60 protein-coding genes (1 of these 60 only partly in view) are annotated in these 56,895 nt (G+C 51.0%); 27 read left to right on the top strand and 33 right to left on the bottom strand.

Going from position 1 to position 56,895, the window contains the following annotated elements; translation table 11 throughout:
* On the top strand, positions 1–2,105 hold the 3' portion of the coding sequence (locus O9139_RS00640; RefSeq protein ID WP_333742432.1) for a 1,4-alpha-glucan branching protein domain-containing protein. 853 nt of this gene lie to the left of the window's left edge; only the last 2,105 of its 2,958 coding nucleotides appear in the window; its start codon lies off the left edge, out of view; the stop codon is at positions 2,103–2,105.
* Positions 2,106–2,344: 239 nt separating this feature from the next.
* Positions 2,345–4,306 carry a glycoside hydrolase family 15 protein gene (locus O9139_RS00635; protein WP_270877510.1) on the top strand — a complete coding sequence of 654 codons (1,962 nt, stop codon included), beginning with the start codon at positions 2,345–2,347 and terminating at the stop codon, positions 4,304–4,306.
* Positions 4,307–4,434: 128 nt separating this feature from the next.
* Here the strand turns inward: O9139_RS00635 and O9139_RS00630 are convergent, their stop codons facing one another.
* From O9139_RS00630 to ilvB, 10 genes are all read right to left on the bottom strand, one after another.
* The gene (locus O9139_RS00630) at positions 4,435–4,818 is read right to left on the bottom strand and encodes a glycine cleavage system protein H (protein ID WP_270877509.1); all 384 of its coding nucleotides are present in this window, start codon (positions 4,816–4,818) and stop codon (positions 4,435–4,437) included.
* Positions 4,819–4,899: 81 nt separating this feature from the next.
* The gene (locus tag O9139_RS00625; RefSeq protein ID WP_270877508.1) at positions 4,900–5,448 is read right to left on the bottom strand and encodes a peroxiredoxin; all 549 of its coding nucleotides are present in this window, start codon (positions 5,446–5,448) and stop codon (positions 4,900–4,902) included.
* 206 nt (positions 5,449–5,654) lie between these two features.
* Positions 5,655–6,734 carry a 3-isopropylmalate dehydrogenase gene (leuB, locus tag O9139_RS00620; RefSeq protein WP_270877507.1) on the bottom strand — a complete coding sequence of 360 codons (1,080 nt, stop codon included), beginning with the start codon at positions 6,732–6,734 and terminating at the stop codon, positions 5,655–5,657.
* A gap of 177 nt (positions 6,735–6,911) precedes the next feature.
* Entirely contained in the window at positions 6,912–7,367 is a 456-nt protein-coding gene (locus tag O9139_RS00615; protein WP_270877506.1) for a universal stress protein, read from the bottom strand.
* 142 nt (positions 7,368–7,509) lie between these two features.
* The gene (locus tag O9139_RS00610; protein ID WP_270877505.1) at positions 7,510–7,779 is read right to left on the bottom strand and encodes a hypothetical protein; all 270 of its coding nucleotides are present in this window, start codon (positions 7,777–7,779) and stop codon (positions 7,510–7,512) included.
* A 111-nt stretch (positions 7,780–7,890) separates the two neighbouring features.
* Positions 7,891–9,087, bottom strand: a complete 1,197-nt coding sequence (locus O9139_RS00605; RefSeq protein ID WP_270877504.1) for an aminotransferase-like domain-containing protein — start codon at positions 9,085–9,087, stop codon at positions 7,891–7,893.
* A gap of 99 nt (positions 9,088–9,186) precedes the next feature.
* Complete coding sequence (locus O9139_RS00600) at positions 9,187–10,734, bottom strand: 2-isopropylmalate synthase (protein ID WP_270877503.1); 1,548 nt, start codon at positions 10,732–10,734, stop codon at positions 9,187–9,189.
* A 141-nt stretch (positions 10,735–10,875) separates the two neighbouring features.
* Positions 10,876–11,868, bottom strand: coding sequence for a ketol-acid reductoisomerase (gene ilvC, locus O9139_RS00595; protein WP_270877502.1), 993 nt, complete (start codon positions 11,866–11,868; stop codon positions 10,876–10,878).
* 154 nt (positions 11,869–12,022) lie between these two features.
* Positions 12,023–12,511: an acetolactate synthase small subunit gene (ilvN, locus tag O9139_RS00590; protein WP_270877625.1), complete on the bottom strand. Its 489-nt coding sequence runs from the start codon at positions 12,509–12,511 to the stop codon at positions 12,023–12,025.
* Entirely contained in the window at positions 12,511–14,256 is a 1,746-nt protein-coding gene (gene ilvB, locus O9139_RS00585) for a biosynthetic-type acetolactate synthase large subunit (protein ID WP_270877501.1), read from the bottom strand. Before ilvB ends, ilvN begins: the two co-directional genes overlap by 1 nt.
* Positions 14,257–14,779: 523 nt before the next feature.
* On the opposite strand from ilvB, the gene O9139_RS00580 reads away from it, so the two are divergent.
* From O9139_RS00580 to O9139_RS00570, 3 genes are read left to right on the top strand one after another with little or no spacing between them, the layout of a single operon-like run.
* Positions 14,780–16,291: a spore germination protein gene (locus O9139_RS00580; RefSeq protein WP_270877624.1), complete on the top strand. Its 1,512-nt coding sequence runs from the start codon at positions 14,780–14,782 to the stop codon at positions 16,289–16,291.
* A 23-nt stretch (positions 16,292–16,314) separates the two neighbouring features.
* The gene (locus O9139_RS00575) at positions 16,315–17,544 is read left to right on the top strand and encodes a Ger(x)C family spore germination protein (RefSeq protein ID WP_270877500.1); all 1,230 of its coding nucleotides are present in this window, start codon (positions 16,315–16,317) and stop codon (positions 17,542–17,544) included.
* Between the two features lie 28 nt (positions 17,545–17,572).
* The gene (locus O9139_RS00570) at positions 17,573–18,703 is read left to right on the top strand and encodes a GerAB/ArcD/ProY family transporter (RefSeq protein WP_270877499.1); all 1,131 of its coding nucleotides are present in this window, start codon (positions 17,573–17,575) and stop codon (positions 18,701–18,703) included.
* A 56-nt stretch (positions 18,704–18,759) separates the two neighbouring features.
* On the opposite strand, the gene rplT is transcribed toward O9139_RS00570, so the two are convergent.
* The 5 genes from rplT to O9139_RS00545 all read right to left on the bottom strand — a co-directional run bounded on the left by rplT (position 18,760) and on the right by O9139_RS00545 (position 22,932).
* A complete protein-coding gene (gene rplT / locus O9139_RS00565) occupies positions 18,760–19,119 on the bottom strand; it encodes a 50S ribosomal protein L20 (protein WP_270877498.1) in 360 nt (119 codons plus the stop codon).
* Between the two features lie 47 nt (positions 19,120–19,166).
* Entirely contained in the window at positions 19,167–19,364 is a 198-nt protein-coding gene (rpmI, locus tag O9139_RS00560; protein WP_270877497.1) for a 50S ribosomal protein L35, read from the bottom strand.
* A gap of 32 nt (positions 19,365–19,396) precedes the next feature.
* Positions 19,397–19,897: a translation initiation factor IF-3 gene (gene infC / locus O9139_RS00555; RefSeq protein WP_270877496.1), complete on the bottom strand. Its 501-nt coding sequence runs from the start codon at positions 19,895–19,897 to the stop codon at positions 19,397–19,399.
* A gap of 268 nt (positions 19,898–20,165) precedes the next feature.
* On the bottom strand, positions 20,166–21,395 hold the full coding sequence (locus tag O9139_RS00550; protein ID WP_270877495.1) for a glycosyltransferase family 2 protein: 1,230 nt from the start codon (positions 21,393–21,395) through the stop codon (positions 20,166–20,168).
* A 358-nt stretch (positions 21,396–21,753) separates the two neighbouring features.
* Positions 21,754–22,932: a glycosyltransferase family 4 protein gene (locus tag O9139_RS00545; RefSeq protein ID WP_270877494.1), complete on the bottom strand. Its 1,179-nt coding sequence runs from the start codon at positions 22,930–22,932 to the stop codon at positions 21,754–21,756.
* Between the two features lie 194 nt (positions 22,933–23,126).
* Here O9139_RS00545 and O9139_RS00540 point away from each other — a divergent pair, with 194 nt between their 5' ends.
* Together O9139_RS00540 and O9139_RS00535 are read left to right on the top strand one after the other, a co-directional pair.
* Positions 23,127–23,654, top strand: coding sequence for a phosphatase PAP2 family protein (locus O9139_RS00540; protein WP_270877493.1), 528 nt, complete (start codon positions 23,127–23,129; stop codon positions 23,652–23,654).
* Positions 23,655–23,661: 7 nt separating this feature from the next.
* Entirely contained in the window at positions 23,662–24,789 is a 1,128-nt protein-coding gene (locus O9139_RS00535; RefSeq protein WP_270877492.1) for an MGDG synthase family glycosyltransferase, read from the top strand.
* A gap of 109 nt (positions 24,790–24,898) precedes the next feature.
* Here the strand turns inward: O9139_RS00535 and trmB are convergent, their stop codons facing one another.
* The 3 genes from trmB to O9139_RS00520 all read right to left on the bottom strand — a co-directional run bounded on the left by trmB (position 24,899) and on the right by O9139_RS00520 (position 26,677).
* Positions 24,899–25,648, bottom strand: a complete 750-nt coding sequence (trmB, locus tag O9139_RS00530; RefSeq protein WP_270877491.1) for a tRNA (guanosine(46)-N7)-methyltransferase TrmB — start codon at positions 25,646–25,648, stop codon at positions 24,899–24,901.
* A 95-nt stretch (positions 25,649–25,743) separates the two neighbouring features.
* Entirely contained in the window at positions 25,744–25,944 is a 201-nt protein-coding gene (locus O9139_RS00525; protein WP_270877490.1) for a hypothetical protein, read from the bottom strand.
* Positions 25,945–26,074: 130 nt separating this feature from the next.
* Positions 26,075–26,677 carry a WGxxGxxG-CTERM domain-containing protein gene (locus O9139_RS00520; protein WP_270877489.1) on the bottom strand — a complete coding sequence of 201 codons (603 nt, stop codon included), beginning with the start codon at positions 26,675–26,677 and terminating at the stop codon, positions 26,075–26,077.
* Positions 26,678–26,826: 149 nt separating this feature from the next.
* Here O9139_RS00520 and O9139_RS00515 point away from each other — a divergent pair, with 149 nt between their 5' ends.
* From O9139_RS00515 to O9139_RS00500, 4 genes are all read left to right on the top strand, one after another.
* On the top strand, positions 26,827–27,777 hold the full coding sequence (locus O9139_RS00515; RefSeq protein ID WP_270877488.1) for a TIGR01212 family radical SAM protein: 951 nt from the start codon (positions 26,827–26,829) through the stop codon (positions 27,775–27,777).
* A gap of 65 nt (positions 27,778–27,842) precedes the next feature.
* On the top strand, positions 27,843–28,490 hold the full coding sequence (locus tag O9139_RS00510; protein WP_270877487.1) for a c-type cytochrome: 648 nt from the start codon (positions 27,843–27,845) through the stop codon (positions 28,488–28,490).
* A 26-nt stretch (positions 28,491–28,516) separates the two neighbouring features.
* A complete protein-coding gene (locus tag O9139_RS00505) occupies positions 28,517–29,095 on the top strand; it encodes a tRNA (mnm(5)s(2)U34)-methyltransferase (RefSeq protein ID WP_270877486.1) in 579 nt (192 codons plus the stop codon).
* Between the two features lie 48 nt (positions 29,096–29,143).
* A complete protein-coding gene (locus tag O9139_RS00500; RefSeq protein WP_270877485.1) occupies positions 29,144–30,133 on the top strand; it encodes a type I phosphomannose isomerase catalytic subunit in 990 nt (329 codons plus the stop codon).
* Between the two features lie 84 nt (positions 30,134–30,217).
* Here the strand turns inward: O9139_RS00500 and O9139_RS00495 are convergent, their stop codons facing one another.
* The 3 genes from O9139_RS00495 to O9139_RS00485 all read right to left on the bottom strand — a co-directional run bounded on the left by O9139_RS00495 (position 30,218) and on the right by O9139_RS00485 (position 34,040).
* Positions 30,218–31,717: an IMP dehydrogenase gene (locus tag O9139_RS00495; protein WP_270877484.1), complete on the bottom strand. Its 1,500-nt coding sequence runs from the start codon at positions 31,715–31,717 to the stop codon at positions 30,218–30,220.
* A gap of 236 nt (positions 31,718–31,953) precedes the next feature.
* Positions 31,954–33,723 carry a B12-binding domain-containing radical SAM protein gene (locus O9139_RS00490; RefSeq protein ID WP_270877483.1) on the bottom strand — a complete coding sequence of 590 codons (1,770 nt, stop codon included), beginning with the start codon at positions 33,721–33,723 and terminating at the stop codon, positions 31,954–31,956.
* Positions 33,724–33,815: 92 nt separating this feature from the next.
* Positions 33,816–34,040, bottom strand: a complete 225-nt coding sequence (locus O9139_RS00485) for a hypothetical protein (protein ID WP_270877482.1) — start codon at positions 34,038–34,040, stop codon at positions 33,816–33,818.
* Positions 34,041–34,213: 173 nt separating this feature from the next.
* On the opposite strand from O9139_RS00485, the gene O9139_RS00480 reads away from it, so the two are divergent.
* Positions 34,214–35,248 (top strand): RluA family pseudouridine synthase, encoded by a 1,035-nt coding sequence (locus O9139_RS00480; RefSeq protein WP_270877481.1) that lies wholly within the window; start codon positions 34,214–34,216, stop codon positions 35,246–35,248.
* A 131-nt stretch (positions 35,249–35,379) separates the two neighbouring features.
* Here O9139_RS00480 and O9139_RS00475 read toward each other — a convergent pair whose 3' ends face one another.
* Together O9139_RS00475 and O9139_RS00470 are read right to left on the bottom strand one after the other, a co-directional pair.
* Positions 35,380–36,213 (bottom strand): 1,4-dihydroxy-6-naphthoate synthase, encoded by an 834-nt coding sequence (locus O9139_RS00475; protein ID WP_270877480.1) that lies wholly within the window; start codon positions 36,211–36,213, stop codon positions 35,380–35,382.
* Positions 36,214–36,215: 2 nt separating this feature from the next.
* Positions 36,216–36,854 (bottom strand): futalosine hydrolase, encoded by a 639-nt coding sequence (locus tag O9139_RS00470; protein ID WP_270877479.1) that lies wholly within the window; start codon positions 36,852–36,854, stop codon positions 36,216–36,218.
* Positions 36,855–37,041: 187 nt separating this feature from the next.
* Between O9139_RS00470 and O9139_RS00465 the strand changes: the two genes are divergently transcribed.
* The 9 genes from O9139_RS00465 (at position 37,042) to O9139_RS00425 (ending at position 41,918) form a co-directional block, all read left to right on the top strand.
* Complete coding sequence (locus O9139_RS00465) at positions 37,042–37,644, top strand: DUF2087 domain-containing protein (protein ID WP_270877478.1); 603 nt, start codon at positions 37,042–37,044, stop codon at positions 37,642–37,644.
* Between the two features lie 166 nt (positions 37,645–37,810).
* Entirely contained in the window at positions 37,811–37,912 is a 102-nt protein-coding gene (locus O9139_RS00460) for a YjcZ family sporulation protein (RefSeq protein ID WP_270877477.1), read from the top strand.
* 159 nt (positions 37,913–38,071) lie between these two features.
* Complete coding sequence (locus O9139_RS00455) at positions 38,072–39,073, top strand: glycosyltransferase family 2 protein (protein ID WP_270877476.1); 1,002 nt, start codon at positions 38,072–38,074, stop codon at positions 39,071–39,073.
* Positions 39,061–39,510 carry a GtrA family protein gene (locus O9139_RS00450; RefSeq protein ID WP_270877475.1) on the top strand — a complete coding sequence of 150 codons (450 nt, stop codon included), beginning with the start codon at positions 39,061–39,063 and terminating at the stop codon, positions 39,508–39,510. The genes O9139_RS00455 and O9139_RS00450 overlap by 13 nt, the downstream gene beginning before the upstream one ends.
* Positions 39,511–39,565: 55 nt before the next feature.
* A complete protein-coding gene (locus O9139_RS00445) occupies positions 39,566–39,859 on the top strand; it encodes an alpha/beta-type small acid-soluble spore protein (protein WP_270877474.1) in 294 nt (97 codons plus the stop codon).
* Between the two features lie 133 nt (positions 39,860–39,992).
* Positions 39,993–40,430 carry an Hsp20/alpha crystallin family protein gene (locus tag O9139_RS00440; RefSeq protein WP_270877473.1) on the top strand — a complete coding sequence of 146 codons (438 nt, stop codon included), beginning with the start codon at positions 39,993–39,995 and terminating at the stop codon, positions 40,428–40,430.
* A gap of 109 nt (positions 40,431–40,539) precedes the next feature.
* On the top strand, positions 40,540–40,761 hold the full coding sequence (locus O9139_RS00435) for a hypothetical protein (protein WP_270877472.1): 222 nt from the start codon (positions 40,540–40,542) through the stop codon (positions 40,759–40,761).
* 6 nt (positions 40,762–40,767) lie between these two features.
* The gene (locus O9139_RS00430) at positions 40,768–41,538 is read left to right on the top strand and encodes a hypothetical protein (RefSeq protein ID WP_270877471.1); all 771 of its coding nucleotides are present in this window, start codon (positions 40,768–40,770) and stop codon (positions 41,536–41,538) included.
* 2 nt (positions 41,539–41,540) lie between these two features.
* Positions 41,541–41,918: a hypothetical protein gene (locus O9139_RS00425; protein WP_270877470.1), complete on the top strand. Its 378-nt coding sequence runs from the start codon at positions 41,541–41,543 to the stop codon at positions 41,916–41,918.
* Positions 41,919–42,093: 175 nt separating this feature from the next.
* On the opposite strand, the gene O9139_RS00420 is transcribed toward O9139_RS00425, so the two are convergent.
* The 3 genes from O9139_RS00420 to O9139_RS00410 form a co-directional block, all read right to left on the bottom strand.
* Entirely contained in the window at positions 42,094–42,396 is a 303-nt protein-coding gene (locus O9139_RS00420; protein WP_270877469.1) for a hypothetical protein, read from the bottom strand.
* Between the two features lie 375 nt (positions 42,397–42,771).
* Positions 42,772–42,996 carry a DUF1128 domain-containing protein gene (locus O9139_RS00415; RefSeq protein WP_270877468.1) on the bottom strand — a complete coding sequence of 75 codons (225 nt, stop codon included), beginning with the start codon at positions 42,994–42,996 and terminating at the stop codon, positions 42,772–42,774.
* Positions 42,997–43,107: 111 nt separating this feature from the next.
* Complete coding sequence (locus O9139_RS00410; protein ID WP_270877467.1) at positions 43,108–43,884, bottom strand: DUF975 family protein; 777 nt, start codon at positions 43,882–43,884, stop codon at positions 43,108–43,110.
* A gap of 225 nt (positions 43,885–44,109) precedes the next feature.
* Here O9139_RS00410 and O9139_RS00405 point away from each other — a divergent pair, with 225 nt between their 5' ends.
* On the top strand, positions 44,110–44,880 hold the full coding sequence (locus O9139_RS00405) for a TSUP family transporter (RefSeq protein WP_270877466.1): 771 nt from the start codon (positions 44,110–44,112) through the stop codon (positions 44,878–44,880).
* Positions 44,881–44,978: 98 nt separating this feature from the next.
* Positions 44,979–47,135, top strand: a complete 2,157-nt coding sequence (locus O9139_RS00400) for a DNA topoisomerase III (protein ID WP_270877465.1) — start codon at positions 44,979–44,981, stop codon at positions 47,133–47,135.
* Positions 47,136–47,239: 104 nt separating this feature from the next.
* Here O9139_RS00400 and O9139_RS00395 read toward each other — a convergent pair whose 3' ends face one another.
* From O9139_RS00395 to yyaC, 5 genes are all read right to left on the bottom strand, one after another.
* Positions 47,240–47,524, bottom strand: coding sequence for a hypothetical protein (locus O9139_RS00395; RefSeq protein ID WP_270877464.1), 285 nt, complete (start codon positions 47,522–47,524; stop codon positions 47,240–47,242).
* A 204-nt stretch (positions 47,525–47,728) separates the two neighbouring features.
* Positions 47,729–48,364 (bottom strand): HAD hydrolase-like protein, encoded by a 636-nt coding sequence (locus O9139_RS00390; protein WP_270877463.1) that lies wholly within the window; start codon positions 48,362–48,364, stop codon positions 47,729–47,731.
* Entirely contained in the window at positions 48,364–48,654 is a 291-nt protein-coding gene (locus O9139_RS00385) for a hypothetical protein (RefSeq protein ID WP_270877462.1), read from the bottom strand. Before O9139_RS00385 ends, O9139_RS00390 begins: the two co-directional genes overlap by 1 nt.
* Positions 48,655–48,994: 340 nt before the next feature.
* Positions 48,995–50,767 carry an ABC transporter ATP-binding protein gene (locus tag O9139_RS00380; protein ID WP_270877461.1) on the bottom strand — a complete coding sequence of 591 codons (1,773 nt, stop codon included), beginning with the start codon at positions 50,765–50,767 and terminating at the stop codon, positions 48,995–48,997.
* Positions 50,768–50,802: 35 nt separating this feature from the next.
* Positions 50,803–51,348, bottom strand: a complete 546-nt coding sequence (yyaC, locus tag O9139_RS00375; protein ID WP_270877460.1) for a spore protease YyaC — start codon at positions 51,346–51,348, stop codon at positions 50,803–50,805.
* A 101-nt stretch (positions 51,349–51,449) separates the two neighbouring features.
* Between yyaC and O9139_RS00370 the strand changes: the two genes are divergently transcribed.
* Positions 51,450–52,619: a glycosyltransferase gene (locus O9139_RS00370; RefSeq protein WP_270877459.1), complete on the top strand. Its 1,170-nt coding sequence runs from the start codon at positions 51,450–51,452 to the stop codon at positions 52,617–52,619.
* Between the two features lie 51 nt (positions 52,620–52,670).
* Positions 52,671–53,810, top strand: a complete 1,140-nt coding sequence (locus tag O9139_RS00365; RefSeq protein WP_270877458.1) for an acyltransferase family protein — start codon at positions 52,671–52,673, stop codon at positions 53,808–53,810.
* A 52-nt stretch (positions 53,811–53,862) separates the two neighbouring features.
* On the opposite strand, the gene O9139_RS00360 is transcribed toward O9139_RS00365, so the two are convergent.
* Complete coding sequence (locus O9139_RS00360) at positions 53,863–55,356, bottom strand: glycosyltransferase family 39 protein (protein ID WP_270877457.1); 1,494 nt, start codon at positions 55,354–55,356, stop codon at positions 53,863–53,865.
* 129 nt (positions 55,357–55,485) lie between these two features.
* Positions 55,486–56,151 carry a hypothetical protein gene (locus tag O9139_RS00355; RefSeq protein WP_270877456.1) on the bottom strand — a complete coding sequence of 222 codons (666 nt, stop codon included), beginning with the start codon at positions 56,149–56,151 and terminating at the stop codon, positions 55,486–55,488.
* 115 nt (positions 56,152–56,266) lie between these two features.
* On the opposite strand from O9139_RS00355, the gene O9139_RS00350 reads away from it, so the two are divergent.
* A complete protein-coding gene (locus O9139_RS00350) occupies positions 56,267–56,512 on the top strand; it encodes a hypothetical protein (protein ID WP_270877455.1) in 246 nt (81 codons plus the stop codon).
* Between the two features lie 164 nt (positions 56,513–56,676).
* A partial coding sequence (locus tag O9139_RS00345; protein ID WP_270877454.1) for a hypothetical protein occupies positions 56,677–56,895 on the top strand: 219 nt, incomplete at its 3' end.

Here is a 56,895-nt window from a genome sequence, read left to right as displayed (position 1 = left end):
ACATCAAGCCCTATGTGCTGCCGGACGGCGAGCGAATTCACACGGGCTTGAAGTACCACCGCATCACCGGCCCTGCGGCCGCTGGTGATGCCAAAGCGCCCTACCACCCGGCGCGTGCCGCGGCCAAAGCTCAGCAGCACGCTGAGCATTTCGTCGCCAGCCGGGTGGCGCAGCTTCGCCGCCTCGCAGGGCAGCGGCCCGCGGCGGCCGAGCCGCCGGTCATCGTATGTCCATACGATGCCGAGCTGTTCGGCCACTGGTGGTACGAAGGCCCCCAGTGGCTGGAAGCGGTGCTGCGCGGGCTTGACGCCGCGCGCGATGCGGACGTTGTCGTGTCGACGACAACGTTAGGAGCCGCCTGTGCCTGTGCAGCGGACACGGAAGCGGAGCTTCCCGTGTCGAGCTGGGGCCGCGGCGGCTATGCCGAGGTCTGGCTGCAGCCGCGCAGCCAGTGGGTGCATCCGCTGCTGCACGCAGCGGAGGATCGCCTGGCGCGTGCGGCGCGCATGCAGCGCGGCGATGCGTGCGCACGCGCGCTGAATCAGGCCGCGCGCGAGTTGATGCTGGCGCAGAGCAGCGATTGGACCTTTATCCTCGACGCGGACACGTTTACGACTTACGCGGCTCGGCGAATTCAGGATCATGTGGCGCAATGTCACCAGCTTCTGGAGGCCATCGAACAGCAGCAAATTGAGCAGCTATCTCTTTTAACGGATGCCCGGGAAAAGTTGACGCCTTTTCTGCCAACACTGGATTTCAGAAATGTTACCTTTGCTTTTGCCGATGCACCTGACATTAAGCCCGTAACTGAGTCAAGGCCACAGCCTGTACCCATACCTTTGTCTACCCAAGTGGTTCAAGCATTGGATCTATCACGAACGAATGTTCGCAAACTGAGCATACTGATGCTCGCCTGGGAGTATCCGCCTCGCGTCATCGGCGGTTTGGCGCGAGCCGTTTGCGATTTATCCGAACAACTTGCTGCATCTGGGCATATCATACATGTTATAACGTGTTTTACCGAAGAGGCCCCCGCCTATGCCGTTGTAAACGGTGTGCATGTTCATCGTGCGCATATTCTTCAGTCCATTCAGCCCACGGGCTTCTTGGATTGGGTATTCCAAATGAACTTGGCCTTTACAGATACGATCCTGCGTCTATCCCAGCAGCTGCATTTCGATGTCATTCATGCCCACGATTGGCTCGTTTACTATACGGCAAAAGAAGTCAAAGAAACGCTCGGTCTCCCTCTTGTCGCTACGATTCACGCCACCGAATATGGGCGGAATCAGGGGAAACTGGAGACAGAGACTTCACAGCGCATCCACCGCTTGGAGGCCAAGCTGATGGCGTCAGCCGACAGACTCATCGTTTGCAGTTCTTTCATGCTGAATGAAATCCGGTCGCTCTTTGAGCCCGCAGCTGACACCTTGATCTGCATTCCCAATGGGGTGCAGCCTTTTCAACCGCCTGAGCCCGACGCCGGCTCCGTCAACCCGATTCTGTCGCCTGCCATTCAAGGCGCCGGCGTCGGGACGCGCATCATTTGCTTCTTGGGGCGCCTGGTGCACGAGAAAGGAGTTCATGTCCTCATTGACGCCATGCCTGCGGTATTCGCGCAATTTCCCAACGCGAAGCTTGTTATTGCTGGCGCCGGCCCTACTCTGCCCTCGCTGCAAGCGCAAGCCGCCGGCTTGGGGGAGCGGATTTGCTTCACCGGTTTTCTCGATGAACATGATAAACGCCTGCTGCTGCATGCGGCAGAACTCTGTGTATTCCCAAGCCTGTACGAACCTTTCGGCCTTGTCGCCCTGGAGGCCATGGCAAGCTGTACGCCTCTGATCGTCTCCGACACCGGCGGGCTTGCCGAAATTGTGGAGCACTATGTCGACGGCTTTAACGTTCCGCCTGCAGATAGAGGGGCGCTATCCCGGCAAATCATCCTTGCACTTGAACAGCCACAGCTCGCGAAAGCGCTGGCCCAAACCGGTTTAATTAAAGTTCAGACCCGTTACCATTTTCACACCATCCGCCAAGCAACAAGTGAAGTTTACTATCAACTAGCTGATAGATTCGTGCATCCGATAGGTATATTCCGGCATTAGCAGGTAATAATGCCTAGTAGTCGCAATTCTATCAATCTGAAAATACGCTCAATAGGAAACATTCAGAATTTTTTTAAAAGGGTAATTGATTAAGTGGAAAGAATTAGGTAACCTATTGGCATGCCTTGTCTAAAATGGCGTACAAGGAAGACCATACTAGAGACGCGGCAGCTCCTACCGCTTATCGTATCATGGGGTCAAGAGCCGCAATCCAAATCAACGAGTGGGGAAGTGATGTTTTGCCTAGACACCTGGTCATCGGAAATGGAAAGTTTCTTATTAACCTCGATCAACATGCTTACATGCGTGATCTGTATTACCCTTTCGTAGGTCAACTAAATCATATCGGCGGCTATCAATGCCGCGTTGGGATATGGGTAGACGGCGCCTTCGCCTGGCTGAACGACCCTGAATGGCAGTTCAAACTAGCCTATGTAGAAGATTCCCTCGTGACGGAAGTGACAGCTACGCATCCTGGGCTTGGCATCACTCTTCTCATGAACGATGGCGTGCATCAGCGCGAAGATATCTATTTGAAACGAATTCAAATATCCAATCATCACAATACCGTCCGCGAAGTCCGCGTCTTCTTTAATCAAGACTTGCTCATCAATGAGACCGAAGTTGGCGACACTGCCGCCTACTATCCGATTACAAACACGGTTTTCCATTATAAAAAAGACCGCTACTTCATGTTTAACGGCAGCACAGGCAGCGAAGGGATTTATCAATATTCGACGGGGATCAAAAGGTTCTATAACGCCGAAGGCACTTGGCGCGATGCCGAGGACGGCCATCTGATGGGCAATGCGATTGCTCAGGGCTCCGTTGACAGCACGATATCCTTCCGTTCGTTCGTGCCGCCTGAATCCAGCCAGACGCTGTACTACTGGATGACCGCCGGCAAGACACTGGAAGAAGTCAAGAAGCTGGACGCCTATGTCAAAGAAAGCCATCCCGGCAAGCTGCTGGATCGTGTCATGATCTACTGGCAGCGCTGGGCCAATAAGACTGAGCGCGATTACGGTGATCTGCCGTATGAGGTGCAGCGGCTGTTCAAACAAAGCTTGCTGATCGTCAGGACGCAAACGGATGCGAACGGGGCGATTATCGCCGCCAACGATTCCGACATTATGCAGAGCAACCGCGATCATTACAGCTACATGTGGCCACGGGACGGCGCCTTGATCGCCTACGCCATGTCCATGGCGGGTTATCAAGGGATGATTATTCCTTTCTTCAACTTTTGCGCCAATGTCCTGTCCCCAGATGGATATTTGCATCATAAATACAATCCGGACGGTACCGTCGGGTCCAGCTGGCATCCCTATATTCATTCCGGGCGCGTACAGCTGCCAATTCAGGAAGATGAAACGGCACTTGTGCTGTTCGCGCTCTGGCAAGACTTTCAGAAGCACGGAAGTCTGGAGTTTGCCCAGTCGCTCTACGGCACCTTGATCCGCCGCTCGGCCAGGTTTATGTCCACTTACATCGATCAGGAGCTAAACTTGCCGAAGCCTAGCTATGACCTCTGGGAAGAGCGCTACGGCATTTACACGTTTACGGCTTCCGCCGTTTATGGCGGACTTATCGCCGCCTCCAACTTCAGTAATCTGTTTGGAGATGAGGAACGGGCGAACCGCTATAAGCATACCGCCGAGAAAATCAAATCCGGAATCCTGAAGCATTTATGGGATGAGGAAGAAGGCCGCTTCGTCCGCGGGCTTTATATGGAAGATGGCGAATGGGTGAAAGACTATACCCTGGAAAGCTCGGTTTACGGCATTTTTGAATTCGGTGTCCTGCCTGCAGATGATGAACGTGTCGTTCGCACAATGAAAGCCAACAAAGAGGGACTTATGATCAAAACCGATATCGGCGGCTCTGCCCGCTATCATCACGATTATTACTTCCAACGCTCTACCGATATCGACCGCGTTCCCGGCAATCCGTGGATCATCTGTACACTCTGGATCGCAGAATGGGAAATCGAGTGCGCCAAGTCGCTCGCCGACCTGGAATCCCCTCGCCAAACGCTGGAATGGGTCGTCAAGCATGCTATGGAAAGCGGCGTGCTGCCGGAGCAGCTTGATCCTTTCACGGGAGACCCTGTCTCCGTCGCTCCGCTGACTTGGTCGCATGCCACATATGTGCTCACGGTCGTGAAGTATTTGAATAAGTATAAGCAGTTGGCGAAGTGATTATAGAAAGAACGCAACTAGTGATAACTGGTTCTGCGTTCTTTCTTTTTTATTTCCTGCACGGACTACAGCATTTCAAATACAAAAAAACTGCCCAAGTCATCGCATATGACTCAAGGCAGCCTCTCTTACTCTTCCGCGATCAACCGCTCATACGCTTCCGCATCCAACAGCTGTTCCAGCTCCGATGCATGCTCCCACTGAACGGTCATCAGCCATCCTCGCTCATAAGGAGACTCGTACAGCGTTAGCGTAGCCCGTTCCAGCAGCATATTCACCGCTGTCACCTTGCCGCTCAAAGGTGCGTACAGATCATGCTCGGCCTCTACTGTCTCCGCCGTGCCGAAAAAATCGCCTTGCCGCAGGTGGCTATCCCGCTCCGGAAGCTCAAGGAATAACAGCATGCCGAGCTGGGCCAAGCCGAACTCCGACAAGCCGATGACGGCCTGCTGCGCTTCAACCCGGACCCAGTAATGGTTCCTCGTATATTTCAAATGTGCAGGTACGAACATAGGCAGGGTCCTCCAAACTGAAGAAAAGCCCCTCGGCTCGCATTCGCATGCCAACCTGAGGAGCTTGTCTGATTTCAAAACTTATTTTACAACCAGGTTCTTGTCGCCTGGTTTCCAGTTCATTGGGCACAATCCGCCGGATTGAAGCGCTTGAAGCACACGAAGTGTTTCTTCTACGCTGCGGCCTACATCGTTGTGGTTCACAACTTGGTATTTCAATTCGCCTTCTGGATCGATGATGAACAGGCCGCGAAGTGCAACGCCTTCTTCTTCGATCAGAACGCCGTATTCACGAGCAACGGATTTCGTAAGGTCAGCAGCAAGAGGGAATTCCAATTTGCCAAGTCCGTTGTCGTTCACAGGTGTGTTGATCCATGCTTTGTGCGTGTGGATACTGTCAATAGAAACACCAAGGATTTCTGTATCCAGTTCTTTGAACTGGCCAGCAGCTTGGCTCAATGCTGTAATTTCTGTAGGGCATACAAATGTGAAGTCCAATGGGTAGAAGAACAATACTAACCATTTTCCTTTATAATCGGACAAAGATGCTTTACCAAAACCTGTGCCATCGCCCAGGGCTGTCTCCATTGTGAAATCTGGAGCTTGTTTACCAACTAAACGCTCTGCCATTTGAATACTTCCTCCTCTAATCTATCTTCTTCGTTTAAAATGGTAACATCGGTCGAAACGAAAGTCAATAATTAGACTAAATATTTATTAATAATTATTTTAATTTTGTTAAAATGATGAACGTCTTCATTTTCGCGGGCGCTTTCATGTAAAAAAAGCTTACCGTCAGCGTGCAAAGTGGCACACAGGCGGTAAGCTTTTGCTTCTTATTTACGCATTGCGTTCACGATCAGATCGCCCATGGCAACCGTACCGATCGCTTGGCTCTTATCAACGGCGATATCGCCAGTGCGGTGTCCCGCATCCAGCACTTCTTTCACAGCGCGCTCAATCGCTTCCGCTGCATCGTGGTAGCCGAATGTCAGGCGGAACATCAAGGCAACGGAGAGCACCGTAGCGATCGGGTTCGCAATCCCTTGTCCGGCAATGTCAGGAGCGGAGCCGTGCACCGGTTCGTACAGGCCGAAGCTGCCTTCACCCAGCGAAGCGGAGGACAGCATGCCGATGGAGCCTGTCAGCATCGCTGCTTCGTCACTCAGGATGTCGCCGAACATATTCTCGGTGACAATGACGTCGAAGCTCGACGGACGGCGCAGCAGCTGCATCGCGCAGTTGTCGACCAACACGTGCTCCAGTTCTACGTCCGGATAATCGGCAGCCACGCGAACAACCGTTTCACGCCAGAGACGGGAAGTTTCCAGCACGTTGGCTTTATCCACGGAAGCCAGCTTCTTGCGGCGCGTTCTGGCGATTTCGAACGCCTGACGGGCAATACGCTCCACTTCGTTTACATTATATACGCAAGTATCTACTGCTTCTTGGCCGTTCGCGCCCTCACGGCGGAACTTCTCACCGAAGTAGATCCCGCCAGTCAGCTCGCGCACAACGATCAAGTCTGTGCCTTCCAGCACCTCAGGCTTCAGTGTTGAAGCTTCTTTCAAGCAATCAAAAATGACTGCAGGACGGATGTTCGAGAATAGTCCAAGCGCTTTGCGAATGCCAAGAAGACCTGTCTCCGGACGAAGCTCCTTCGGATTGTTGTCCCATTTCGGTCCGCCGACAGCTCCGAGAAGAACTGCGTCAGCCGATTTGCAAACTTGCAGCGTTTCTTCCGGCAGCGGCGTGCCCTTCTCGTCAATCGCAATCCCTCCGAATAGAGCGTGCTCTGTTTCGAATTGATAGCCAAACAGTTCCTCCGTACGCTTCAATACTTTTTCCGCTTCAGCAACGACTTCCGGACCAATTCCATCTCCTGCGATTACAGCAATTTTTTTCACATCTGCCATGACTCTATTTCACTCCTAAGATTTGCTTTAGTAATATGCTGACCTTATTGTAACAAGATTATGGGCATCTCACTAAGATATAAAAGCTATCGTGTCTATAGGTATCACCTATAAGAAACGATAAATAAAACCATTTAAAGCTGTTACGCTTCAAATGGTTCTGGATTGGCTGTCCCATTATGCAGGCTTCATAATCATAAAAACAAACAAAATGACGCCGATCGTAGAGGCTGCATAGAAGTAATTTCTTGCCCGCGTCCAGTTACGGCGCTGTTCCGCAGGAAGTTCACTCGCCTTCGTGTTCGTCGGATCCAGCACCCACTTGGCCAGCTTCTTATGGGCCGGCGTCGCGAAGCCGATCGCAATAATTTGGATCAGCACGTAAGCGACAAGCGAACCGATCAGCCATGTTTGCATAAAGGAGCCGTAGCTGCCTACGAACAGAAGCACGATCCCGGTTATGACGGCAATCGATCCCCCGATTTTCGGAAAAAAGTCCAGTGGCTTCCCTGCGCGCATGGAGGAGCGAAGTTCGTCAAGCGTTTGGTTTTTACGCAGCAGCACATGAGCAAAAAACGTTGGGCCAACACCAATGATTGCTGAAAGCACGTGGATCAGAACGAGCAATTTCATAGCAGAGCATCCCTTCCTTCGTTGGATGAATATTGGACATTTCATCAACTACGATACAGGTCGGAAGGATGTCAGCTCCATGATTAATTTACTAATACTGGATTTCACAGCCAGTTTCACACATTAAATTTCAGTCAAGATTTCACAATTTGGAGAGAAGGATCGAGCCGCCGATACCGATTATGGATAGCCAGAAGAGGTAAGAACGCAAAATTTTGCGCAAAAAAGTATCCTGACTCTCCATCAAGCCTTGATGATCATGCTCCATATTCAAATCTGTAGCCGCTCCGGGCATCGTATCCGTATTGCTCATATTTGTAAAGCCCCTTAGGCCCACGCCCTGTAGAAAGCAAGCGATGATCAGTAAGGTCAGCGATCCCATGAACAAGTAATCCGATATTTGTCTGAGCATACAGCACCTCGATTCCATTTATTGTCATATATTACGTCACAAATAATGGAAAAGTTGCTCATTCGCAAAAAAAAGCACCCAAAGGCCCCATAGCCCTGGATGCTTTCATATCTATACATTTTGCAAATAGGATTCCATCGCTTTCGCCAACATCTGCATCCCGCGGGCTGTGGTCTCCCGGTTCGTATGCGTGTAGTTTAAGCGCATCGTGTTATACTTGGGATTCTCCGCGTAGAACGTGGAACCCGGAACGAACGCGACGCCTTCTTGAACGGCGATCTTAAGCAAATCCTCGGCCTTGATCGCCTCCGGCAGCTCAACCCAGATGAACATGCCGCCTTTCGGCTTCTCCCACTTGAGACCCGGCCAGTTCAACTCTTCGAGCAGCCCGGTCATGTACTCCATCCGCTCACGATAGTTGGCACGGATCAACTCAATGTGCGCATCCAGATCAAAATGCTCCAGCAGGTGGTACAGCGTTTGCTGGTCGATCGAGCTCGAATGCAAATCGGCCGACTGTTTGAATCTGGCCATCTGGCGGATGATTTCCTGATCTGCGATAGCCCAGCCTGTCCGGAATGCTGGTGCAACGGTTTTGGAGAACGTGCTCGTGTAGATCACACCGCTGCCTGTAGGCGCTCCAGCCAGGGAGAAGATCGTCGGGTAAGTCTCATCGCCGTGGAACTGGATTTCGCCATAAGGATCGTCTTCCAGGATCAGCACTTCGGCAGCCTGGCACAGCTCCAACACGCCTTGGCGCCGTTCTACACTCCATACCCGGCCCGCCGGATTGGAGAACGTCGGGATGACATAGATTAATTTCGGATTATACTTGGCGATTTTCGCTTGCAAATCCGAGAGAATCATACCATCGCTATCGCTGTCAACGGAGTAGATTTTCGCACCTTTGGCTTGGAACACTTGGAGCGCTGCCAAATATGTAGGTCTTTCTACTAAGATGACATCGCCTTCGTCGATATAAACGCGGGTGAGCAAGTCAATGACTTGCTGCGAGCCTGTCGTCAGCAGCATTTCATCTGGCGTGACGTGCATATTTTTCGCGGCCATCCGGCGGCAGAGCGTTTCCCGAAGCGGCTTGTAGCCTTCCGTCAGCCCATACTGCAGAGCGGATTTGCCGCCTTCGGTCACGCGTTTGAACGCCTCGCTAACGGCATCCAAGGGAAAAAACTCTTCGGCGGGCAATCCGCCGGCAAAAGAGATGATCGAGCTGCCCTGCGTCAACTTCAAAATTTCCCGAACTGCTGACGAGGAAAAGCCTTCTAACGACTTGGAGAATCTATATTTCATAACGAACGCATCCTTTCGTATTTGTAGAAAGCACCTCCGCTCGAGTTGAGGTGAGGTGCTTTCCTGAAAGATTGTTGATGAACAACCTTGCTAGCCTGGCTAGATCAACGTCACGTTGCTTCTGTTGCTAGTCGGTGTTTTGCGCTTGTCAATAAGTCTATTTACAGCATCCAAATAAGCTTTGGCGCTCGCTTCCAAAATATCGGTCGAAATGCCGCGGCCTTGAACGGAAACGTCATCTTGCTTAAGGACAACATGCACTTCACCGAGCGCGTCTTTCCCGTGGGAAACGGACTTGATGGAGTAATCGTCCAGCTCGACTTCTTCTTTGGTCGCTTTATCGATGGCATTATAGATCGCGTCTACGGAGCCGTTGCCGACTGCGCTTTCGGCGATTTCGCTGCCGTCCTGCAGACGCACATGAATCGTCGCTGTCGGTGTCATTTGGTTGCCGTAGGCAACCTGCAGCGCACCAAGCGCGAACACTTCCGGCGTGACGATAAGCTTCTCTTCAATCAAAGCGCGAATGTCCTCATCCTCGACCTGTTTCTTGCGGTCCGCCAAATCTTTAAATTTGGCGAATGCCACATTGAGCTGCTCATCGTTCAGCTCGTAGCCAAGATCGATCAGCTTCTCACGGAACGCATGGCGTCCGGAATGTTTGCCCATGACGAGCTTGCTTTCCTTGACCCCGATCGTTTCAGGGGAGATGATCTCATACGTCGTTTTCTCTTTCAGCATGCCATCCTGATGGATGCCGGACTCATGGGCGAACGCGTTCGCGCCGACGATCGCCTTATTGCCTGGCACCACCATGCCGGTCAGCTTGCTGACCAGGCGGCTGGTGCGGTAGATCTCGCTCAGCACAAGCGATGTCTTCGCTTGGAAGAACTCCTGGCGCGTCTCCAGCGCCAGAGCCACTTCTTCGAGCGAGGTATTGCCCGCCCGCTCGCCAATGCCGTTGATGGTGCCCTCGATCTGATCGGCACCATTCAGCACGGCAGCCAGCGCGTTCGCCGTAGCCATGCCCAAATCGTCATGGCAGTGCGCGCTGAGCTGGATCTTCTCGATGCCTGGCACGGTGTCCTTCAGCATCTTAAAGATGTTGCCGTAATCGTACGGCGTCATATACCCGACCGTGTCGGGAATGTTGACGACCGTAGCGCCGGCGCGGATAGCCATCGCGGTCATCTCCGCGATGAAGTCCAGCTCGGTGCGTCCCGCATCCTCGAGCGAGAACTCGATCTTGCTGAAATACTTCTTCGCGTATTTGATGGCCGATTCCGCTGTCTCCAGAACTTGATGCTTCTCCATGCGCAGTTTATGCTGGCGGTGGATCGGCGACGTCGCGAGGAACAAGTGGATGCAAGGATCTTGCGCCCCTTGCAGCGCTTCGCGCACCGCTTCAATGTCCTGCTCCCGCGAGCGGGAAAGTCCGATGACGGAGGCGTTCTTAACCGCCCGCGCTACGGCGTTGACACCGGCCAAGTCCCCCGGTGAAGCCGCTGGAAAGCCGGCCTCCATGCGATCGATCCCCAGTTTCTCCAACTGCAGGGCGATTTCCACTTTCTCCTGCACGTTCAAGTTGACTCCCGGCGATTGCTCCCCGTCCCGGAGCGTCGTATCAAAGATGTAAATTTTACGCACGATGTCACCTCCTGAGAGATTTATGTCATTATGTGAAAAAAAACTTACTCGGCTAGATAGTATTCACAGGGAGCGATCGGGTAAACCTTAGCCCGATCACTCCCTGTGAAGATCATACGTATAAGTGCTGAAAATTAGTTATTATTTTTTGATCCAGTGCATCATTTCACGCAATTGTGCGCCAACCACTTCAATTGGGTGTTCGGCTTCGTTGCGGCGCGTTGCGTTCATGAACGCATTGTTGGATTGGTTCTCCAAGATGAAGTCGCGTGCAAATTTGCCTTGTTGGATATCGGCAAGCACTTCTTTCATCGCTTTCTTCGTTTCTGCTGTGATGATGCGAGGGCCAGTTACATAATCGCCATACTCCGCTGTGTTGGAGATGGAGCTGCGCATGGAAGCCAGACCGCCTTCATACATCATGTCTACGATCAGCTTCAACTCGTGCAAGCACTCGAAGTAAGCCATTTCTGGCGCGTAGCCAGCTTCAACCAATGTCTCGAAGCCTGCTTTAACCAACGCAGTTGCACCGCCGCAAAGAACAGCTTGTTCACCGAACAGATCTGTTTCTGTCTCTTCGCGGAAAGAAGTTTCGATAACCCCTGCGCGCGTACAGCCGATGCCTTTGGCATAAGCCAGACCGATTGCTTTAGCATTGCCGGTAGCGTCTTTCTCGATTGCGATCAGACCAGGAACGCCGAAGCCTTCCACATAAGTACGGCGTACCATGTGACCAGGGGACTTAGGAGCAACTAGGAATACATCTGTACCTTCTGGAGCTACGATTTGCCCGAAATGAATGTTGAAGCCGTGGGAGAACATCAACGCTGCGCCTTTTTTCATGTTAGGTTGAATGGACTCACGGTATACGCGAGCTTGTGTTTCATCCGGCATCAGAATTTGAATCACATCCGCGCGGCTTGCTGCTTCATCAACAGATACAACTTCGAAACCATCGTTTTTAGCTGTGTTCCAGGAACGGCCTTCACGAAGACCGATGATGACATTCAAACCGCTGTCACGCAGGTTTTGTGCTTGTGCATGGCCTTGGGAACCATAACCGATAATTGCGATTGTCTTACCTTTCAATACCGCTAAGTCTGCATCTTTTTCATAGTAAGTAGTAACTGCCATTCGAATAAATCCTCCTTTAATATGATGAATCCGTATTTTCTACCCCTTGAGTGGGTGTTTCAGCGGTTTACCCGTTTGAAGCGTTAAAGAGTATCCCGCTCAAAGCCCCACTCAAGGAGGCCTTGCCTTGCGTTTTGAGTTACCGATCGGCTGCTTATCGCACGGAACCGCGAATCATCGCTGTAGCACCTGTGCGGGAAAGCTCGCGGATGCCGTATGGACGAAGCAATTCTACCATGGCATCTATTTTATCTGAATCTCCGACAACTTGCACGATAATTGAGTTCGGCCCGATGTCAACCACCGCTGCGCGGAACGTTTCGACAACGCCCAGAATTTCCGGACGGTTGGCCGGCTCGGCATTGACTTTAATCAGCGCCAGCTCTCTGGCAACCATCGGATTGGAGCTCAAGTCAATGACCTTGATGACATCGATCAACTTGTATAATTGCTTGGAGATTTGCTCCAATGTGTTATCGTCTCCAGTGGTTACGATAACCATCCGGGAAAGTCCGAGCTCTTCGGACTCCCCGACGGTGATGCTTTCGATATTAAAGCCTCTGCGTCCGAACAAACCGGATACACGCTGCAGAACACCTGGCTGATTGTTTACGAGTACGGATACTGTATGTTTTGTCGTCATCATTCCGAATCCCCCATTAACATGTCGCTGATCGTGTCTCCCGCCTTCACCATCGGGAAGACGTTCTCGCCCTTAGGAACGACGAATTCTACCACGACCGGTCCCGGCGTATCCAGCGCTTCCTGCCATACTCGGTGCGCTTCTTCTTTGGTTTTGGCGCGCAAGCCTTTGACCCCGTAAGCTTCGGCAAGCTTCACGAAATCCGGGCTGCCGGCCAGATCAATGTGGCTGTAACGATTGTCGTAAATGATTTCCTGCCATTGACGAACCATGCCCAGCACCTGGTTGTTAATGATGACTACCTTGACAGGAATGTTGTTGATCGCACAGATCGCCAGCTCCTGCGCACACATCTGCATGCCGCCGTCGCCATTGATGGAGATAACTAGCTTATCCGGATTCCCCATCTGTGCACCGATCGCGGAAGGGAAGCCGAAGCCCATCGTGCCCAAACCGCCGGATGTTACGATCGAACGCGGGTTCTTGAACTTGTAGAACTGTGCAGCCCACATTTGGTGTTGACCCACATCCGTCGTTACAATCGCTTCACCCTTCGTTGTCTCGCTGATCATCTCGATGACGTACTGCGGCTTCAACTCGCCATTGTCATCGTTATATTTCAGCGGGAAGTTCTCTCTGTTCGCTTGCATCTCAGCAATCCATGCTTTGCTTTGGGCTGGTCTGGCTTTCGTGTTGGCATACGCCAGAACAGCTTTCACATCGCCGACGCACGGGATATCGGTCCGCACGTTCTTGCCGATTTCCGCCGGATCCACGTCGATGTGCGCAATCTTCTTCACCTTCGGCGCGAAGCCATTTAGGTTCATCGTGACCCGGTCATCGAATCGGGAACCGATCGAGATCAACAGATCCGCGTTTTGAATCGCGGTGTTCGCGGTATAGGTGCCATGCATCCCCGGCATCCCCATCCACAGCTCGTGGCCGCTTGGGAAACCGCTAAGTCCGAGCAATGTCGTTGCAATCGGGATTTGCGTTTTGTTTACAAACTCCATCAGCTCTTCGGCAGCATCCGCATAGACCACGCCGCCACCCGCGATAATAACAGGACGCTCCGCTTCTTCAATCGCTTTGAGCAATTTATCGATTTGCAGCTTATTCGGCTGTACCGTCGGATTATAGCCGCGGATGCTGACTTCCTTCGCTGGCTTGAAAATCACCTTATTCGCCGATACGTCTTTCGGGATATCGATGAGTACAGGACCTTTACGACCAGTGTTGGCAATGTGGAACGCCTCGTGAATAATCCGCGGCAGATCCTCGACGTCACGCACCAGGTAACTGTGCTTGGTAATCGGCATCGTAATGCCTGTAATATCAGCTTCTTGGAAAGCATCCGTCCCGATAAAGGAGGTCGCTACGTTACCCGTTATAACAACGAGAGGTACGGAATCCATATAGGCGGTAGCAATTCCTGTCACAAGATTGGTAGCCCCCGGTCCGGATGTTGCGATACATACGCCGACTTTGCCCGTCGAACGAGCATATCCATCCGCAGCGTGAATGGCTCCTTGCTCATGTCTTGTCAATAAGTGGTTGAAATCCGAAAAGCCATGCATCGCATCGTAAATGTAGAGCACGGCGCCACCCGGATATCCGAAGACGCATTCCACGCCCTCCAGCAGCAAGCTTCTCAGCAAGATTTCGGAACCTGTAATCAGATCCGGCTGCTGCAGCTTTTCCATCAATTCTTCTTTTGACCGTCTTGGCTCAGTTTGTACATTCATTGTGATCCTCCTCTCGAATAGTCAGTCTCCTGTGAATTATCAATCTTTTTTGAATAAATAGAAAACCCCTCTCACCCCGGACACGCACGTAACGTGTTCAACGGGACGAAAGGGGTTAAGCTTCCGTGGTACCACCCAGATTTGTTAGGAGCCTCACAGCTCATAACCTTAGCAGGTATGCTCCGTCAGGAACAATACCCTCAGCACGGTAACGTGTGCTATTCCGATTTTCCCTACTACAATAACGGTTCAGGAAAACAGCTCCGAGGTGACTTCGTAGGCAAGGGGTTAAGGCGATGGTTGCAGCATTTCCAACGCTCTCTGAGCATAACGACCCTTATTACTTCTTCCTCTTCATAGCCGATTCAATCGTGTCGATCACCTTATAGTGATGATTTAGAGATAATTATATGCATCCCTCAGGCATTAGTCAATAGTTTGTCTGAATAAAACAAAAACGAACAAGAGAAGATAATACCAATTCAGGAAATGGGGGCTAACGTTGAAACCTTCTCAGAAACCCATGATTCCTTTGTCAACTGACCTGCATGCGAATGTGGAGAGGATTCAAACCCGCCTCGGGGGAAGCTCCGATATTATCATCAGACCGCTTGATTTGAACTTTCCTCAGGAGCAATGTTCACTTGTTCTTGTTTATATTGACGGCCTTGTCGAGAACGGCGCTATTCACGAATTCATTATCCAGCCTCTCTTAGCCGTGCAAGATAACGACAACGTCGCTGAAGATTATGTAGGCATCAAGAACGTGCTGCAGCAGATCATTTCCATCGGCGAACTCACCTCGGCAGCTAATGAAACCGACCTGTTTGAGGGCATCTTGCAAGGCCATACCGCCATCTTGATCGACGGGGTCAGCGAAGCTTTGATCGCGACCACATGCGGCTGGGAACGGCGCGCAATTGACGAGCCGCAGACACAAACTGTCATCCGCGGTCCGAAGGAAAGCTTCACGGAAAATATCCGAACCAATACGACACTCTTGCGCAGAAAAATAAAATCACCGGACCTTCGTTTCGAGAGTTTATCGATCGGCCGCTACACCCAGACGAAAATTATCGTCGCTTACCTCGAAGGTATCGCCAATACCAAGGTATTGGAGGAAGTCAAAAGGCGTCTGCACAGCATCGATACGGACAGTATTCTGGAAAGCTCATATATCGAGGAATTCATTGAGGATAAAATATACACGCCATTCCCGACGATCATGAACACCGAAAGGCCTGACGCAGCCGCTGCCGGCATTCTGGAAGGACAGATCATTATTATGATCGACGGAACCCCGTTTGTGCTGCTCACGCCAGTGACATTCTTCAAGTTCTTACAATCCAGCGAGGATTACTACCAGCGCTATGACATTGCCTCATTCGTGCGCCTGATCCGCTACATGTCGTTCATTATTTCCATGCTGCTGCCCTCGCTGTATATTGCCATTACCACCTTTCATCATGAAATGCTTCCGACCACACTCCTTATCGGCCTTGCGGCCCAGCGTGAAGGCGTGCCCTTCCCGGCGCTTGTTGAAGCGTTTCTCATGGAAATTACGTTCGAGGTTTTGCGGGAAGCCGGCGTGCGCATGCCCCGGGTCGTCGGACCTGCGATCTCCATCGTAGGCGCTCTCGTATTAGGTCAGGCAGCCGTACAAGCCGGGCTCGTCTCCGCAGCCATGGTCATCGTCGTCTCTTTTACAGCAATTTCCAATTTCGTAGTGCCGGCCATTAACTTGGCGGTGGCCGCTCGCTTGATCCGCTTTTTTCTGATGATTCTTGCCGGAACGCTCGGCTTATTTGGCATTCTTGTGGGATGTATGACTATTCTGATTCACATGGCTTCAATCAAGTCATTCGGCGTTCCCTATCTGGCACCACTTGCTCCTTTCATCCAGCAGAACGTGAAAGACATTTTCATCCGGCTGCCTTGGTGGAAGCTCAATACTAGACCGTCCAGTTTGACCAGCAATACTCAAAGACAGCCTGCTGCGCCGCAGAACGCCGAAGCGAAGAAGAATAAACCATAGCTGTAGGGAAGGAGGCCTCGTACATGTTGACCAAACGGCGCATCTTGACGAAATACTTAGCTGTCTTCATTCTCTGCATGCTTCTTGCCGGCTGCTGGGACCGGACGGAGCTCAACAAAATCGGGATCGCCTCAGCCACTGCGATAGACTGGGTGAACGATCATTGGCAGATCTCCTATCAGCTTGTTATTCCACAGTCCATCTCCAGCCAGAACGCAGGCGGTGGCTCAACACAACAAGCACCTGTCATGGTTTTCTCTACCATTGGGGATTCCATCCAAACCGCCATCCAACGCGCAAGTCTGGAGATGCCCCGGACCCTGTTCTTTGCACATAACCGGGTGATGATCATCGGAGAAGATGCTGCCCGCAAAGGGATCGCCCAATTGATCGATAATTATTTACGCAGTTCCACGTCCCGGGAAACCGTGAGCGTGCTAGTCACAAGAGGGACAGGAAGAAAAATATTGGAACAACTCGTACCCATGGAAAAAATTCCAGGCGCTGCTATCCAGGACATGATGCTCAACGAAGATAAACACGATTCCGACCTCAAGCAGGTGATGGTTTATCAATTAGCGATGAGCATGGCGGGGGACTCCGGCTACTCTACCGTTCCTGAAATTTTCATCGCGGGCAAGGGAGAGGAAGCCAACAGCATCGAGGAACTCAAAAGCACCATAGCCGAAACCAAACTAAAAATGGGAAAAATTGGTGTTTTTAAAAAGGATAAGCTGATTGGGTGGTTAACCATTCATGATGGCTTTGGCATCAATTGGATCACCAATCGAATCGATCAAACCGTACTATTCTTTTCTTGCTCACCCGAGAGCAAAAAGTTCCAATCCGCCGTTCGTATCATTCATGCTAAAACACGCTTGAAGCCCGTACAGCAAGACGGCCAGTGGGTGATGAAGGCCAATGTCCAAGCGACGGCACAGCTGGTCGAAAATGGCTGTGACATCGACCCTTCCAAGCGGGAAGGGATTCAAGCGTTAGAGAATCTGATCAACCATGCGGTTACCGTTTCCATGCAGGATGCACTGAACTCTACACAAGCAATAAAAGCGGATGTCCTCGGTTTTGCAGCCAGTATTCACAAGAACGACCCGAAAGCCTGGAAACAGATGAAGGAGAACTGGGACAAGACATTTCCGCAAGTTCGTTTGGAAACCACCGTGAACATCAGTATTGAACGGCTCGGCATGAGCAGTAAATCTTTTGCCGATATCTTGAAGGGTATAGCAGAATAGACGTGCTGAGAAAGGAGGGATATGTCTCGTGGAACGCATCAGCAAGTTTCAGCTGGCCATGATGATTATTTTATTTCAGATCGGAAGCACACCGCTGTTTGCGCTTGGCGTTAAAGCGAAGCAGGACTCCTGGCTCGCTATGCTGGCGGCTGCGATTTGCGGATTGTTCCTGCTTCTGATGTTTCTCTTCATCCAGCGGAGAGCCCCGGATAAAGATCTGATCGGCTTGCTTCGCCTATGCTTTGGCAACATAATCGGTAATTTCCTGGGAGCGACGTTCGTGTTATATTTCGCATACGAGTCGATGAGAAATGTGCGCGATTTTGGAGAAATCACCACCATCACGCTGCTAACCAGCACCCCCCAATTGGTCATCATGCTGATTGTGGTCGTGCTGGCCGCCTATGCTATCTGCATGGGCATTGAAGCCTTTTGCCGGGTGGTTGAAATCCTCACGCCTATCGTCATTTTCAGTTACTCCGCACTCGTGATTCTCATTTTCAGTTCAAACCTCGTTAATCTGGACCGGCTGCTGCCGATTATGGAGAACGGGCCCGCTCCCGTGTTGAAAGCTGCATTCCCGGATATCGTCTCGTTCCCCTTCGGGCAGACAGTCGTTTTCTTTATGCTCTATAAGCTGCTTTACAACAAAAAAAAGTTTTGCCGGGTGAGCATCATCGCCTACTCCAGTGTCGCCTTGTTTCTCATTCTGATGAACATGCTGGATATGATGGTTCTTGGGCCCACGCTCAGCGGAGAAAGTACAATCCCCTTCCTGCAAGCCGTTCAGCTGATTCAGGTCGGAGACTTCCTGGAGCGCCTCGATGTCTTCGTTACGCTGCTGCTGTTTCTGGGGCTATATGTGAAACTAACGATGTTCTACTGGGCGTCCGCTTATGGCTTAGCTGAGCTGCTCGGAACCAGAAGCAAACTCACGATTTACGGCGTAGGCGCCGTTATTTTTGCCACGTCGTTCCTGGAACCGAACTACACCTACCATGTTTGGCTCGGCATCGAGGTCAGCGTTAAATTTTTCCCGATCTTTCAAGTCCTGATCCCGCTGATGATGTTCGTTGCCATCTTGTTTCGCAAGCCGCATTCTCCGCCGCCGCTCGTTGAGAACGACTCCAACAATCTTTTGGCAGAGGAGTCCGTGTGATAAAAAAAGAAGCTTGCCCCTTTAGGGACAAGCTTCTTTGCACGCGAAGCAGAGGCTTACGCGTTTACTTTTGCTTTGGCAGCTGTAGCCAGATCGTTGAACGCTTTAGCGTCGTTCACAGCCAGGTCAGCCAAGATTTTGCGGTTGATGTCGATGCCAGCCAATTTCAGGCCGTGCATCAATTTGCTGTAGCTCAAGCCGTTTTGACGAGCGCCAGCGTTGATACGAGTAATCCACAGTCTGCGGAAATTACGTTTCGTTTGACGACGGTCACGGTATGCATACAGCAAGGATTTCATCACTTGCTCTTTTGCTGTTTTAAATAAGCGGTGTTTGGAACCGAAATAACCTTTTGCGAGTTTCAAAATTTTCTTACGACGATGAGCGCGTACAAATCCGCCCTTGACTCTTGCCATTGTAACTACCTCCCGAAATGTATGAAATAATGAACGTTAATGAAAAATTAGATGTTAGCCAGTTGTTGTTTCAGACGACGTACATCGCCAGGAGCCATAACCGGGTTTGTAGCCAGTACGCGTTTTGTACGCGAAGACTTGTGGGACAACAAGTGGTTTTTGCCTGATTTATATCTTTTCACTTTACCTGTGCCGGTAATTTTGAAACGATCTTTCAAGCTACTGTGAGTTTTCATTTTTGGCATGTTGGTGTTCCTCCTAATTTAGTAAACTCGCCTTAAGTGGTTGCTTTCGGCGTTAAAATCATGATCATGCTTCTTCCCTCAAGCTTAGGAGCACGCTCCATCGAGGAAATGTCAGCCGTCTCAGTAGCAAGGCGGTCAAGCACCTTCTTACCGATCTCGGCATGTGCGATCTCGCGGCCGCGGAATCGCACGCTCGCTTTGACCTTATCCCCGTCACCGAGGAATTTCACTGCATTGCGAAGCTTCGTTTGGAAGTCATGCTCATCGATCGTCGCGCTTAGGCGAATCTCTTTGATATCCACGACTTTCTGGTTTTTGCGGGCTTCCTTTTCTTTCTTCTGCAGCTCATAACGATACTTCCCGTAGTCCATGATACGGCATACAGGCGGCTTCGCTGTCGGAGCCACGTTCACCAGATCCAAATTTGCGTCCGTAGCAATTTGCATAGCTTCGCGAATCGGCTTAATACCGAGCTGCTCTCCGTCCGCCCCGATCAGGCGTACTTCCTTCACGCGAATCTCGTCATTGATCATATGGTCTTTGCTAATAATGTTCCACCTCCAAAAGTATGTAACCTTAGGGTATCCCCCTGGTAAATACAATATAAAAAGATGTGGGCGCAATGGGCCCACATCTTCATTGAAAACAGGTCAAATCAAACCTATTATACATGCAAGATGATACGTTGCGAACCAGCCAACACGTGTCGGTCAGGTGAGAAGCGGGCGCCTCTGCTTTTACTTGACATACTATATCACTAGTCTTGGCGGATGTCAACATCCAAGTTGTTTGCAAGAAAAATTAGCTAACTTGCTTTTTCATGTCGTCCAAACGAATGACGCGCGTATGCTCGGTGTGACTCCATTGCTTGTTGTTTTGCGTGAAGAATGCATAGAACGTAATCGGCCACCAGGACATCATGAAGATCGGGTAAAGAATCAAGTATTTATAGACTTTCCAAGGCGCCTTCTCAATAAGCATGGAAACCGGAAGCAAGACGTACACGCCAATGCTAACGGAATTAAAAATAACTGGATTCACGTCTGCAAGCAAACCTGTTTGCGTCCAAGGCGTAACTGACTTGATCCACAGCAAAATGCTGATGATCGCGCCGAAGAAGAAGTTGTACACGTTCGCGGAGTAGATGGCAGCGTCGATCTTCGTCCAGCTGCCTTCTTTGATCCCCTGCCACAGCAGCGGGAAGAAGTAGCGCTTCGCGACGTCGAAATGGCCCTGCATCCAGCGCAGGCGCTGCTTCGCGGACGCTTTGAACGACAACGGCTTCTCATCGTATACAAAAGCCTCGTAGTTGTAAGTCGGACGAATGCCCATCTTGATGCAGCGCATCGAGAATTCAAGGTCTTCTACAAGGCTTGTCGCGCCCCAGCCGATTTGTTTCAGCAAGCCGGCTTCAAAGCACATGCCTGTACCGCCCAGATAATTGGCAAGACCCAAATTCGTGCGCGGCATCTGCCAGAAGCGGTTAGCGAAGTAGTAAGAGATCGCATAGGAACCCGTAACCCATGAATCGTTAGGGTTCTTACTGTCCAGGTATGCCTGGATCACTCTGGATCCAGCGCACAGATCATCATTCATGTGAATCAGATAATCCGGGCTAGCCAGGTTATCCGCGTCAAACATCACGACAGCATCGTACTGCCGCTCACGCTTCCACAGCTCTTTCAGCATCCATTCGATCGCATAACCTTTCCCTCTCAGGTTCGGGTTATGGCGCTCCATGGCGTATACGCCGTGACTGCGCGCAATGTCGGCCGTTTTGTCCGTACAGTTGTCACAGATGACAAAGATGTCATAAAGCTCTTTGGGATATTCCAAAGCTTTCAAATTTTCGATCAACGCCCCGACAACCTGCTCCTCATTGTGAGCAGCTACAAGTACCGCAAATGACTTTTGAGGCGCAAACTTCTTTTTGTTTCTAGGTCGGTACCATCCAAAGAACGTTAAAAATAACTGATAGGCGCCAACCAAGGCTAATGCGAATTGAAACGCAAGCACAATTTTGTCCAGCATGAACCTAAAACCCCCTTTTTATGACGCGCTCGAGCTCTCTTTTTGTATGCTAATAGCGCAGTTTATGTACATGTTGAAAAGTTTCAAAAGAACCGTTCTTGATTTTCCTCTCTTTCCCCCAATTTGTCAAAGCCGCCAAAAACCGAAATTTAGCCGGTTCTTTGAAGTTTACGCGAAAAGCAGGGCTGGTAAGTAGCATGTACTCGCAATCGGAGCGCCAGAGTCCTGTTTTCAACGTTTTTCATTTTATTGTGTACCAAAAGTTCACCATTTAGACGAACTCAGTCACATTGGGGTTTCCCGGTGTTAATTATAATGCAGCGCATTGCCCGAAGACAACTTTTGCTAAATGTGCCTTTTATCGGATCATTCGCATGTCGTCCGGGCGTAAGCCGCTTATCTTTCCTACTTTGCTTACCTCTTCATAGCTGTTATACAGCTTGGCAAATATTTCGTCCCACGACTGCTGCAGCGCATAAGCTCGGCCTGCATGTTCCATCGTTCGACGTTGTTCCGGCGAGGCATGCAACCCTTTCACTGTTTCTACAAAAGCCGACACATCGCCCGGTTTGCACAGCATCCCCGTGACCCCATGCTCGATCGTATCCTGCACACCGCCTGCCGCCGCACCGACAACTACTGTCCCTGCAGCCATCGACTCCAATACGACATTACCGAACGTCTCCGTCGCTGAAGGAAAGAGGAACACATCCGCAGCCGCATACAGCGCTGCCAGCGCTTCACCTTGCACGAATCCTGTGAAAGTAATATTGTGCTGCTCTCCATAACGTTCGCGCAAAGCTTCCGCGGAGGGTCCGTCGCCGGCAACAATCAGATGCGCGTCCACACGAATATGCTCCGGCAGCCCTGCAAAAGTATCGAAGGCGACCTCTACGCTTTTTTCCGGTGCCAGTCTGCCTACATAAAGCAAAATAAATTTAGATGCATCTACACCATAGACGTTCAGCACTTCCTGCCGGTTCACTTCGGGCTGAAATCGCTGTGTATCTACACCGCGGCTCCAAATTTCCAGATTGTTCAAACCTTTGGATGCCAAATGTTGTCTGGTCGATTCCGAAGGCACGTACACCTTCGAGCAGCTTTGATGAAACCACTGCATATATTTCCAAAGCGTGGGCTCTACCCAAGGGATTTTATAATGGCTCAAATATTGATCGAAATGCGTGTGATACGAAGCGACAAAAGGAGTTCCATGTCTACGGGCGTAGTAAAGGCCAAATAGACCAAGATTAAACGGAGTGGCGCAGTGGACAATCGTAGGTTGAAAAGCGTGCAGCGATTTACGGATATACAGAGGATTAGGGATAGCAAGCCGGCATTCCGGGTATAATACAAAGGGGATACTGTAAAATCGTTCCACCCGGAACGGATCGGGATCGTCTTCCGTCACACTTGCAGGAGCATACACCTTACATTCGGCGCCTTTGGATTCAAGAAAGCGCGTCCATCGTCCAAGCGTCTTCGCCACGCCGTTTACATCGGGAAGGAACGTATCTGTAAATAAGGCAACTTTCATCGTAATCAGCTCCTCATACCTGATTTCCCTGCTTTCCCCCCATCCTAGCATGAGATTGTAAACTGTATATTTGTGGAACGTAAAATCATAGATGTCAAAAATTTTGCGGTGCGTTAATCTTCTTCTAATAATTTAATCTTACAATGTACATATAAAGTTTTAATTCATGCTACTAATGAAGGAGGCGTCCTCTCATGAGCAGAGTCGTTACTTGGCTGCAGCATCATGAAACACGAATGTTCTGCTTTGTGAATCAACGCATACAGCACAATTTCCTAGACCGCGTCTTTAACAGCATTACGCACTTGGGGGGCGCAACGGCAACCATCGTCATTTCGCTGTGCTGCGCACTGTTCGGTCAAGGCCAGCTGCGAATTGCAGGCATCCAAGCGCTAATTGCTTTAACAGTCAGCCATATTCCAGTAGCCGTCATCAAAAGAAAATATCCGAGGCTTCGGCCGTATTTGGTGCTACCGCAGACGATCATTTGTAAGAATCCGTTAACTGATCATTCCTTTCCATCTGGACATACTACCGCCATTTTTTCGATTATGATCCCTTTTGTAGCCGCAATGCCTATTCTTGGACTTATTCTTATTCCAATTGCATTATTGGTCGGACTATCACGTATTTATTTAGGGCTGCATTATCCTTCCGACTGCTTGGCAGGATGTCTGATCGGCACAACGGCCGCTCTGGCGACAGTAGCCATCTGGGGGTAAACGAAACATGGATGTCTCACTCGACAAAAAACGGGTTCTTATTTTATCCGAAGGATTCGGCGCCGGTCACACGCAGGCTGCCCATGCCTTGTCGGTTACATTGGAGCAGCGCTGTTCGAATATAGAGACACGAGTTTTGGAGCTCGGCACCTTTTTACATCCGACAATTGCGCCGTGGATTTTTCAGGCTTATAAGAAAACGGTAACCTCCCAGCCCAAACTGTATGGGAAACTTTACCGTTCGCAATATAAAAAATCGCTGAACCGCTGGACACAATTGGCGCTGCATCGCATTTTTTATGCGCAAACCGCCGCGCTTATCCAGCAGTGGTCGCCGCAGGCCATTGTCTGTACGCATCCGTTTCCGAGCGCCGTCGTATCTAGGCTGAAAAGAGCCGGTCTAACAACACCGCTGTGCACGGTCATTACCGATTACGACGTCCATGGCACTTGGGTCAGCGGAGAAGTCAACAAATATCTCGTATCCACTGAAGACGTAAAAAATAAACTGCTTGGCCGCGGCATCCCGTCGGCTCAGGTCGAAATAACGGGAATCCCCGTTCATCCCAGCTTCCGTGAAGCGCACGATAAATCGATGATTCGACAAGAATTTCAATTGAAAGCTCTGCCCACGGTGCTCGTGATGGGTGGAGGCTGGGGGCTCATCGGCGGCGATTCCTTGAGCAGCCATCTCGTTGAATGGCGAGACAGGGTGCAATTCTTGTTCTGCTTAGGTAGCAACGAGAAAGCACTGCACAAGCTCTCGATGGATCCGCGCTATCAGCATCCGAATGTGAAGCTTCTCGGCTTTACGAAGGAAATCGGCAAGCTGATGGAAGTTTCCGATCTGCTGGTTACGAAGCCCGGCGGCATGACTTGCTCCGAGGGATTGGCCAAAGCGATCCCGATGCTGTTCTATGATCCCATTCCTGGTCAGGAAGAGGAGAACTTGCACTATTTTACGCTCCAGGGATTCGGGGAACCGATTCGTTCGGCTGATACGATCAAAAACTGGCTCAGTATGCTCGTTGACCGCTATGCAGACGTGGAGGCGAGACGAGCCTCCATTTCGCGGAAGCAGCGCAGCCTGCCTTCGACAGATTGCTCCATGGTCATCATGTCCTTGCTGGGATAAATGAGAAAAGGACTTCTTCTTCCACTCGAGTCGTGGAAGAGGAAGTCCTTTTGGGTCTGGCCGTGTGGGAGCGCTGCAGTCCGGTTTTGCCCGATTGCATCAACGCCGCCTAGGCTTGCTCTTTGCGCAGATTTTCCAAATGAGCAGCCAGCGCCTGTTCGCCGACCAAAACCTCACAGCGATGAATGTTCATGCCTTGTCCGGCGAATTTCGTTTCGTACTCCGTCATTACATGATCCGGGTGGATACCTTCAGCATGCAAGTTTAATGAAATATTGCGCATTCTTAGGCCCGTATCGGCAAATGAATTAAGGGAAAATTCAAAAAGCGACTGCGAGTCGGTTTTCAGATGAATTTCACCTTTGTCATTTAGAATTTGTTGATATTTGGCTAAAAAGCCCGGGTGTGTCAACCTTCTCCGCGAATGCTTCTTCTTCGGCCATGGATCGCTGAAATTCAAGAAAATGCGCTCCAGCTCGCCCTCAGCGAAAGCTTCTTCAATTTGTTCGATATTAAACAGCATCAGCCGCAAATTCGGAATTTGAATAAGCTCATTCGCAGCGGTCTCTTCATCCTCTGCGTCAACGCCTGTATCCAGACCGTGAGCCATCTTGGCTTTTTCACTTGCTTTGCGAATTAGCTCATCATACATATCGACACCAATAAAATTAATGTCAGGGTACAAACGGCTCATTTGACTGATAAAGCGTCCTTTCCCCATGCCAAGCTCCGCATAAATCGGCTTATCATTACCGAACAGCTCGGCCCACTTTCCTTTATAATCACGCGCATTAAGGACGACTAGCTCCTTCTGCCGTTCAATATCTTCCCGAATTCCTTTTCTTCCCCGTAAACGCATCTATGTTGGCCTCCTAAGAGTCTTCTAATTAGTTGTATCCATATGCTATTCCGAATACAAATCATAGACGATTCCAAGGAAAAAATCAAAGGAAATTAAACTTCCAGCGTGTGGTAATCAATCTTCCGTGAAGCTTCCGGCAAGATTTTGCGTTCTAAAGATTGCAGCACTTTGCGCTTGGCCTTCACCGCGATCCCGCTGTTAGACATATATTTAACACCACTGCCTAGTGCCATGGCCTCTTTAACGGTCAATTCAATGTGTACGATATCGTCTGGATGTAGAGTGGCTTGCATGCTATCACCTCATGGTTTCGATTTTCATATAAAGGTAGTGTAGCTCGAGAGAGCCTGCTTTATGAATGGCAGATAAAAGAAGAAAAACGCCCTTCAAGGTGAAGGACGTTTTTCTCATGCGCATCTTCAATTAAGTTCTGGAGCGGTTGTTGCCACGCAGTCCGACAAGGCCTAGCAGCCCCAACAGTCCAAGCCATCCCCAATTCGTAGAGCTGGTCGTTGCCGGCGTCGTCGCATAAGTGCGATACGAGGTCGTATCATAGTTGCCGTCATGGCGCTTCATCGTAGCCCCCGTCGTACTCATGCGATCCATCATATTATTGCTGTAGCCCCTAATCTGATCTCTAAGCGCAGACCCCGGAGCTGGTGAAGACGTCGTCGTCGGATAAGCAGCCGTTCCATTATAGTAGCTGCCCGTATACGGTCCTACACCCGTATTGCTGGTGGTGTTGTACGTGCCGCGCGCTGTTCCAGTCACAGCTCCTGGAGCCAGGCCTGTACCGGTGCTATACCCTGTCCCCACTGTAGCATCGTAATTGCTCCCCGTATACGTTGTCGGTGTCGTAGACGTTGTTCCCATGTTTGGTGACGTTGTACTTGTCGTACCTGTGTAGCTGCTCATCCCCGTGGTCCCGCTTGACGTGCTGGCCGTATTTGCATATGCACCAACTGCGCCCATGCTGAGTGCCGTAGTCAAAGCAACTGCTAACGTAACAGTACGAAGCTTTTTCATCTGGAGATTGCTCCTCTCGAACTCGTATTGGCGATGCAAAGTTATCATGCACCGTCAGGCTTACTTTTAACGGGGGACTTACTGGAAAGGCAGGGGTCGCTTTCATAACATTTTTTCGCTACAATAGTTGAGAAAGGAGTTTGACTTCAATGCAATCCATAACTCAGGAATCTCCTCTGCTGTGGGGAGATAAACGTTTCCATACATGGAATTATGAAATGCGCCAGCACTTCGGCGAAAAAGTATTCAAGGTCATGCTGGATGCCGGGTTCACTTGCCCCAACCGCGATGGCAACATCGCTACGGGAGGCTGCACGTTTTGCAGCGCCCGCGGATCAGGGGATTTCGCTGGCAGCCGCCGCGATGACCTGGTGACGCAATTCAACAAAATTCGCGACCTGCAGCATCAAAAATGGCCGGAAGCCAAATATATCGGCTATTTCCAGGCCTACACCAACACGTACGCGCCTGTTGAAGAGCTGCGTGAATATTATGAAGTGATTTTGCAGCAGCCGGGAGTGGTCGGCTTGTCCATTGCCACTAGACCGGACTGCTTGCCGGATGATGTCATTGAATATTTGGCGGAACTCAATCAGCGTACGTATTTATGGGTAGAAATGGGTTTGCAAACGGTACATGAATCCACTTCCCAACTGATCAACCGCGCGCATGACACGCAGTGTTACTTGGATGCCGTCGCTAAGCTCAGAAAGCACAATATCCGTACGTGCGCTCATATCATTTACGGCTTACCTGGTGAAACCCATGACATGATGCTGGAAACAGGGCGAGCAGTTGCCCAGATGGATGTGCAGGGCATTAAAATCCATTTGCTCCATCTCATGCGCAAAACGCCGATGGTCAAACAATACGAGGCTGGATTACTGCGTTTTCTTGAAAAAGACGAATATGTCAAATTGGTCGTAGATACGCTGGAAATTTTGCCGCCGGAGATGATCGTCCACCGCTTGACTGGGGATGCGCCGCGGGATTTGCTGATCGGACCGATGTGGAGTCTCAAAAAGTGGGAAGTACTGAACGCCTTCGATCAGGAGCTAACGAGCAGAAATACTTGGCAAGGCAAACATTGGCACGGATAAAACCGTAATTCGCATCGCTTCGTTTCCTTAATATAAGACGCCTTATATAAAGGGAGATGAGCGATATGAGAACATGGATTTATGCGGGCATGTGCAGCCTGTTGCTGTTTACGGCGGCGGGCTGCAGCGGGAATTCCGCTGCACCGAAGACGACGGCTTCGCCGGCAGCGCCAGCTGCTTCGGCGGCCGTCACGCCGACGGCGCCAGCGGAGACAGCCGCTGCAGCGCCGTCGGCTACGGCAGGCACAGCAAGTGCAGCGCCGCAGCCTACAGCTGCAGCGGAGAGCGCGAAGCCACCGGCAGCGACGACTGCGGTAGCGACTGCGACGCCGGTGCCAGCCAGCGCCACGCCGACGCCGGTCAGCGCGAAGCCTGCGGCTGCTGCGACACCCGCGCCAGCTAGCCCGACGCCAGCCCCGGCAACCGCAACGCCGGTGCCCAGCCCTACCCCTGCCGCAGCGACACCAGCCGCGACGACTACTTCGACTTCCGCTCAGGCGGAAGTGCTGTACAAAGACAACTGCATGGTGTGCCACGGCGAGGGTTTGAAGGGTGATTTTGGACCAAACCTGACCAAAGTCGGCTCACGCAAAACCAAAGAGCAAATTGTCACGCAAATCATGAAAGGCAAAGGCGACATGCCGCCGTTCGGCGACAGTTTGAAGCCGGAAGAGGTCGAAACGCTAGCGGCATGGCTCGCAGCCAAGAAATAACTCAAGAACATGGAGATCAGATAGACATGGGATTTGTATCCGTACTCAGCTTTGCACATCAATTGATCAGCCAGCGGACCCAGCCCGGGGACACCGTCGTCGATGCGACGCTTGGCAATGGCGTGGATGCGCTGTTCTTGGCGAAGCTGGTCGGCGGCCGTGGCAGCGTCTACGGCTTTGACATTCAGCAGCAAGCGCTGGAGCAAACGGAGATGCGTTTACGGAAGGAACTTCCGGACGCATCTTCTTTCGTTCACATGAGCTTGTGCAGCCATGAACTCATGGAAACCGTGGTGCCCACAGACCGGCACGGCCGCGTGGCCGCTGTTACGTTCAACCTCGGCTACCTGCCCGGCGCCGATACACAGACGATTACCAGGCAGGAGTCCACGCTGCCTGCTCTGAATGCCGCCCTGCGCCTATTGCGTAAGGGCGGGGTCGTCACCATCGTGCTGTACAGTGGACACGAGGGGGGCTCACAAGAAGCCGCAGCCGTCGAAGACTGGGCGCGCGAATTGCCGCTCGCAGCCTATCAGGTGCTGCGCTACCAATTCGCCAACGCCAGCGGCCAAGCGCCCTACTTGCTGGCTGTAGAAAAAAGATAGCGCATGCTATAATGCTAGATAGAGATTGAAGATGTTGGAATCATAGATATGAAAGAGAAAGTAGGTAGAGCATTGAAAGCATATCCGATTCAATTTCAACCTGAGATGAAGGAACGTGTCTGGGGAGGCAGAGCCCTCGAGAAGTTTGGTTTTCAACTGCCGGAAGGCGTTATCGGCGAAGGCTGGATGATCGGCGATCATCCGAATGGAACGACCAAAGCTCTTAACGGCGAGTTTGCCGGCCTAGGTCTGGACGAAATTCGCGAACAACACGGCAGCACGCTGTTTGGAACAAAAGGTTTTTCTGCAAAAACTGGCCGTTTTCCGCTGCTAATCAAGCTGCTCGACTGCGAGGATGATCTGTCGGTACAAGTTCATCCGAACGATCATTATGAGCATTTGGCCGTAGGCGAACTAGGTAAAACAGAGATGTGGTACATTCTCGACGCGAAGCCCGGCGCCAAAATCATCTATGGCATGAAAGAAGGCGTCACGCGCGATAGTTTGGCGCAAGCGATTGCCGAGAATCGGATCATGGACTGCCTGGAGGAAGTTGAGGTTAAAGCCGGCGATTCCTTCTACATTCCGGCTGGTACCGTACATGCCTTAGGCGCAGGTGTGCTTGTCGCGGAGATTCAGCAAAACTCGGACACGACATATCGCCTATATGATTACAACCGCCCTGGACTCGACGGCAAGCTCCGTGAGCTTCATATCGAGGACTCGCTTAATGTCATTGCCTACGAAGGCTCCGGCTCCACGCGGATGACAACCGATATGAAGGATGCTGGCACATGGCTGACCTTGGCCGAATCACCCTTTTTTACAGTAGAAAAAGGACTTGTCGGGCCGAAATGGGAGCTCAGCACCACATTGGAGAGCTTTACCATCCTTGTTGTTGCCGAAGGTACAGGCAAGCTGACATGGGCTGACGGCGATCTCGCCTTGAAGCCTGGCGACTGCTTTCTCCTGCCGGCCAATCTGGGCAGCTATGCGCTGGAAGGCAGCATGACCGTTATTCGCAGCTATTTGCCATAAGAGAACGCCGCTTCAACCAAAGCTGGGCCCGCATCGGCAGGCCCGCTAAGGATGAAGCGGCGTTTACTGTTTACTGTTTATCGTTTAATCTTCCGACAAGCTGCTCTCTTTGAGGATAACGTCATGCGCTCCGCCTTCGACAAGGCTAGTCGCCGAGACCAAGGTAATTCTCGCCTTCTGCTTCAGCTCATCCAAGCTCAACGAGCCACAGTTGCACATCGTAGACTTGATCTTGCCGAGCGTCTTGTCCAGGTTCTCCTGCAAGCTTCCCGCATAAGGCACATAAGAGTCCACGCCTTCTTCGAACAGCAGCTTGCTCTTGCCGCCAGTGTCATACCGCTGCCAGTTGCGCGCCCGGTTGGAACCTTCGCCCCAGTACTCTTTGACAAAATTGTTGCCTACGAGCAGTTTGCGGGTCGGACTCTCGTCGAAGCGAGCGAAGTATCTACCCAACATGACAAAGTCAGCCCCCATAGCCAAGGCTAATGTAATATGGTAGTCGTAGACGATACCACCATCAGAGCAAATCGGAACGTAAATGCCGGTTTCTTGGAAGTATTCATCCCGCGCTGCCACAACTTCCATCAATGCCGAGGCTTGTCCACGGCCAATCCCTTTTTGTTCACGAGTGATGCAAATTGAACCGCCGCCGATACCGACTTTCACGAAGTCTGCGCCGGATTCCACCAAGTACAGGAAGCCTTCTCGGTCGACGACGTTGCCCGCCCCGATTTTCACATCAAAGTTCGCCTTCACGAACTGCACAGTTTCCCGCTGCCATTCGCTGTAGCCGTCCGAGGAGTCAATGACGAGCACGTCGACCCCAGCCTCAACGAGTGCAGGCACGCGTTCCATGTAGTCCTTCGTATTGATCCCTGCGCCGACGATATAGCTTTTGTTCGTATCGAGCAGCTCCAGCGGATTCTCTTTATGCTCATCGTAGTCTTTACGGAAAACGAGATTTTCCAGCTTCTGCTGCTCATCGACAATCGGCAGACAGTTGAGCTTGTGATCCCAAATCAGGTTGTTCGCTTCGGACAGCGTGATGCCGGTTTTGCCCACCACCAGCTTCGCGTACGGTGTCATGAATTCACGCACGGGCTTGCTCAGCGGATCGCGGCTTCTACGGTAATCGCGACCTGTGACGATACCTAGCAATTTGCCGTTCTCCGTTCCGTCTTCTGTGATCGCAACCGTGGAATGGCCTGTCCGTTCTTTGAGCTCCAACACGTCGCTGAGGGTATGGTCCGGCGTCAAATTCGAGCGGCTGACGACGAATCCCGCCTTATAGCTCTTCACCTTGCGGATCATCTCCGCCTCTTCTTCGATCGATTGCGAGCCGTAAATAAAAGAAATCCCCCCGCAGCGAGCCAATGCGACTGCCATACCATTGTCAGATACAGCCTGCATCACGGCGGAGGAAAACGGAATATTGAGCGAAATGGACGGTTCTTCACCCTTTTTAAACTTAACCAGAGGGGTCTTCAAGTCGACGTTTGCCGGATTGCAGTCCTTGGTCGTCAAATTGGGAATAAGCAGAAACTCGCTAAACGTGCGGGATGGTTCCATAAAATAAGTAGCCACTTTCAAAAATCCTCCTTGTTCTTGGGTTCATCTGCGATTCTCGAATAAATTTTATCAATCTTATCACTCAATCTACCGGTTGGTCAATTTTTATTTTTTTCGAAAAAATGGAGCGTACCGAATTTCGTTTTATACCAAAAACACCTCCAAGATTCCATCCTCATATCTGCGATATGGTCAGATTCTCTTGAAGGTGTTTATGTATGCAATCCCCAGCTCAGCGCCGGGTCTTACGTTTACTTAACCGCTGCCTGGTGAAGCGGCATCGTGTAGCAGCTTACCGCTTGCTGCGCATCCGGCGGGAAGTGGACGACAAGCAGCTGCGGGCTGCTTGTGTCGATATCGCCGCTTTGCAGATATGTCTGCAAAGCGAATGGCAGCACCTCCAGCATCACATGCTTATGGAGGTCTTTTTCATTCATGCGGAGACGCTGGAAGCCTCCGTCCCCGTCCACGAGCTCCGGCTGCTCCGCCAGCAACCGGAGGTATGCCATTTGCTCGGACTTATCGAGTGTAAAGTCCCACCAAATTTTCCGCGGCCGATATTTATGGCCCAGGAAATAATCAAGCTTCATCAGCCCTTCAATGATCGGCATATTCGGCGTTTCCCTGTGCAGCAGGAAGTCCCGCAGACGTGTGAACAAATCTTCAAGCTGATGCCCGATACGCTGCCAGCCCCGCTCTTCCCAGTAGTCGCCAAACTCCTGGAAGAAGTCAAAGGCAGACGTAAATTCATGCGCGATCAAATACTTCACCGTATTGTCCATCCGGTGGGCATTCCAGTATTTTTCCAGCACATCTTCAACGCGCTTTATACGAATAATGTCAGTGAACGGCAGGATGTCGTTGCCGAGTATTTCGTATGGCGCATGGTCCATATAGACATAGCCCCATCGCTCGGCTTCGTTGCGCAAGCCTGTGCCGCGCAGCATTTTGAGGAAGCCTAGCTGCAGCTCCTCCGGTCCAAGCTCGAACACATCGTTGAACGTCTTGCGGAACGAGTTATAGTCTTCTTCCGGCAGCCCGGCGATCAAGTCGAGATGCTGGTCGATTTTGAGACTATGCTTGACCTTCTGAACGGTCCGAGTCAGCTTGGCAAAATTTTGCCTGCGCTGCACCAGTTCATTGGTCGTATCATTGGTCGATTGCACGCCGATCTCAAAGCGGAACGTTCCGGGAGGCGCATGCTCGGCTAAGTAATCGAGCACTTCAGGCCGCATAATGTCCGCCGTAATCTCGAATTGGAAGACGACGCCATTATGGTTTTTAATCAAAAAGTCAAAAATTTCCATAGCGTAATCACGCTTGATGTTAAACGTCCGATCCACAAACTTGATGAGCTTGGCGCCGGAGTTGATAAGGTACATTAAATCGGACTTCGTCCGCTCCATATCGAAATAGCGCACGCCGACCTCGATGCTGGAGAGACAAAACTGACAAGAAAACGGACAGCCACGGCTCGTCTCAAAATAGACAACACGATTTGCCAAGCTCGGCAGATCCTCGGCAAACCGATGCGGCGACGGAATATCGTCCAGCTTCAGCTTCGGCCTGCCCGGCATAATGATGACTTCCTCGCCTTTTCGATAAGCAAGGCCGTATACAAAATGATATTTGCGGGTCGTGGAAATCTCCGTCAACAACTGGTGGAACGTCTCTTCACCCTCACCCATCACGATAAAATCGACCTCGGGGATGCGCTTCATCCAGTACTCGGTATCGTAAGAAACTTCGGGACCGCCGAGAAGAATAATGAGCTCGGGCCTGATTTTTTTCAGCATTTTGATAACTTGAATCGTTTCTTCAATGTTCCAAATATAGCAAGAAAAGCCCAGCACATCTGGCGCTTTCTGATAGAGATCAGAAACGATGTTCATCGCAGGGTCCTTGATCGTATATTCTGTTATCTCCACGTCAAAATCCTTCTCGCAGTACGCTTTCAAATAGCGCAAAGCCAAGGAAGTGTGGATAAATTTAGCGTTAAGCGTTGATACAACAACTTTCATAGCAGATAGACCTCGTTCTATTTCGTTCTTATACATTCTATCTATTTTACACGAAAACCGAGGAAATACAAAGGGAAGTCCTGCCCAGTGAGCTACAGGACCATATCGTCGTCAAGATGCGGAGCTTCGTAGGGAAGTTGTAAATATGAGGCTTCTTCAATCGCATTTTTCCACCGCTCGGCATGTGCATACAGCTGCTCCTCTACGGCTTGAATGCGCTGTTGCAGTTCGCTCGGATTGTCGGCACCGCCACTGTTCAGCGTTTTTTGCAGGGAGGATCGCTCCTCAAACCATTGAGTAAGTTGGTAAAGCAGCATCGTTCATCCACCTTTTCTCATAGAAGGGTAATATGTCTAGTATCCCCGCGACAAGAAGGCGGCATACGGGGCGTAGTACGGAAATGGACGACTACGTCAGTCACTGGCGTGATTTGCCTGGCGGAACGTGGTATATTGGATGAAACTTGATTAATGATGAGGCGATAGTACGCATGAATAAAAGAAAACAAGACCACAAAATACCCGGCAGAGCTCCGGCTAAACATCCGGCGGGCTCGGTTTCCCGCAGCCAGGCCCCAGGCAGACGGCCGGCCCAAGGCCGTGCCGCCAGCACCGACCGGAACGCGACCAAAGGCGCGCACAAGAACTTCACGGTTCAGGAGCCTGGCGAGCTGCTGCCGTTCTTGATTCAGTCGCTCACAGGCGAAGGGCGGAACTCGATTAAGTCGATGCTTGCACGTGGTCAGGTGTCGGTGAGCGGCCGTGCGGTGACAGCATACAACCATCCGCTGCAGCCTGGTCAAACCGTGACCGTCAGCAAAGAAAAGGTTATTGAGCAATTCCCTTTTGTCGGCGTGAGCATTATGTACGAAGACGAGCACGTGATTGTTATTCAAAAAGATTCCGGCTTGCTATCCGTCTCTACGAACGCGCAAGATCAGGAGCTGACCGCTTACCGTCAGTTGACGGCGCATGTTCGCAATCACGATCCGAAAAGCCGGATTTTCGTTCTGCATCGGTTGGACCGTGATACGTCGGGCGTAATGATGTTTGCCAAAAGCGAAGCTGTCCAGCAGCAGCTGCAAACAACGTGGCAAGAGAGCGTGAAGGAACGCAAGTACGTAGCACTTGTGGAAGGTACGGTGAAGCAGCCGGAGGGCAAGATTACTTCATGGCTCAAGGAAAACAAGGCGATGAAAATGTACTCCAGCCCTTACCCGAATGACGGACAATATGCGGAAACGCACTACAAAGTGCTGCAGTCCGACCGCCACTTCTCCCTTGTAGAGATTGAACTCGAGACCGGGCGCAAAAATCAAATCCGCGTTCATATGCAAGATATCGGACATCCCATCGTCGGAGATAAAAAATACGGCTCTATCACGAGGCCGATCGGCCGCCTTGGCCTGCACGCCCGCGTCTTGGCGTTCGAGCATCCCGTAACGGGGCGGATTATGCGTTTCGAGACCGACATCCCGAAACTGTTTGTTAAAGTATTCCAGCCAGGCTTTGAGCCTCGGCGGTAACATGTGAAAAGCTGCACAGCATGCGGAATTCGTTTGCTGTGCAGCTTTTTTGTGTTAGCTGTGGCTGGGCTTCTCCGCATGAGACTAAGCGCACGCGCAAAAAAAGAGAGGGGCCCCATGCCCCTCTCTTTTTATTTCAACAGCGCCGCATAATCCATCTGCGGCACAAGACCTTCCTCCGCTGCACGCTTGAGCAGCGTCGTGATGGCACCATAACCGCTCTCGCCCAGGTTCGCGGTGAACTCGTTCACGTACAGGTCGATATGCGCCTGCGCGACTTTCGGGTCCATCTCCTGTGCGTGCTCCATGACATAATCGCGCGAAGCTTCCGGATGCGCCCAGGCGTATTCGACAGAAGCGCGGATCCAGCCGGAGATCGCTTCCAAATCGAGCCCCCGGCGGGCGATGATCGCACCGAGTGGAATCGGCAGCCCGGTGTCGCTTTCCCACCAGTTGCCGAGATCGACCAACTGTGTCAGTCCGTACGAAGGGTACGTGAAGCGCGCTTCGTGGATAACCAGGCCGGCATCCATGTGCCCGTCGCGGACGGCTGGCATGATTTCGTGGAATGGCATCACCACGATCTCCCCTACACCGCCAGGGACATGCTGAGCCGCCCAGAGGCGGAACAGCAGATAAGCCGTCGAGCGGTCGCTCGGCACAGCGACGCGGCGTCCTGCCAGCGTTGCTGGGTCTGAGCCGCCGTTCTTCGTCAGCACGAGCGGGCCGCAACCCCGGCCTAACGCGCCGCCGCAAGGCAGCAGCGCGTAGTCTTTCAACACCCAAGGGAGTGCGGCATAAGAGATTTTGAGCACTTCCGGCCCATTGCCCTCAGCGGCCAAACGGTTCGTCACATCAATATCCGCATATAAAACTTCAAGCTCTGGCGCCCCGGGAATCAACCCGTGAGCCAAAGCGTGGAAAACAAACGTATCGTTCGGACATGGCGAGTACGCGATTTTCATGATTAAAGCACCTCCGTTAATACTGAACTTGCTGCTTGTAAAGCTTTCAAAGCGTCGCCGATCCGCCAGGCGTCGCGGTCTCGCGGGCCGACCGTGTTGGAGATCGTGCGGATCTCCAACACCGGCATCCCTCGCCGGTGCGCGGCCGCAGCCACGCCGAAGCCTTCCATGGCTTCGGCAGCGGCGCCCGGCACGCGGGCGGCAAGGGCAGCGGCCGTGGCCGCCGTGCCGGTCGCCGTCGCGACCGTGAGCACCGGCCCGGCTGCAGCCGCCAGCCCGGCCGCTTGCAGCCCGCCGGTCACGCGCGCAGCGAGCTCGGCAGCGACGGGCACGCGGGTCGTGCCGAAGCCGAGCTCGTCCAGGCTGCTGAAGCCGTCCAGCGTCTGCACGCCGAGGTCGGCGGCGACAATGTCGCTGGCGACAACGACAGAGCCGATGTCGGCCCGTCCCGGGAAGCCGCCGGCGATGCCGGCGCTGATGACAAGGTCGTAATCCGAAGCCGCCAGAATCGTCGCTGCACTGACCGCAGCCTCGACAAGCCCCACGCCGGCAAGCTCCACGGTAAAGCGGCTGTCATCGCCGAGACCGCGCAGGACAGCCTCCTTTTCGGCTGCTACGGCCGTTAAGATAAGGATGCGCATTGGTATGATTCCCCTTTGACAAAACAATTCGAATAGTATCTATTTTACATCACTCCACTTCAAATAGGAAACTTACGTGCGCATAGGCAATTCTTGACACGCTAAAGAAATTTAATTATCATCTAATTAGATATTATTTAAATTAGATGTTCTTTAAATCAGATAAGCCAGGAAGGTGCATCCCGCCATGCAATTAGACAAAGTTATCAGCTATCACAAAGCATTAGCCGATCCTACACGAATAAGATTGCTCATCCTGCTGGCGGAGGGCGAGCTGAACGGTCAGGTACTTGCAGAGAAGCTCTCCGTTACCCCTGCCACCATAACCCATCATGCGGCCAAACTGCGGGAAGCGAGCTTAATTAACGAACGTCGAGAAAAGAATACGATTTATTTTTCCTTGAACCGTCATTTCATCCAAAGCGGCGCTCAGGCGACGCTAAACCTAATTGAGAAAAATGGAGGTGCCGATCCGGTTATGGAGCCAACCGATAAACAGAAAAAATTGCAGGATTCCGTCCTCAGAAACTTCTTCACTGCCGAGGGCCAACTGAAACAAGTTCCGTCACAACTAAAGAAAAAACTCATCGTCCTCAGCCACATCGCCCAGCAGCTCGAAAAAGGACGCCAATACACGGAAAAAGAGCTGAATGTCTTTATTCAGCAGTTTCATCCGGATTTTGCCACAATGCGCCGCGAGTTCATCATGCATCAGTTCATGTTCCGCGAAAACGAAGTGTATGAACTCAATCCTGAGGCGATGTGGACCAAATGGGAAACGTTATCCTGACATTAAAAACCTGCATAGCCGGTTTATCTGGCTTTAGCAGGTTTTTGTCCCGTTTCCGGAGGAATATATGGACACGTTCCCTAATTTTTTTAAACAAACAGGGCTAACATCCATACTCCGGGTAGATGAATGACATATAGTAATCTTGTGAAGGGAGGGATTAACAATGAGTTGTGGAACAAACGTTGGTTACACTAGCACAGCTGTAGTCCTTGTTTTATATATCCTCTTGGTTATCGTACTGGCGACATTCGGTTTCGGTTGGTAATATGAATAAGCGGCTGGGACGACATGGGGTGTTCCAGCCGTTTGCTTCTTTTGACAAGTTGGACATGCAGCGTCTTAATATTGCTCAAACTTTAAGCTATAATCAGAAATGTAGTGTCTTTGCATGTTATTACCTTTTTAGGATGGAGACGAGACAAAAGTGGTAACTCCTGTATTGACCATTGTGGTCCCTTGTTATAACGAGGAAGAAGTATTACCCGAAACTGTATTCCAGCTAAGTGGCGTACTGGATGCCTTGATCCAAGATCAGCTTATCTCCAACGAAAGCACGTTGCTGCTGGTCGACGACGGCAGTAGAGACGCAACCTGGGAGCTGATTGAGCGCTTCCACACAACCAATACGTTCGTAACGGGCTTGAAACTGGCCAGAAATGCCGGCCATCAAAGCGCGCTGCTCGCCGGGCTCATGAAAGCCAAAGAACATGCGGATTGCGTCGTTTCCATTGATGCCGATTTGCAGGACGATGTGGATGCCATCCGTGAATTTGTCATGAAGTATCACGAAGGCTACGATATCGTGTACGGAGTCAGGCAAGACCGCTCCGCCGATACCTTCTTCAAGCGGGCTACTGCACAAGGCTTCTATAAGCTCATGACCAGAATGGGCGTTAACATTCATTATAATCATGCGGATTTCCGCTTAATGAGCCGCCGAACGCTCGAAAAGCTGGAGCACTTCCAGGAGGTCAACTTATTTCTGCGAGGAATGGTGCCTCTGCTCGGCTATCCTTCAACCAAAGTGTACTTTACCCGCAAGGAACGATTCGCCGGGGAATCCAAGTATCCGCTGCGCAAAATGCTTGCATTTGCCTTCGATGGGATTACCTCGTTCAGCGTCACCCCGATCCGTTTTGTCACAACCATGGGGTTCCTGCTGTTTGCGCTTAGTGTCGTTGCAGCCCTCTACGCCATTATCGGCAAAATCATGGGAGCCACTGTGACCGGATGGACTTCGCTGATCTTATCGGTTTGGTTCATCGGCGGTGTTCAGCTGCTAGCGCTCGGTTTGATCGGTGAATACATAGGCAAGATCTATAAGGAAGTCAAGCGCCGCCCGCTCTACATCATCGAGAAGGAGGTCACGGCGGAAAACCGCGAACTTGCTGTGCAGAAGCCGTCCAAAACGGCATGGTCCAAGTAAAGCGGCTGCTGACGGGCAGTTTTGCCCGCTTTTTGCTTGTAGGCGTATTTAATACGTTGGTAGGCTTATCTTCCATCTTTGTGCTGTTCAACCTGCTTCATTGGAATTACTGGCTATCCACATTCACCGGCAATACGATAGGCGCTATCGTCAGCTTTACACTGAACCGAACGTTTACGTTTCGTTCCGAAGTCAGCGTGCAGAACAGTTGGTGGAAGTTCATCGCAGTCATCCTGGTATGTTATGGAATTTCTTACAGCCTCAGCTGGCTCCTGACATCAACCGCCTCCTCGCTCTTCCCCGCTTGGCGTGCGAATTGGCTGCATAATGCCGCCATTTTGGTTGGCAGCGGCATCTATACGGTCGGCAATTATTTGGGGCACAAATATTTCACCTTCCGATCAAGGCCGCCCGGCAATCCCGCAACGATCAAATAATTTGGACATGGTACGGGTATCTTAAGCACATCCTTCCTTTAGAGGTGATGCCTAGGTGTCTCGCAGAAGACGAAACCGAGCAGTCGTCCCCGGTTCTGAACACGGTTTGAACCTGCTCAAAACGCAAGTGATGCAAAATCAAGGTTACAATGTAAATCCCGAACGGCCCGATCTGGTCAAATACGAAGTCGCCCGCACGTTAGGCGTACCGCTAACGCCTGGCTACAACGGTCAGCTGCGCTCGGAAGATGCCGGCCGTGTCGGCGGGCCGATTGGCGGGGCTATGGTACGCGAGCTCGTCCGCATGGCGCAGCAGCAGTTGACGGAGCAGCGGAATCCGCAGCGGTGACAACGGCTCCGGTCTCTGCTTATGGCAACGGAGTCGCACCTGGCACAAAGGTGCCATAATCTGCGCCTAGCGCTCATAAGCTAGTAGCAGCATATTTTTACGTGACTCCGAAGCAGAAGCCAGGTGATGCCCGTTGAATCCGAAATATTCGCCCAAGCCCGACTGGAAAGGTCTTCAAGCTCAGGTCGGAGATGTGCTGGGACCCGATTTCTGGCAGGATATCGCCAGCATCATCCCGCTGACCGGCCCTCGGGTGGATATGTATGAAACTCCGCAGGAACTTGTCATTGTGGCGGAGCTGCCCGGGTTGTCTTCGCCCGAACAGATTCAGCTGTCGTTTCGCGAACAATCCCTTCTGATCCGCGGCACACTCGTCCGCCCCTATCAGGTGCTTGACCAACAAATGCTGCTCGCCGAGCGGTTTTTCGGCGCCTTTGAACGGGCGATCCGCTTGCCGGGACGCGCTGTAAAGGAACAAATGCATGCCCGGTACCATAACGGCCTGCTTATTATTCGCATACCGCTTGCCCCCGAAGACGGGGAGAAAGTGGTTCCTATTCAATTCACGTAACGCTTACGCTGCATAGGCTAAGCGTTATTTGTTTAGCAAAAAGGAAATGAATCTTCTGTCGTCCCCATATACATAGGTATGACAGTCTCATGAGGATGGAGGGAACTTCATGGTACGCATTCACTTCAAGGCGATCCATATTGATGATTTGGCTAATTCATCCAGTGTAAATAAAGGTATGAATCGAATCATCGGCGTGCGGCATTCTGACAAAACCAATCAGGGGCTTGGCGAAGTTAAGGGGGAACATAATGCGGCCATAGGCGGCAGCCACCTTGTACAGGATGAAGATACGGTGGACTTCGAACAGCCTAAACGAAGAAAGAGTTGAGCGGCTATGGGACAATGGTTTCAAAAAACGAAAACACCCACTACGCCGCCCCAAAGCGCGCAGCCCCCAAAAACACAGCAGCCCATCCCGCAAGTGATGCCTGTCCCTCCGCATGCCGTTCAGCAGTTGGAGCAGCGAATCAAGAGATTGGAGGAGCTCCTGCTTCGCTTGACCGAAAAAACCCCGGAAATCCGTGTAGAAGCTCTTCATATACATCAACCTGTTTTAGAGAACCTAACTTTCCGGTTGGACCAGTTGGACATTAAAGAACTGAGCGGTTCGCTCAATTTGGGCAATAATTTTGGCGCTAAGCCGGATCACAAGGAAGAAACGACTGTTTGGAACAAAGCAACCGGGACCAAATCTGAGCCAAAAGCTGACTCCACAGCTGCACCGGCCAAAGCCCCGGTGAAAACGGACACGACAGCGGGCTCAACTGGGGGGGCTGGGGGCAAGGCTGCTAGCGCAAACGCCGGGGCCGGGGCGCCCACCTCCCCCGCGGGTGGCTCGCCCGGGGGTAAGATAGCCAGTGTCACTAGCCCTGGCCCGTCTGCCGGATCCGCAGGTGGTTCATCTGCAGCTTCCGGATTTTCTGTGGTATCTGCAAAGGAGCTTACAGCAGAAACAAGCAGCGCTGCCACTGATCCCGTGACTGGTTATTACGCCGGCCGTTCACCTAAGCGAGATCTCACAGCTCCCGCGTCCGAAGGCAGCACCGAGCGGACGGCGACCGGTTACCGCTACACCCCGCAGCCGAAATCAACAGGAGGTGCTTGAGCATGTCATCATCCTTCATGTCGCCAACCTTTATCATCGGTTCGATCCGCATCGGATCCGTGGAAAGCGCTTCGTGCATCAACATGGGCAATAACTGGCCGACAGATTTTGAAAGCAACCAGAAGACCGTCCAAGGATTCGGCTCCGTCGAAGGCGACCACAATCAACTGCTTGGCACCCGCTCCATGCTGAACGATTCTGATTTTCTCGATATGCTTAATGTCAGTGATGAAGATACGCCGGAGTGGATCCAGCAAATGATCGTCAATCAGGCTCAGCAGGCGGGCTTCACCTCTGTGGCCCAAAACATGCAAGCCGCCGAACAAGCCAAAAAGCAGCAGGAAGAAGCTGCTGCTGAGGCTTTTACAGACGCCCAATAAAAAATCCCCCCGTGTATAAGAGGCGTGAATCGCATCAAAAATCGTGTTCACCATATTGACCGTGCAGACAATCCCAATATTCTCACCGCTGCCAAGAAAACAAGAAAACGGCTGATCCGAAGCACAGCGCGTGCCCAGGACAGCCGTTTTTTCAAACTCGCGTATTTGAAATAAATTACCAGAAGCCAGGTCCACCCCAACCAAAGCCACCATAAGGATAGCCAAAGCCACCGCCCCAACCGCCAAAGCCACCAAATGCAAAAGGAGAAGTACCGATAGCCAGTAAATCAAAAAGGACCAATGGAACAATCGCTTTTGTTTGCACTTTTTTGCCTTTTGCCGAAGCAACAATCAAAGTGTTGCCGTTAATGCGAACAAGCTTGCCGGCAACACGAGTACCATCTTTCTTAACAGCGAAGATTTCTTTTCCGATCAATTTCCTTACATCTTCTTTACGAATTTTGGATGCCACGAACATCCACCTCCTCAAGGATCATAACTGAACTACTCTACAGTGTACGATTGCTCGGGAGGATTCGCCTGTATAGCTGTCCGAGTTTCTGCAAAAATGAGCGGATGTCTTGCCGTGGGCTTGTGCCGCAGCAGCTTAACGGGCAGTTCTGTTTATCGTAGCCCGGTTTTGCCGGGCTGCAGCATCTGCAAGCGGTCTCTACACGCAGCAATTTGGTGAATCCGAACTACAGCGCCTTCGCCCGACCTCTAGCCTGCTGCAGTCCGAATCAGCCCAACTAATCGCGGGCAGCACCGTAGATGATCGGCAATAAGCCCCCTATAATCATAAAAAAACAGCCCCTTCCTACGAAGAGGCTGCCCCATCCTTCACCAAAGCGATTTAAGCTTTGCGGATTTTGCCAAGCTCAGAGGTGATGGCGTCAATTTCGCTAATGCTGAAATTGTCTTTGCTCATCACCAGGTCATACAAATCTTTTAAATCTTCGTAGACGTCTTCCTTGACGCTCGATGCTTTAATGGAGCCGCCAGTCGCCATGCGCAGCTTCTTCTTAATTTCCTCGAACATATATTCTACATTTGTCTCTGACCATACGTTTAAATTCATTTCAGTCGTTCATCCTTCCCATCACTTCGCATACTCCCATTGTAATGGACAAAAGGACTTTGTACAAACCGTTCAGCAAAATAAATCATTTTGCTTCCTGCAGCGCCCACCCTAAACGGACTCCGCCATATTCAGCTCGCTCTCACTGGTCAATCCGTCGTACAACGCTTGTTGACGAAGTACCAAATAAAGCTCAGCCTTGGTCGAATAATAATAGGGCAGAACGAACAGCACGCCGATGAACAGGGCAATCACCCCAAGCAAATACCACCCGAGAAATGAGAGATCCAAAACGAACATCTTCCACTTGTGTCCGCGTGTCATCCGGTTGCTCAGCTCAACAGCTCGTTTCGTCCCAACATTCGGATTATCTCCCAGAATAAATGGCACCATCGAGTAGGCATACGACTTCACGATCCCTGGAATAATGAGCAGCAGCGTCCACAAGAAGTTGAGCAGCCAACGCCAGAACATCGCCTTCACAATCGCCCCATACTTCCCTTTCGAAAAAGCAAAACCTAAATAATTCATGTTAACATCGGACTGAGCCGCTTGCTTGTAGTACTGCGTAGCCCCTACTTCAAGAGGTGCGCCTAGAAAAACCCGGAATGCAAGCACGCTGAGCAGCGCGAGAATGCCAAACAAGATAGCTATCAGCAGAAAAATCAAAAAAGCGCCCGAAAAAGTATCCTCACCCCCATGGCCCATGCCAGGCAACGGCATTGACACTCCATTGTGGCTGCCGGTGTGTCCGCCGAAATTTCCATTGAACGACCCAGGCAAGCCTCCACTGACAAACGCCAGCAGCAAGCCAACCAAAAACGCTTTCCAATAAGAGGTTTTAAGCACTTGCTTGGCCCTATCTTTTAGTTCTTTGCGTGTCCACATGCAAATCCCCGCCCTTCTGCCATTTAATCATCTAAGTGTATGCAGGTTGTACCGAAAGATTTCACGCTAAAAAAACTTTAAAAGTCAGCCAAGCTGCGGCGCTTCACAGCTGCAAAAAGCGTGCTTATCCACCCGCTTCCAGCCCATCCGCTTCCGCATTTTTATCGTTGATAATTGACCACTTTTCAATTATGCTAACTATATCTTACAGCGGAGTGTGACACCATGGAGTACCCGAGTTTAGAAATGCTGTTCTTTTTAATCGGCGCTGGATTTTTGGCTGCATTTATTGATTCTGTCGTCGGCGGCGGCGGACTGATTTCCCTTCCTGCTTTGCTTTTTGCCGGACTCCCGCCCGTGTATGGCCTTGGAACGAACAAGCTGGGCGGCACGATGTCCTCACTGACGAGTACAAGCTCCTTCCTGATGTCCAAAAAGGGAAATATGAAGCTGGCTCTTTGCTTATTCCCGCTTTCCTTCATAGGCGCCATCTTAGGGACATATACCGTTAAGCAAATTCCTTCCGACTTCCTGAAGCCGCTTGTCGTAGGTATGCTGATCGTCGTTACGATCTACACCTTGTTCAAAAAAAATTGGGGCGTCACCTCTACATACAACGGATTGACGGCCAAAACCGTAACCCTGCTCGTCATCGGCGCGTTCGCCATCGGATTTTATGACGGATTTTTCGGTCCTGGCGCAGGATCGTTTCTCATTTTCTTATTTTTGATGGTCGGCTTTGACTTCGTCGGCGCTTCCGCCAATGCCAAAGTGCTGAACTTGGCGAGTAATGTTGCCAGTCTCGGAACCTTTTTCCTAATGAAATCTGTCAATTACTATTACGGACTGCCGATGGGGATCGCGATGATCTTCGGAGCGTTGGTCGGCTCCCAAGTGGCCATCCGCAAAGGCAGCACCTTTGTCAAGCCGCTGTTCGTGCTTGTCACGCTGCTTCTGGTTGGCAAGCAAGTATGGACGTTGGTTTTCCACGCTTAGTGTCGTACAAGCCTCCCCGTGATGGGGAGGTTTTTTGGTTTGTGCTATAATGAGTAAAGTTTGGCAAGCCAGCCTGTTCGAAAGAGGTAACCGTTACGATGAAAACACTTGTATTAACAGAAAAGCCAAGCGTCGCCAAAGAAATTGCCCGCGTCCTCGGCTGCACCCAAAAGCAAAAGCACCATTACGAAGGTCCTCGCTATGTCGTCACCTGGGCGCTTGGCCATCTGGTCACGCTCGCCGAGCCTGAAGATTATGATACCAAGTATAAAACATGGAACCTGGAGGATTTACCCATTATCCCCGAGCGAATGAAGCTGAAGGTCATCAAAGAGACCTCGCACCAATATCGTGCGATCGAACAGCTCAGCCGCCGCAATGACCTCGCCGAGATGGTCATTGCGACGGATGCCGGGCGCGAAGGCGAGCTCGTCGCGCGCTGGATCATGGAGCTGATCCGCTGGAATAAGCCGTTCAAACGGCTTTGGATTTCGTCCCAGACGGATCAGGCAATCCGCGAGGGCTTCGCACAGCTGAAGCCCGGCACGGACTATAACCGGCTGTATCAAGCAGCCGTGTGCCGTTCTGAGGCCGATTGGCTGATCGGCCTCAATGTGACGCGCGCGCTGACCAGCAAATTCGGCGCGTCCTTGTCCGCAGGCCGCGTGCAGACGCCGACGCTGGCCATGATGATGAATCGCGAGAAGGAGATTCGCAATTTCCGCTCCCTCGATTACTGGGTTATCGAGGCCGATTTTGGCGCGTTCCGCGCGACCTGGCGCGACCCGAAGACCGGCGATGCGCGCATCTTCGACCGCGAGCGCGCCGACGCGCTCAAGTCGAAGCTGCAGGGCCAGGGTGGCCGGATCGTGCAGGTACAGCAAAGCGAGAAGCACATTCCGCATCCGCTGGCCTACGATCTGACCGAGCTGCAGCGCGATGCCAACCGCAAGTTCGGCTTCTCCGCCAAGCAAACGTCCAATGTGCTGCAGCGCCTGTATGAGCAGTACAAGCTGGTCACGTACCCGCGTACCGATTCGCGCTACTTGACCTCCGACATGGCGGCTACGCTCCAGGAGCGGCTCAAGGGGGCCGCCATCGGTCCTTATGCGCCTTTGGTCGCCTCGTTCATCCGCAAGCCGCTTAACATAACCAAGCGCATCGTGGATGACAGCAAGGTGAGCGACCACCATGCGATTATACCGACGGGCGAAGCCATTGCACTCGCCACGCTGAGCGCCGACGAGCGCCGGCTGTACGATCTCATCGTGCGGCGGTTTATCGCTCTTTTTTACGGCCCGTGCCGCTATGATGAAACCAAGCTGACGATTGAGGTCGCCGGTGAAAAGCTTCACGCCTCAGGCCGTGTCATCAAACACGCCGGTTGGAAGGAAGTGTACGGCAGCTCCGACTTCACCGACCCGGACCGCGAAGACGCTGACGCCGAGGACGAAGGCTCACCGGCCCAGACGCTGCCGCAAGTGGCGCAGGGCGATGCCATAACGGTCAAAAGCAGCCGGCAAATCAACAGCCGCACGAAACCGCCGGCACGCTACAACGAGGCTACCCTGCTCTCCCAGATGGAGAAGCATAATTTGGGCACGCCGGCTACAAGGGCGGATATTATCGAGAAGCTCGTGTCCTCGGACACAATCGAGCGTCAAGACTCTCAGCTCATGCCGACAGGCAAAGGCGCGCAGCTGATCGAGCTTGCCTCGGAAGAGCTGCGCTCTCCGGAGCTTACCGCGCGCTGGGAGCTGGAGCTCGAACGCATTGCCCAGGGCAAAGGGAGCGTTGAGCAATTCCTCAGCGGTATTCGCGCCAAGGCGGCGGATCTCGTCAGCGAAGTAAAAACGAGCTCTGCTGCCTATAAACCGCATAATTTGACGGGCAGCAAATGTCCGGAATGCGGGGAGTTCCTGCAAGAAGTCAAAGGCAAGCGAGGCCGCTATCTCGTCTGTTCAAGCCGGGAATGCTCCTATAAGCGTGAAGCGGATGGCCAGCTTTCCAATCGCCGGTGCCCGCAGTGCCATAAGAAGATGGAAATTCACAATGGGAAATCCGGGAAGTATTTTCAGTGCCGGCCGTGCAATGTCGTGGAGAAGCTGGATCCGCAAGCATCCGGCGGCAGCGGTGGCCGGCGTGCGTCAGCGAAAGCTAACCGCCAGCTGATTGAGAAATTTTCCGATCAAACTCAGTTGGGGAACAGTCTGGCGGAGAAACTGATGGCCGCTCTGAAAGAGAAGAAAGACTGACTGCTCCATTCATAGATTCGCATAGACGAAAGGGCTGCCCTTGAAGTAGAATCATCTACTTGGGGGCAGCCCTAATTTTGTTCGTGTGGGAGTTGAGCCTCTGGCTAATGCGTCTTGCCTTTAATTGCGGTTTCAAGTTGCTCTACCGACTCGATGCCGAGGCTGATCAGCGCTTGCCCCGGCTCCATATAGAGGCCCGCAAGCAGATGCATGCTTGAATTCGGAACAAGCGATGATTTAAATTCATGAAACAGAACAGGATTATATGTTTTCATCACTGACATAAACTCAACGGTTGGAGGGATGAAGGTCCGGATCTCCGAAACCCGCCAAAAAAAATCTCTGACGTGGATAATGTCGAGCCCGGTGCGCTTCAAACCGCGAATCATGGCAAAAAACTCTTCAATTAGAACTTGTTTTGGATTCGGCAGTACAGTAGATATGGAAACCAACCCCTAAATATGTAAACTCAGATGATATATAAGTATAACATAAATAGTTCATAAGATCTATTTAAGTAGTTTTTAAGACCTATTCGCAGACTATCTCTTCTTCTTTTACAGCCTATATAAAACAAAATAACCCTGACAGGTTTACGTCAAGGCTAAAATGACTCGTAGCAGTTCATTCGGCGAATCCACCATGTAATCCGGCTTCCCTTTGCGGAGCAGCGTAGGCGCATCGTACCCCCAGGTTACGGAGATGATCGGGACGCCTAGCTTTTTGCATGCTTCAATATCCCGCAGCTCATCACCGACATAAATCACCTGTGTCGGCCCCGCTCCCCAAGCTTTCATCACCTTGCGGATGGAATGATGCTTCCCGAACACATGCTTTGCGGAGATAACCTCCTTAAAGACGCTGTCCATCTTGTTATGTTTAAGAAAAGCGCGGATATTGCTTGCCGAATTCGATGATAAAATGGAGCACGTAAGTCGCTGCGCCGACAACCGGGCGACGACCTCCTTCATTCCCGGCACGATTTGCAATGTCCGAATATTTTCCTGGTACTTCAAGCGTCCGGCCATAGCCAGCTTAGGAATTTGTACGGCGGGCACACCAAGCCGCTCCACGCGTTCAGCAATTGAGAGCGACCTTAGCATCCCCAGATCCTGCTCGCGAATCAGGCGAAACTGGTACTGAAGCGCCATTTCATTGTAGAGCTTCACGAGCAGCGCACGCGAATCCACCAACGTCCCGTCAAAATCAAAGAGAATGTATTTGGCCATTAGGACGAGTATAAGTACAAGGCTGGGCCTTCAGGCGGCACTTGTTTAATTTGATTATGAGCAAATTCCTCCAGCGGATCGAGGGCGTAATGGGGGTTATTCACTTCTCGCAGATCTTCCCATACACAGGTTACACCATGCTCGTAGCCCTTAGCATCGCCTGCAAACATTTTGCAGCTACTGCAGAATTGCGATTTCTGGTGCGCATCGAGCTTTACGATTTTGTTACGGAGACAGCAGTAAATTTCATGAGCCGCATTACATACATTGATATGTGTGATTAGAGCCATCCTCCATCAACTCCTTGCTGCGCATATTTTGTGTGTAATAGTAATTGTATCGGCGTACTATTAAGTGTATGACAGATTTTTATAAACGGAATATCATTTTTCATGACAAGCTGCCTATATTTGTTACGATGGGAGCACTAGCACCTATTCTCACGGCGATCCGCCATACGAGCACCGTCCGGACGGCTCTCCCGCAGCGGAAGAGGAGCTTTCTTGATCCGGCTCGAATACTCCACCTGCACGAAAAAGCGAATAGCGGAAGTACCCTTCTGCTATTGGCTGCATAAAAGCCTAAAAGGAGGTAAACACCCTCAGGTTGCTTACCTCCTTTTGCATGCGCTCACGCCTCCGCTTCCACCGCTTTCGCAAACTGCGTGCGGTACAGCCGCGCGTACAGCCCGTCCAGCTCAAGCAGCTCGCTGTGCGTGCCCCGCTCCACGACGCTGCCCGCTTCGATCACTAGAATGTGATCGGCAGCCAGCACCGTGGAGAGCCGGTGCGCGATTACGAGCGTCGTGCGCCCCTGCATCAGCTCCTCGAGCGCAGCCTGCACATAGGACTCGGACTCCGAGTCCAAATGCGAGGTCGCCTCATCGAGGATGAGGATGCGGGGGCGCTTGAGGATCGCGCGCGCGATCGCGATCCGTTGGCGCTCGCCGCCGGAGAGCCGGTGGCCGCGCTCGCCCACCATCGTGTCGTACCCTTCGGGCAGCGACACGATGAAATCATGGATGTAGGCCTGGCGGCAAGCAGCCTCCATCTCCTCCTGCGTCGCATCCGCCTTCGCGAAGCGCAAATTGTCAGCGATCGTCGCGTGGAACAAGAACGACTCCTGCGTCACATACGCGATCCGGCTGCGCAGCAAGGCAAGCTGAACGGCCTTGACGTCCACGCCGTCGACCTCGACGACGCCTGCCGTCGGGTCGTACAGCCGCGCGATCATGCCGATCAGCGTCGATTTCCCCGCGCCGCTCGGCCCGACGAGCGCGACCATCTCTCCAGGCTGCGCCTCGAATGTGACGTCGCGCAGCGCGTACTGCCCTGGCTTATAAGCAAACGACACCTGCTTATAAGCCACACGACCCGCGACTTGCGGCAGCGGTCGCGCGTCAGGGGCATCCAGGACATCGGGCACCATGTCTTGGTATTCAAAAATGCGCTGGAAAACGCCCAGCGCCGTACCCACCTCCACCTGCAGGTTCAGCAGCGTGCCCACAGGCATATACAGGCGGCCCAGATAAGCGGCAAAAGCGACGATGGCCCCAAGGGTCATACTGCCGCTGATGACCGAGTACCCGCCGTACAAATAAATGATCGCTGTGCCTAACGGCCCCAGCGTACTTGTGGCCATGCCGAACCAGCGGCCGACCAGATTGAGCCGCAGCTCCAGGTCCATCACTTTCTGGTTCATGGCCCTGAACTCCTCTTCCTGCTGGCGCTCCCTTCCGAATATCCGCGTCAGCAGCGCGCCGGAGATGCCAAAGCTTTCTCCCAGCTGCGCAGCGATGTCCGAGCGTACCTTCTGCGTCTGGATGCGCAGTTCCTTACGCATTTTGGATACCTTTTTCACCGGCAGCACAAAAAGCGGCAAAATCAGCATGGAAATAATAGCCAATTTCCAATCGAGCGCAAACAAAATCACCGTCGTCGTCACGACGATGACGATCTGTGTGATGGACGACACGACTAGCGATGTGACGACATTTTGTACCGCCTGCACGTCCCCCGTAATCCGCTGGACGATTTCGCCCGAGCGCGCATCAGTGAAGAATGCCATCGACTGCCGCTGCAAATTATGGTACAACGACTGCCCCAAATCCCGAATGACCCCCTGGGTCACTTTGGTGTTCAGGTGATTCTGCCAGACGCCGAGCACGCCGCTCAGCAAGGGCAGCAGAATCATCAGCATCGCCATTCCGGCTAGCAGCTGCATATGGCCCTGCGGGATCGCCTTGTCGATGATCTCTTTCATCACTAGAGGCGGTATAAGCCCGACTACGGCCGCAAACAGCGCTAGACTAATTATCCCAGCCAATTGCCCCCAATAACCCCGAAAAAGCCCAAAAATGCGGCGTACCGAGACATCCTTCAGCTTTGCTTTCGGGCGGTTCATCCGGTCCGATAATCCCCCCATGCCACCGCCAGGTCTCATAAGACCCGCCAAATCGGAAAGGCGCGGAAGATCGCCTGCGCCACTTCCTCCGTCATTTTTAACACGTTATGTAAGGATGTCGTTTGCAAAATGGCGTATTGTTTCGGCCCGTCCGCGTTCACAATAGCTGCTATCGTGTAATCGCCGACCTGCGGCAGCACCTTGCCGACCGACTTCCCTGGCGCGAGCGGCTGGTTCGACACTTGATACAGGCCGACGGACTGCTTCTGCCCCAGACATGCGTCAATCGCTATGACCGTACGCCCTGCCGGAATCTCCTGCAAACGTTCCGCCAGATTGCTGGCATCACATGGACTCTCCAGCGTCCCAATAACGAAGGGATATCCCGCTTCCTTCAGCCTGCTGCCGACGAGCGGTCCAAGGGCGTCCCCTGTGGATCGATCCGTTCCTATACATACAAAGGCAACCGTATCCGGCTTCAGCATGCCTGCTATGGCAATCTCCAAAAGAAAGAAACCCAATTGAGTTCCATCCATATTTTTCCAAAATTGTTCTTGCTCGTGGACACGTTCTTCTTTCATCGCTGCTCCCCCTCGATTGTGCTCCATTGAGCTCCATTGCCCGTTGCTCGGCATGAATGATATAATGCGTTCAACTCTATTTTTCCATATGGAGGTGCGCCATGTCCACCCTCGGCATTCTTGCTGTCCTTGCCCTCCTCTATTGGCTCTTGGTGACCCTGGATTCGATTCGCGGCCTGCGTCTGCTGCATGCACTGCCCCGAGCGGTTAAGCTGCCGGACAAGCCTCCACTCGTATCCGTCATTATCGCCGCGAAGGAAGAGGAAAGCACGATCCTTGACACGGTTCAGCATCTGCTGACACAGCATTATCCCCGCCTGGAAATCATCGCCGTGAATGACCGCTCGCAGGATGCGACAGGCACGCGTCTGGAAGAACTGCGCAGATGGTCCGAGCGCAAGGAGGGCATCGGCATTCCGCTGCGAATCGTCCATATCACGAATCTGCCGGACGGATGGCTGGGCAAAAATCATGCCCTGTATCAGGGCTATTTGCAGGCTAGAGGCCAATATTTGCTTTTTACGGACGCCGATATTATATTCTCGCCGGGAACAATCGCTGATGCCGTCGCTTATATGCAGGAGCATGAAGTCCAACATCTGACGCTCACACCGAATATGATCGCCCATGGTGCGCTGCTGCGAGGCTTTGTGCATTTCTTTCTCTTCGCCTTCTCCCTGTTTGTCCGGCCATGGCGCGCGAACGATGAGCGCTCTCGCCGCCAAGGCATCGGGATCGGCGCTTTTAATATGGTCAACCGCAGCGCGTATGAAGCGATCGGCACGCATAAGGCGATTGCCCTGCGCCCTGACGATGATTTACAGCTGGGTATCGCCTTGAAGCGGGCAGGCTTTAAACAGAAAGTCCTATCCGGCAAACATACACTGCAAGTCGAATGGTACCGTTCATTGCATGAGGCGATCCGCGGGCTGGAGAAGAATCTGTTCTCTGGGTTCCGCTACAGTTATTTGTTCGCTTTGGCCGCTTGCCTGGGCCAGCTGCTGTTCTTTATTTTACCGTGGCTGGGCTTACTGCTCCTCTGGGACTGGCGGGGCGCCGCATTCAGCGTCTGCGTCATGCTGCAGATTTGGCTGTACCGCCAAATGGTCGCACGCATGATCGGCAAGCAGGCCAGCGAGGCCTACCAGCTTCCGGTCAGCGCTGCGCTGCTGTTGTACACGATGTGCCGTTCCGTCTGGCTGACGTGGCGGCAGGGCGGCATCTATTGGCGTGGAACATTCTATGCCCTGCGCGAGCTGAAGCGGAAATAAAGGAAATTAATGATTAATTAGCACAGTTAAGAAAGGGATTGGAACGGTTCAATGAATCAACGTTATAAAGAGTTAGATTCACTTCGAGGATTTGCTTCAATTTTCGTAGTTCTTCACCACTTTATCTTAGCAGTTCCATTGCTTATCTTCGTACAGCGTTATCAATTTTCACCCATTCATCTTTTCTGGGCCGGACACGAATCCGTGATATTTTTCTTTATATTAAGTGGTTTTGTATTATCGCTTCCTTTCTTCACCTCTAACAAAATTTCATACTGTAAGTTTCTATTGAAACGTTTTCTTCGGATATATCCTCCCTACATTTTTGCAGTAGGCTTAGCACTTGTGCTAAAGCATTATTTTTCCCGTGGGGGGATTGCTGAATTAACACCATGGTTTAATAAAATATGGGCCACCCACATTGATATGAAATTGTTTATACATCATATCGTGCTTGTTGGTGACTTTAAGACTTATGTATTAGATCCTGTAATATGGTCACTTATACATGAGATGAGGATATCCATAATATTTCCATTTATTATGTTCCTTGTTATTCGCTTAAATTGGAAAGTAAACGTAAGCATATCTGCAATTTTATCTTTAGTCAGCTATTTGTGCCATAAGCACTTTGAAACGTATATACCAAGCTACAGCGTCTATTACACAGATACACTTCATTATTTGTCCATGTTTATTTTGGGATCATCGCTAGCAAAACACAGAAATAGTATAATAAACAGATATAACCAATTGCCAAAAGAAGTCATGTTTATTTTCATACTAGCCGGTATTCTTTTGTATACTTATTCTCACTGGTTCTTGGCTGAACATTGGAAATTACACCCTTATGTTCTTGACGATTGGGTTATCTCCATAGGAGCTTCAATATTGTTAATTGCAGCATTAACATCTAAAGGTTTTTCCAAAATACTTTTACTCAAGCCATTTGTATTTATGGGTAAAATATCTTATAGTCTTTATCTTTACCATTGTCTAGCCTTGTTCGCAGTACTAAATTTTTTTTACAACAGGTTATCATTAGCTGAAATTTTACTAATCTCAGCAATTGTTGCAATAACATTATCGATTATTATGCATTATCTTATTGAAGTTCCTTCTATTTATCTGAGTAAAAGAATATCAAAACATTCCAACCAATTATCAAAGCCATCTCAAATAAGTGCTTAACACAATTAAAGAAAGAGCCGCGTAATGCGACTCTTTCTTTTTCATAGCATTGCTACTTTTCCATATTTCTTTTTAGCAAATATTTTTTCTGCTCAAAAAGAGAACTTACCCCATGATAAGCAAAAAGCAGAATAAAAGGCCATATGATAAAAATATATCTAGATTTTATTTCCCAAATTAAATAAAAGCCCATAACCCCTGCAAGCACTAATAAAATAATTGTAATATCATTATTCTTTTTCTTGTACGTATCAACGATACCTAATAAAGTAAAACCTAACAAAATCGTATTATAACCATGCATAATTAAATTAATGAATTCTCGAATAAAAGTATTAGAATAAATTAATTTAGTGAAAGAAGTTTCATATTGTAATGTGTTATTAAAGCCAAAACCATAACGCTCCATCTGGTATGATCCTTCTGTCCATGTCCACAAGTATTTCTTCATAATTATTTTCACAATACCCCAAAAGCCATTTTCGTTAAACCTTTGATAGATCCCAGCCGTATAAATTCCAGAAGCTTTTACTGGATCAGACCCAGATTCATAAAATATATTAAACGTCTTACCATCCTGAAAACCAAAAGATGTTGGGTTTAAGACCATAAATAGCCAAGCGGTAATCGGCATTGCAAATAAGCCATATGTTTGGGGTAAGATTCCCAAATTCATCAAAATTAAATTAATAAGTGGTCGTGTACCAAAAAAGATGATGAGTCCTGCAATAATTGGAGCATAGGTTAAAAGGCGATTAATTTGATTTCTTCCCGAAATTACAATGATCAAAATATATGCGATCATAAAAACAATTCCAATTTGACGAAACAGATCACCTATTGTTAGCAGACTAAATGCATAAATGATCAGTAACACCTGATTTCTTTTTAAGCCCTTAATTAATAACACTAACGAAAGACAAAAAAATGCAGTCGATATCGTATCATTGTAAATATGATTCGCATAAAAAATGCTTGGGGGAAAAAGCGATAACAAAATAAGAAATCCCCCTAAAAATTTCTCCCCGAAAAACTCTCTATAAATTACCCCAGCACAAGCTACGATTATCAAAGAGGAGATTATATTCACGATTTTGGCTACCAGAATTGATTTAGGTAAAAAAGAATATAGGATTGTTAAAAAGAGTGTGTAATAAACATTGTTGGGGAAAGTGGCTAAATACCCCCCTCTATCAAAAGCAGTGTTATTGCTGATTCCATTAAAACCACCTATTGCAATTTGATAAACTTCTTTCATGTCTGAAAAGGGCTCTAAAGGGTACTGGAGAACAAATAATAACTGTGTGGTTATGATTAATATTACGGAAATAACAAGAGCCCAATGATATTTAATTTTTCTAAAAATCAATACACCTAACATAAATAGGCACAAACAAATTAATAATACCCCGTAATCCATTACAGAATTGCTCTTAAACGCTGCTTTATCTGGAATATAGTAAGAATGCATAAATAAAGCAAAAACAAACGCAATTCCTAATGCCCCTATTACGAATAGCTTCATGAATTTGCCGAAATTCGCCATACCGTTTTTTAACCCCCAATGAAGTCTACGAAAGTTTTATTTTGTTCCTGTAAAAACCACCACTCAAAGAGTGGTGGTTTAAGTCGCCCTGTCCAAGAACAAAGTACACAATTAATAACCCTGCATAACCTAATGCACGCGATTCATCCGTACAATTCGATAAAACAGCTGGTCGCTGACCGTCTGCTCCACTTCCAAATACCCTTCCACGTGCACATAATCACCCGTCATGTACGTCGTGGCATCCGCTGACTGCGCGTGGGTCAGGAACAGCAGCGTGGCATGTTGATTACCGACGACAAAGCCGACTTGCTCCTTCACCTGAAACTTATCGATGACAACCCCGTGGTGCGAACGCGCAATATGGTGAAACCGCCATGCTCCCTCTTCCTTCATGAGAAAATAAAGCACGCGATTGCGGTGCTGATTGCTAAACTCACGTGTCACCCCAATCATGCTGACCGTATCGCTTAGTTGCAGATACTCATCGATCTCATACGATTTCAAACGCAGCCGCAGCACGTTCTTGCTGTGAATATAAGAAGCCATCTCATCTATGCTGCGCCGATCCTTAGGGTCCTGTTTGGTGGCGTAGAACACTTCTTTAATAAATGTATCGGTTTGCAAGCTGCGCGCGCCCTGAAAATGGTTATACGTCTTGAAAAACTTCCGAATGGCCTCCAGAATCTCACTTGGGATTGTGGACGCTATTTCCTTTGCGTAACGTCGCGCGCCGACGGAAGCGTCGGATTGCTTTCTCTTATGAAACCATTGTTTCCAGACACTCAATTGCATGGAAGCTCGTCACCCGCTTTCTCCATCCCAAACATTCCTTCATTATAGGTCAAAAACAGGCGAAAATCGATAATAATTCGATAAATTCCGATATTTTCTCGCAACAAAAGCTTTCATGACCCTCGATCGGGTCACAGGCTATGATGCATTAGCCATCGGCAATACGTCGGCAATTCCGAACTACAGCAGCTTTTGGCGGGAGGCGGGTCCACTGCATCCGCTGCATGGTGCCGTCGGGCGATGCGCTAATTGGTATTTGTCCAATTGCAGCGAGGAGGTCGGCGGCGGGGGCACCTGTAGTCCGGGAAAGCCCAATTGGAGAGCTATAGTTTGCACCACGTGGCCAGAAACGCCGCTGTAAGTGGGCAAATCCGGACTACAGCTGCTTCGGCGGGAGGCGGGTCCACTGCATCCGCTGCATGGTGCCGTCGGGCGATGCGCTAATTGGTATTTGCCCAATTGCAGCGAGGAGGTCGGCGGAGGAGGCACCTGTAGTCCGGGAAAGCCCAATTAGAGAGCCGTATTTTGCGCCCCGCAGCCAGAAATGCCGCTGTAAGTGGGCAAAACCGGACTACAGCCGCGCATAAGGGTGACGTGCGTGCTGCAAGTGGGCAAATCCGAACTACAGCAGCTTTCGGCGGGAGATGGATCCACTGCATCCGCTGCATGGTGCCGTCGGGCGATGCGCTAATTGGTATTTGCCCAATTGCAGCGAGGAGGGCGGCGGCGGAGGGACCTGTAGTC

Origin of the sequence: Paenibacillus aestuarii, assembly GCF_027789125.1 — a bacterium.
Lineage (GTDB): Bacteria > Bacillota > Bacilli > Paenibacillales > NBRC-103111 > Paenibacillus_E > Paenibacillus_E aestuarii.
The sequence above is the reverse complement of the archived record's forward strand: the minus strand, read 5'-3'. Positions and strand labels throughout refer to the sequence as shown.

Coding starts and splice junctions, on each gene's coding strand:
- rplT (WP_270877498.1), bottom strand. CDS start 19,119: ATGGCAAGAGTCAAGGGCGGATTTGTACGCGCTCATCGTCGTAAGAAA.
- O9139_RS00605 (WP_270877504.1), bottom strand. CDS start 9,087: ATGAAATATAGATTCTCCAAGTCGTTAGAAGGCTTTTCCTCGTCAGCA.
- O9139_RS00550 (WP_270877495.1), bottom strand. CDS start 21,395: ATGCTGGACAAAATTGTGCTTGCGTTTCAATTCGCATTAGCCTTGGTT.
- yyaC (WP_270877460.1), bottom strand. CDS start 51,348: ATGAAAGAAGAACGTGTCCACGAGCAAGAACAATTTTGGAAAAATATG.
- O9139_RS00580 (WP_270877624.1), top strand. CDS start 14,780: ATGATTCCTTTGTCAACTGACCTGCATGCGAATGTGGAGAGGATTCAA.
- O9139_RS00400 (WP_270877465.1), top strand. CDS start 44,979: ATGAAAACACTTGTATTAACAGAAAAGCCAAGCGTCGCCAAAGAAATT.
- O9139_RS00520 (WP_270877489.1), bottom strand. CDS start 26,677: ATGAAAAAGCTTCGTACTGTTACGTTAGCAGTTGCTTTGACTACGGCA.
- O9139_RS00480 (WP_270877481.1), top strand. CDS start 34,214: ATGAATAAAAGAAAACAAGACCACAAAATACCCGGCAGAGCTCCGGCT.
- O9139_RS00390 (WP_270877463.1), bottom strand. CDS start 48,364: ATGGCCAAATACATTCTCTTTGATTTTGACGGGACGTTGGTGGATTCG.
- O9139_RS00350 (WP_270877455.1), top strand. CDS start 56,267: ATGACCCTCGATCGGGTCACAGGCTATGATGCATTAGCCATCGGCAAT.
- O9139_RS00410 (WP_270877467.1), bottom strand. CDS start 43,884: ATGTGGACACGCAAAGAACTAAAAGATAGGGCCAAGCAAGTGCTTAAA.
- O9139_RS00415 (WP_270877468.1), bottom strand. CDS start 42,996: ATGAATTTAAACGTATGGTCAGAGACAAATGTAGAATATATGTTCGAG.
- O9139_RS00535 (WP_270877492.1), top strand. CDS start 23,662: ATGGATGTCTCACTCGACAAAAAACGGGTTCTTATTTTATCCGAAGGA.
- O9139_RS00540 (WP_270877493.1), top strand. CDS start 23,127: ATGAGCAGAGTCGTTACTTGGCTGCAGCATCATGAAACACGAATGTTC.
- O9139_RS00425 (WP_270877470.1), top strand. CDS start 41,541: ATGTCATCATCCTTCATGTCGCCAACCTTTATCATCGGTTCGATCCGC.
- ilvN (WP_270877625.1), bottom strand. CDS start 12,511: ATGACGACAAAACATACAGTATCCGTACTCGTAAACAATCAGCCAGGT.
- O9139_RS00490 (WP_270877483.1), bottom strand. CDS start 33,723: ATGAAAGTTGTTGTATCAACGCTTAACGCTAAATTTATCCACACTTCC.
- O9139_RS00545 (WP_270877494.1), bottom strand. CDS start 22,932: ATGAAAGTTGCCTTATTTACAGATACGTTCCTTCCCGATGTAAACGGC.
- O9139_RS00430 (WP_270877471.1), top strand. CDS start 40,768: ATGGGACAATGGTTTCAAAAAACGAAAACACCCACTACGCCGCCCCAA.
- O9139_RS00515 (WP_270877488.1), top strand. CDS start 26,827: ATGCAATCCATAACTCAGGAATCTCCTCTGCTGTGGGGAGATAAACGT.
- O9139_RS00505 (WP_270877486.1), top strand. CDS start 28,517: ATGGGATTTGTATCCGTACTCAGCTTTGCACATCAATTGATCAGCCAG.
- O9139_RS00450 (WP_270877475.1), top strand. CDS start 39,061: ATGGTCCAAGTAAAGCGGCTGCTGACGGGCAGTTTTGCCCGCTTTTTG.
- trmB (WP_270877491.1), bottom strand. CDS start 25,648: ATGCGTTTACGGGGAAGAAAAGGAATTCGGGAAGATATTGAACGGCAG.
- O9139_RS00485 (WP_270877482.1), bottom strand. CDS start 34,040: ATGCTGCTTTACCAACTTACTCAATGGTTTGAGGAGCGATCCTCCCTG.
- O9139_RS00615 (WP_270877506.1), bottom strand. CDS start 7,367: ATGAAATTGCTCGTTCTGATCCACGTGCTTTCAGCAATCATTGGTGTT.
- O9139_RS00465 (WP_270877478.1), top strand. CDS start 37,042: ATGCAATTAGACAAAGTTATCAGCTATCACAAAGCATTAGCCGATCCT.
- O9139_RS00435 (WP_270877472.1), top strand. CDS start 40,540: ATGGTACGCATTCACTTCAAGGCGATCCATATTGATGATTTGGCTAAT.
- infC (WP_270877496.1), bottom strand. CDS start 19,897: ATGATCAATGACGAGATTCGCGTGAAGGAAGTACGCCTGATCGGGGCG.
- O9139_RS00385 (WP_270877462.1), bottom strand. CDS start 48,654: ATGGCTCTAATCACACATATCAATGTATGTAATGCGGCTCATGAAATT.
- O9139_RS00510 (WP_270877487.1), top strand. CDS start 27,843: ATGAGAACATGGATTTATGCGGGCATGTGCAGCCTGTTGCTGTTTACG.
- O9139_RS00575 (WP_270877500.1), top strand. CDS start 16,315: ATGTTGACCAAACGGCGCATCTTGACGAAATACTTAGCTGTCTTCATT.
- rpmI (WP_270877497.1), bottom strand. CDS start 19,364: ATGCCAAAAATGAAAACTCACAGTAGCTTGAAAGATCGTTTCAAAATT.
- leuB (WP_270877507.1), bottom strand. CDS start 6,734: ATGGCAGATGTGAAAAAAATTGCTGTAATCGCAGGAGATGGAATTGGT.
- O9139_RS00365 (WP_270877458.1), top strand. CDS start 52,671: ATGAATCAACGTTATAAAGAGTTAGATTCACTTCGAGGATTTGCTTCA.
- O9139_RS00475 (WP_270877480.1), bottom strand. CDS start 36,213: ATGAAAATCGCGTACTCGCCATGTCCGAACGATACGTTTGTTTTCCAC.
- O9139_RS00380 (WP_270877461.1), bottom strand. CDS start 50,767: ATGAACCGCCCGAAAGCAAAGCTGAAGGATGTCTCGGTACGCCGCATT.
- O9139_RS00625 (WP_270877508.1), bottom strand. CDS start 5,448: ATGGCAGAGCGTTTAGTTGGTAAACAAGCTCCAGATTTCACAATGGAG.
- ilvC (WP_270877502.1), bottom strand. CDS start 11,868: ATGGCAGTTACTACTTACTATGAAAAAGATGCAGACTTAGCGGTATTG.
- O9139_RS00630 (WP_270877509.1), bottom strand. CDS start 4,818: ATGTTCGTACCTGCACATTTGAAATATACGAGGAACCATTACTGGGTC.
- O9139_RS00370 (WP_270877459.1), top strand. CDS start 51,450: ATGTCCACCCTCGGCATTCTTGCTGTCCTTGCCCTCCTCTATTGGCTC.
- O9139_RS00405 (WP_270877466.1), top strand. CDS start 44,110: ATGGAGTACCCGAGTTTAGAAATGCTGTTCTTTTTAATCGGCGCTGGA.
- O9139_RS00420 (WP_270877469.1), bottom strand. CDS start 42,396: ATGTTCGTGGCATCCAAAATTCGTAAAGAAGATGTAAGGAAATTGATC.
- O9139_RS00500 (WP_270877485.1), top strand. CDS start 29,144: ATGAAAGAGAAAGTAGGTAGAGCATTGAAAGCATATCCGATTCAATTT.
- O9139_RS00360 (WP_270877457.1), bottom strand. CDS start 55,356: ATGGCGAATTTCGGCAAATTCATGAAGCTATTCGTAATAGGGGCATTA.
- O9139_RS00610 (WP_270877505.1), bottom strand. CDS start 7,779: ATGCTCAGACAAATATCGGATTACTTGTTCATGGGATCGCTGACCTTA.
- O9139_RS00470 (WP_270877479.1), bottom strand. CDS start 36,854: ATGCGCATCCTTATCTTAACGGCCGTAGCAGCCGAAAAGGAGGCTGTC.
- ilvB (WP_270877501.1), bottom strand. CDS start 14,256: ATGAATGTACAAACTGAGCCAAGACGGTCAAAAGAAGAATTGATGGAA.
- O9139_RS00525 (WP_270877490.1), bottom strand. CDS start 25,944: ATGCAAGCCACTCTACATCCAGACGATATCGTACACATTGAATTGACC.
- O9139_RS00355 (WP_270877456.1), bottom strand. CDS start 56,151: ATGCAATTGAGTGTCTGGAAACAATGGTTTCATAAGAGAAAGCAATCC.
- O9139_RS00395 (WP_270877464.1), bottom strand. CDS start 47,524: ATGATTCGCGGTTTGAAGCGCACCGGGCTCGACATTATCCACGTCAGA.
- O9139_RS00460 (WP_270877477.1), top strand. CDS start 37,811: ATGAGTTGTGGAACAAACGTTGGTTACACTAGCACAGCTGTAGTCCTT.